Annotated in this window: 44 protein-coding genes, 2 tRNA genes and 1 pseudogene (1 of these 47 only partly in view); 23 read left to right on the forward strand and 24 right to left on the reverse strand. The window is 72.3% G+C overall.

Features of this window, described 5'->3' with window-relative positions; translation table 11 throughout:
- From AB4Z02_RS02095 to AB4Z02_RS02110, 4 genes are all read left to right on the forward strand, one after another.
- Positions 1 to 96, forward strand: the final stretch of a protein-coding gene (locus AB4Z02_RS02095) for a hypothetical protein (RefSeq protein ID WP_441968950.1). 210 nt of this gene lie to the left of the window's left edge; only the last 96 of its 306 coding nucleotides appear in the window; its start codon lies off the left edge, out of view; its stop codon occupies positions 94 to 96.
- Positions 97 to 177: 81 nt separating this feature from the next.
- Positions 178 to 621, forward strand: coding sequence for an SRPBCC family protein (locus AB4Z02_RS02100; RefSeq protein ID WP_441968952.1), 444 nt, complete (start codon positions 178 to 180; stop codon positions 619 to 621).
- Between the two features lie 96 nt (positions 622 to 717).
- Positions 718 to 900 carry a YegP family protein gene (locus AB4Z02_RS02105; RefSeq protein ID WP_056882805.1) on the forward strand — a complete coding sequence of 61 codons (183 nt, stop codon included), beginning with the start codon at positions 718 to 720 and terminating at the stop codon, positions 898 to 900.
- A gap of 50 nt (positions 901 to 950) precedes the next feature.
- Positions 951 to 1415, forward strand: coding sequence for a hypothetical protein (locus tag AB4Z02_RS02110; RefSeq protein ID WP_441968954.1), 465 nt, complete (start codon positions 951 to 953; stop codon positions 1413 to 1415).
- Positions 1416 to 1469: 54 nt separating this feature from the next.
- Here AB4Z02_RS02110 and AB4Z02_RS02115 read toward each other — a convergent pair.
- The 14 genes from AB4Z02_RS02115 to dnaA all read right to left on the reverse strand — a co-directional run bounded on the left by AB4Z02_RS02115 (position 1470) and on the right by dnaA (position 15966).
- Positions 1470 to 1545 (reverse strand) — tRNA-Ala (locus AB4Z02_RS02115).
- A gap of 30 nt (positions 1546 to 1575) precedes the next feature.
- A complete protein-coding gene (locus AB4Z02_RS02120; protein ID WP_235531349.1) occupies positions 1576 to 1695 on the reverse strand; it encodes a DLW-39 family protein in 120 nt (39 codons plus the stop codon).
- Positions 1696 to 1739: 44 nt separating this feature from the next.
- A tRNA-Ile gene (locus AB4Z02_RS02125) sits at positions 1740 to 1816 on the reverse strand.
- A 141-nt stretch (positions 1817 to 1957) separates the two neighbouring features.
- Positions 1958 to 2404, reverse strand: coding sequence for a DUF3566 domain-containing protein (locus AB4Z02_RS02130; protein ID WP_056882803.1), 447 nt, complete (start codon positions 2402 to 2404; stop codon positions 1958 to 1960).
- 56 nt (positions 2405 to 2460) lie between these two features.
- Positions 2461 to 5088 carry a DNA gyrase subunit A gene (gene gyrA / locus AB4Z02_RS02135; protein WP_056882802.1) on the reverse strand — a complete coding sequence of 876 codons (2628 nt, stop codon included), beginning with the start codon at positions 5086 to 5088 and terminating at the stop codon, positions 2461 to 2463.
- A 98-nt stretch (positions 5089 to 5186) separates the two neighbouring features.
- Positions 5187 to 7199, reverse strand: coding sequence for a DNA topoisomerase (ATP-hydrolyzing) subunit B (gyrB, locus tag AB4Z02_RS02140; protein WP_056883219.1), 2013 nt, complete (start codon positions 7197 to 7199; stop codon positions 5187 to 5189).
- Positions 7200 to 7546: 347 nt separating this feature from the next.
- Positions 7547 to 7855, reverse strand: coding sequence for a protealysin inhibitor emfourin (locus tag AB4Z02_RS02145; protein WP_441968957.1), 309 nt, complete (start codon positions 7853 to 7855; stop codon positions 7547 to 7549).
- On the reverse strand, positions 7852 to 8955 hold the full coding sequence (locus AB4Z02_RS02150; protein WP_441968959.1) for an alcohol dehydrogenase catalytic domain-containing protein: 1104 nt from the start codon (positions 8953 to 8955) through the stop codon (positions 7852 to 7854). The genes AB4Z02_RS02145 and AB4Z02_RS02150 overlap by 4 nt, the downstream gene beginning before the upstream one ends.
- Positions 8952 to 9401 (reverse strand): acyl-CoA thioesterase, encoded by a 450-nt coding sequence (locus AB4Z02_RS02155; RefSeq protein ID WP_441968961.1) that lies wholly within the window; start codon positions 9399 to 9401, stop codon positions 8952 to 8954. Before AB4Z02_RS02155 ends, AB4Z02_RS02150 begins: the two co-directional genes overlap by 4 nt.
- 58 nt (positions 9402 to 9459) lie before the next feature.
- The gene (locus AB4Z02_RS02160; RefSeq protein ID WP_441969015.1) at positions 9460 to 9954 is read right to left on the reverse strand and encodes a DUF721 domain-containing protein; all 495 of its coding nucleotides are present in this window, start codon (positions 9952 to 9954) and stop codon (positions 9460 to 9462) included.
- 121 nt (positions 9955 to 10075) lie between these two features.
- Positions 10076 to 11272: a DNA replication/repair protein RecF gene (gene recF / locus AB4Z02_RS02165; protein WP_441968963.1), complete on the reverse strand. Its 1197-nt coding sequence runs from the start codon at positions 11270 to 11272 to the stop codon at positions 10076 to 10078.
- 35 nt (positions 11273 to 11307) lie between these two features.
- Positions 11308 to 12402, reverse strand: coding sequence for a phosphogluconate dehydrogenase (NAD(+)-dependent, decarboxylating) (gnd, locus tag AB4Z02_RS02170; protein WP_441968965.1), 1095 nt, complete (start codon positions 12400 to 12402; stop codon positions 11308 to 11310).
- A gap of 125 nt (positions 12403 to 12527) precedes the next feature.
- Complete coding sequence (gene dnaN / locus AB4Z02_RS02175) at positions 12528 to 13661, reverse strand: DNA polymerase III subunit beta (protein ID WP_441968967.1); 1134 nt, start codon at positions 13659 to 13661, stop codon at positions 12528 to 12530.
- Positions 13662 to 14415: 754 nt separating this feature from the next.
- Complete coding sequence (gene dnaA, locus AB4Z02_RS02180) at positions 14416 to 15966, reverse strand: chromosomal replication initiator protein DnaA (protein WP_441968969.1); 1551 nt, start codon at positions 15964 to 15966, stop codon at positions 14416 to 14418.
- A gap of 450 nt (positions 15967 to 16416) precedes the next feature.
- On the opposite strand from dnaA, the gene rpmH reads away from it, so the two are divergent.
- The 8 genes from rpmH to AB4Z02_RS02220 all read left to right on the forward strand — a co-directional run bounded on the left by rpmH (position 16417) and on the right by AB4Z02_RS02220 (position 22611).
- Complete coding sequence (gene rpmH / locus AB4Z02_RS02185; protein WP_056882794.1) at positions 16417 to 16554, forward strand: 50S ribosomal protein L34; 138 nt, start codon at positions 16417 to 16419, stop codon at positions 16552 to 16554.
- Positions 16555 to 16564: 10 nt separating this feature from the next.
- Positions 16565 to 16969, forward strand: a complete 405-nt coding sequence (gene rnpA / locus AB4Z02_RS02190; protein WP_056882793.1) for a ribonuclease P protein component — start codon at positions 16565 to 16567, stop codon at positions 16967 to 16969.
- Positions 16966 to 17286: a membrane protein insertion efficiency factor YidD gene (gene yidD, locus AB4Z02_RS02195; protein ID WP_441968972.1), complete on the forward strand. Its 321-nt coding sequence runs from the start codon at positions 16966 to 16968 to the stop codon at positions 17284 to 17286. Before rnpA ends, yidD begins: the two co-directional genes overlap by 4 nt.
- A 94-nt stretch (positions 17287 to 17380) precedes the next feature.
- A complete protein-coding gene (gene yidC, locus AB4Z02_RS02200) occupies positions 17381 to 18421 on the forward strand; it encodes a membrane protein insertase YidC (protein WP_056882791.1) in 1041 nt (346 codons plus the stop codon).
- A gap of 22 nt (positions 18422 to 18443) precedes the next feature.
- The gene (locus tag AB4Z02_RS02205; RefSeq protein ID WP_441968974.1) at positions 18444 to 19181 is read left to right on the forward strand and encodes a Jag family protein; all 738 of its coding nucleotides are present in this window, start codon (positions 18444 to 18446) and stop codon (positions 19179 to 19181) included.
- Between the two features lie 191 nt (positions 19182 to 19372).
- Positions 19373 to 20110 (forward strand): 16S rRNA (guanine(527)-N(7))-methyltransferase RsmG, encoded by a 738-nt coding sequence (gene rsmG / locus AB4Z02_RS02210; protein ID WP_441968976.1) that lies wholly within the window; start codon positions 19373 to 19375, stop codon positions 20108 to 20110.
- A 106-nt stretch (positions 20111 to 20216) separates the two neighbouring features.
- Entirely contained in the window at positions 20217 to 21395 is a 1179-nt protein-coding gene (locus AB4Z02_RS02215) for a ParA family protein (RefSeq protein WP_441968978.1), read from the forward strand.
- Positions 21396 to 21447: 52 nt separating this feature from the next.
- Positions 21448 to 22611, forward strand: coding sequence for a ParB/RepB/Spo0J family partition protein (locus AB4Z02_RS02220; protein ID WP_441968980.1), 1164 nt, complete (start codon positions 21448 to 21450; stop codon positions 22609 to 22611).
- Positions 22612 to 22809: 198 nt separating this feature from the next.
- Here the strand turns inward: AB4Z02_RS02220 and AB4Z02_RS02225 are convergent, their stop codons facing one another.
- The 9 genes from AB4Z02_RS02225 to AB4Z02_RS02265 form a co-directional block, all read right to left on the reverse strand.
- Complete coding sequence (locus AB4Z02_RS02225; RefSeq protein WP_441968982.1) at positions 22810 to 24006, reverse strand: N-acetylmuramoyl-L-alanine amidase; 1197 nt, start codon at positions 24004 to 24006, stop codon at positions 22810 to 22812.
- 205 nt (positions 24007 to 24211) lie between these two features.
- Complete coding sequence (gene trxA / locus AB4Z02_RS02230; RefSeq protein ID WP_056882789.1) at positions 24212 to 24538, reverse strand: thioredoxin; 327 nt, start codon at positions 24536 to 24538, stop codon at positions 24212 to 24214.
- Positions 24539 to 24637: 99 nt separating this feature from the next.
- Entirely contained in the window at positions 24638 to 25642 is a 1005-nt protein-coding gene (trxB, locus tag AB4Z02_RS02235) for a thioredoxin-disulfide reductase (RefSeq protein WP_056882788.1), read from the reverse strand.
- A 116-nt stretch (positions 25643 to 25758) separates the two neighbouring features.
- Positions 25759 to 26553 (reverse strand): hypothetical protein, encoded by a 795-nt coding sequence (locus AB4Z02_RS02240; RefSeq protein ID WP_441968985.1) that lies wholly within the window; start codon positions 26551 to 26553, stop codon positions 25759 to 25761.
- Between the two features lie 79 nt (positions 26554 to 26632).
- Positions 26633 to 27181 carry an RNA polymerase sigma factor SigM gene (gene sigM / locus AB4Z02_RS02245; RefSeq protein WP_056882786.1) on the reverse strand — a complete coding sequence of 183 codons (549 nt, stop codon included), beginning with the start codon at positions 27179 to 27181 and terminating at the stop codon, positions 26633 to 26635.
- Positions 27182 to 27209: 28 nt separating this feature from the next.
- Positions 27210 to 29165 (reverse strand): protein kinase family protein, encoded by a 1956-nt coding sequence (locus AB4Z02_RS02250; RefSeq protein ID WP_441968987.1) that lies wholly within the window; start codon positions 29163 to 29165, stop codon positions 27210 to 27212.
- 53 nt (positions 29166 to 29218) lie between these two features.
- Positions 29219 to 30889: a murein biosynthesis integral membrane protein MurJ gene (murJ, locus tag AB4Z02_RS02255; RefSeq protein WP_441968989.1), complete on the reverse strand. Its 1671-nt coding sequence runs from the start codon at positions 30887 to 30889 to the stop codon at positions 29219 to 29221.
- Positions 30886 to 32994 (reverse strand): DUF6049 family protein, encoded by a 2109-nt coding sequence (locus tag AB4Z02_RS02260; RefSeq protein ID WP_441968991.1) that lies wholly within the window; start codon positions 32992 to 32994, stop codon positions 30886 to 30888. The genes murJ and AB4Z02_RS02260 overlap by 4 nt, the downstream gene beginning before the upstream one ends.
- A gap of 23 nt (positions 32995 to 33017) precedes the next feature.
- Positions 33018 to 33512: an NUDIX hydrolase gene (locus tag AB4Z02_RS02265; protein ID WP_056882782.1), complete on the reverse strand. Its 495-nt coding sequence runs from the start codon at positions 33510 to 33512 to the stop codon at positions 33018 to 33020.
- Between the two features lie 98 nt (positions 33513 to 33610).
- Between AB4Z02_RS02265 and AB4Z02_RS02270 the strand changes: the two genes are divergently transcribed.
- The 11 genes from AB4Z02_RS02270 to AB4Z02_RS02320 all read left to right on the forward strand — a co-directional run bounded on the left by AB4Z02_RS02270 (position 33611) and on the right by AB4Z02_RS02320 (position 52772).
- The gene (locus tag AB4Z02_RS02270; protein ID WP_441969017.1) at positions 33611 to 35059 is read left to right on the forward strand and encodes a CCA tRNA nucleotidyltransferase; all 1449 of its coding nucleotides are present in this window, start codon (positions 33611 to 33613) and stop codon (positions 35057 to 35059) included.
- Positions 35056 to 35820: a glycerophosphodiester phosphodiesterase gene (locus AB4Z02_RS02275; protein ID WP_441968993.1), complete on the forward strand. Its 765-nt coding sequence runs from the start codon at positions 35056 to 35058 to the stop codon at positions 35818 to 35820. The genes AB4Z02_RS02270 and AB4Z02_RS02275 overlap by 4 nt, the downstream gene beginning before the upstream one ends.
- A 187-nt stretch (positions 35821 to 36007) precedes the next feature.
- Positions 36008 to 36481, forward strand: coding sequence for a hypothetical protein (locus AB4Z02_RS02280; RefSeq protein ID WP_441968995.1), 474 nt, complete (start codon positions 36008 to 36010; stop codon positions 36479 to 36481).
- A complete protein-coding gene (locus AB4Z02_RS02285) occupies positions 36478 to 37293 on the forward strand; it encodes a PP2C family protein-serine/threonine phosphatase (RefSeq protein WP_056882780.1) in 816 nt (271 codons plus the stop codon). Before AB4Z02_RS02280 ends, AB4Z02_RS02285 begins: the two co-directional genes overlap by 4 nt.
- Positions 37290 to 39077, forward strand: coding sequence for an FHA domain-containing protein (locus tag AB4Z02_RS02290; RefSeq protein WP_441968998.1), 1788 nt, complete (start codon positions 37290 to 37292; stop codon positions 39075 to 39077). Before AB4Z02_RS02285 ends, AB4Z02_RS02290 begins: the two co-directional genes overlap by 4 nt.
- A complete protein-coding gene (locus AB4Z02_RS02295) occupies positions 39074 to 40663 on the forward strand; it encodes a serine/threonine-protein kinase (RefSeq protein WP_441969000.1) in 1590 nt (529 codons plus the stop codon). Before AB4Z02_RS02290 ends, AB4Z02_RS02295 begins: the two co-directional genes overlap by 4 nt.
- Entirely contained in the window at positions 40660 to 41409 is a 750-nt protein-coding gene (locus AB4Z02_RS02300; protein ID WP_441969002.1) for a hypothetical protein, read from the forward strand. The genes AB4Z02_RS02295 and AB4Z02_RS02300 overlap by 4 nt, the downstream gene beginning before the upstream one ends.
- Complete coding sequence (locus tag AB4Z02_RS02305; protein WP_441969004.1) at positions 41406 to 47834, forward strand: Ig-like domain-containing protein; 6429 nt, start codon at positions 41406 to 41408, stop codon at positions 47832 to 47834. Before AB4Z02_RS02300 ends, AB4Z02_RS02305 begins: the two co-directional genes overlap by 4 nt.
- Before the next feature lie 63 nt (positions 47835 to 47897).
- Positions 47898 to 48866, forward strand: a complete 969-nt coding sequence (locus AB4Z02_RS02310) for an AAA family ATPase (RefSeq protein ID WP_056882775.1) — start codon at positions 47898 to 47900, stop codon at positions 48864 to 48866.
- Between the two features lie 13 nt (positions 48867 to 48879).
- The gene (locus AB4Z02_RS02315; protein ID WP_441969006.1) at positions 48880 to 50352 is read left to right on the forward strand and encodes a DUF58 domain-containing protein; all 1473 of its coding nucleotides are present in this window, start codon (positions 48880 to 48882) and stop codon (positions 50350 to 50352) included.
- 149 nt (positions 50353 to 50501) lie between these two features.
- Positions 50502 to 52772 (forward strand): transglutaminase domain-containing protein, encoded by a 2271-nt coding sequence (locus tag AB4Z02_RS02320; RefSeq protein WP_441969008.1) that lies wholly within the window; start codon positions 50502 to 50504, stop codon positions 52770 to 52772.
- A 108-nt stretch (positions 52773 to 52880) separates the two neighbouring features.
- Here the strand turns inward: AB4Z02_RS02320 and AB4Z02_RS02325 are convergent.
- Positions 52881 to 53036, reverse strand: a pseudogene (locus AB4Z02_RS02325) (inositol-3-phosphate synthase); the annotation flags it as partial.

A 53036-nucleotide genomic window follows, 5' to 3' on the forward strand; every position in this document is an offset into this window, starting at 1 on the left:
GACGGCGGCCCGACCGGCGTCCGTGAACCACGTCGCCCGCTCCCGGCCCCACCCAGCCTGTCCGTCGCGCTCGAGGTGTCCCGGACCGGTCCCTGAGCCCCGTCGCGAAGCGGTCCCTCGACCTCGCGGCCGGGAGTACGGTGTGCCCACCCCCGCTCCCCGGCGTTCGGAGATGTCATGCCTCGCTTCGCCCACACCCTCTCCGTCAGCGCTCCACCCTCTGCGATCTTCGCCATCGTCGACGACGTGAGCCAGACGCCGACGTGGCTGTCCCGGTGCACCGGCATCGACAAGCTCGACCCGGGGACCAACGACGTCGGCACCCGGCTTCGCTACCACTACACCGACGGCCGGCGCACCGGTGTCATGGACGGACAGATCGTCGCCCGCGAGCCCGACCGTCACTTCGCCATGAAGTTCACCGACCGGATGATGGACGTCACCGTCGACTTCGTCGCGGCCTCCGACGGGGTGGGGACGACCCTGACCCACACCATCGACATCGCCACCAAGGGCTTCGGCCGTGCCTTCGGGCCGGTCATCAAGCGCCAGCTGCCGAAGCAGACGCTCGACGCCATGACCTCCCTGAAGCGCCTCGCCGAGCAGCGCACCACCGCGTAGGGCTGGCCAGCTTCTCCCACCAACGGCTCTGTACGAGGCGGATCACCGCCCCTAGGCTGCCAAGCGTTCTGGCGGGTCCACTCACGGAGGTGCGTCATGGCAGGGAAGTTCGAGCTCTACAAGGACAAGGCCGGGAAGTACCGCTTCCGCCTCAAGGCCAGCAACGGCCAGGTCATCGCGACGGGTGAGGCGTACGAGTCCAAGGCCGCGGCCGAGAACGGCATCAAGTCGGTCCAGACCAACGCCGCCGGCGCGCCGACCGTCGAGGTCGACGGGTAGCCCCACCCGTGGGCGGCTCCGGCGCGCGATGGCGGGTCTGGGCCGCCCGTGTGGCGGTCGTCGTCGCCGGCGGGGTGGTCGCGGTCGTGCTCCTGCAGCTCTGGTCGTTCGCCCACGTCGACAACCCTGCCGTCATCGAGCGGTCTGCGATCGTCCGGACGGCCACCTCGCACTGCGCCGCCATGCGTGACGCGACGGCAGCCGCAGCCGTGGGCACCTCGGCGTCGATCCAGCAGCGGGTCGGGGCGATCAACGCCCAGAACGACGCCGTCACCGAGATGGTCGTCGCCCTGCGCTCGTTGGGTCCGTCCGTCCTCGCGTCCGACCCGCCAAGCTCCCGCTGGGTCGAGGACTGGCAACGGCTCGTCACGGCGCGGGACGACTACGCCCGCTCGCTCGCCGCCGGTCACCCCAGGCCGATGCGGCTGCCCACCGTCGAGGGGACCCCGTTGTTGGACCGGCTCAACGACGTCGGCGTCAGCTGCCGCGTGCCCCTCGCCCTGCTCGCTCCCTGACCGTCTCGAGCAGCAAAAGGCCCTCGCCGCTGACGGGGAGGGCCTGTCGAGAACTGGTGGAGCCAAGGGGACTCGAACCCCTAACCCCCTGCTTGCAAAGCAGGTGCGCTACCAATTGCGCCATGGCCCCCGAGTGGGGAGTCGACCCCAGGTTCCTGTGTCAGGAAGGGGAGTCGGTCGCCTGGGCCCAGAGGTCCTTCTCGGCCTGCTGGGCCTTGAGCTTCTTCTGGATCGCGGCAGCGCCGACTGCGGTCACGACGAGGAACAGGAGCTTCTTCATCGGTGGTCCGCCTTCCCTCGCAGAGAACCCGCGGGGATCGGGATTGGTGGGCCTAACAGGACTTGAACCTGTGGCCTCTTCCTTATCAGGGAAGCGCTCTAACCGTCTGAGCTATAGGCCCGTGAGCCCAATCTCCGCTGCGCCACCGGTGGGTGGCGCGAGACCCGAGGTTACATGACGGTAGGGCTGCCCACCAAAACGGATACCGCCCGCCCTCCGGAGTCGGAGGACGGGCGGTCGAGGTACGGCGCGGGGCCGCTTCTCAGTCGTCGGTGAGTGTCAGCTGGAGGCCGCCCACGAGGGCCGAGCAGATGTTGTAGAGGAACGCGCCGAGGGTCGACAGGGCGGTCAGCAGGATGACGTCGATGACCCCGATGACGATGCTCAGGGACAGCACCCGACCGAAGCCGAGGAAGTCCATGATGTCGAACGGGTTCTCGCTGTCGTTGAAGATCGTGCCCACCAGGCGGTTGACCTCGGAGAAGACCCCCATGCCCGACAGGATCATCCAGAGCACGGCGACCATGACCACGCCGGCGATGCCGAGGGCCACGGAGATGAGGAACGACATCTTCATCGCCGACCAGGGGTCGACCCGCGAGACGGTGAGCTTGACCCGACGGGCGCGGCCGGCGGCGGCGGCGGCCCCGGCCGGGCGCGCGGGGGCTCCCGGGCGAACCGTGCCGACCTGCTCGGCGCCGCGGTTCATCCGCCCAGCCTCCGGTCCTCCCGGACGCGACGACGTGCTCGTGTGGCCTGCCGTGCTCACTCGTTACCTCCGGTGGAGTCGGTCTCGGTCGCCTCGGGGGCCGGGGGAGTCTGATCACCCTCAGCGCCGTCGACGACCTGCTCGTTCACAGACGACGGTACGGCATCGGTGACCGCTGAGTCGCCTGCGGCACTCCCGTCCGTGCTCAGGTCGCTCTCATCCTCGGAACGCTCGGGGTTCCTGGCCACCGCCACGACCGAGTCGCCCTTGCCCGCCTTGGCGAACTGCACACCCATGGTGTTGCGGCCCGTGAGGCGGACCCCGTCGACGCGCGACCGGACGATGTTGCCCTTCTCGAAGATGACCAACACCTCGTCGTCCTCGTCGACCGTCAGGGCACCGACGAGGTCGCCGTTGCGCTCGGTGATCTTCGCGACCGCGACCCCCAGGCCACCACGGCCCTTGGCGTTCCAGTCAGAGGACGGGCTGCGCTTGGCCATGCCGTTCTCGAAGACCACGAACACGTCGGGGTCCTCGCCCTCGTGGATGACGCTGAGCGACAGCAGCGAGTCGTCGCCGCGGAACCGCATACCGGTCACGCCACTGGTGGCGCGGCCCATCGGGCGCAGCTGCTCGTCGGTGGCGTGGAAGCGCACCGACTGGGCCTTGCGCGAGACGAGCAGCAGGTCGTCGGTCTGCGAGGCGAGGTCGGCGGCCACGAGCTCGTCGCCGTCGCGCAGGTTGACCGCGATCAGGCCACCGCTGCGGGGGGAGTCGTAGTCGGCGAGACGCGTCTTCTTGACCAGGCCGTTCTTGGTCGCCAGCACGAGGTAGGGCTGCTGCTCGTAGTCGCGGACGTCGAGGACCTGGGCGATCTTCTCGTCCGGCTGGAACGCGAGCAGGTTGGCGACGTGCTGGCCCTTGGCGTCACGACCGGAGTCGGGCAGCTCGTAGGCCTTGACCCGGTAGACCCGACCCAGGTTGGTGAAGAAGAGCAGCCAGTGGTGGGACGTCGTGGTGAAGAAGTGGTCGACCATGTCGTCACCGCGCAGGGATGCGCCGCGGACGCCCTTGCCGCCACGGCCCTGCGACCGGTACGCGTCGACGCGGGTGCGCTTGGCGTAGCCGCCGCGCGTGATGGTGACGACCACGTCCTCCTCGGGGATGAGGTCCTCCATCGACATGTCGCCGTCGATGAGCTCGATCCGGGTGCGGCGGTCGTCGCCGTACTTGTCGACGAGCTCACCGAGCTCCTCGGACACGATGTTCCGTTGGCGCTCGGGCTTGGCGAGGATGTCCTCGTAGTCCTTGATGAGCGCCTCGAGGCGGTCGTGCTCGTCGATGATCTTCTGGCGCTCGAGGGCGGCCAGTCGGCGCAGCTGCATCTCGAGGATGGCGCGGGCCTGGATCTCGTCGATCTCCAACAGCTCGATGAGGCCGTCACGCGCCGCCTCCACGGTCTGCGACCGGCGGATGAGGGCGATGACCTCGTCGAGGGCGTCGAGCGCCTTGAGCAGGCCACGCAGGATGTGGATCTCGTTCTCGGCCTTGCGCAGGCGGAACCGCGTCCGGCGCTGGATGACCTCGACCTGGTGCTCGACCCAGTGGCGGATGAACGCGTCGATCGGCAGCGTGCGCGGCACGCCGTCGACCAGGGCCAGCATGTTGGCGCCGAAGTTGGTCTGCAGCTGGGTGTGCTTGTAGAGGTTGTTGAGCACGACCTTGGCCACGGCGTCGCGCTTGAGCACGATGACCAGGCGCTGGCCGGTGCGGCCGGAGGTCTCGTCGCGGATGTCGGCGATGCCCGACAGGCGACCCTCCTTGGTCAGCTCGGCGATCTTCTGGGCCAGCGTGTCGGGGTTGACCTGGTAGGGCAGCTCGGTGACGACGAGGCACTGCCGGCCCTGGATCTCCTCGACCTCCACGACCGCGCGCATGATGACCGAGCCTCGCCCGGTGCGGTAGGCGTCCTCGATGCCCTTGCGGCCGAGGATGAGCGCGCCCGTGGGGAAGTCGGGGCCGGAGATGCGGGCCAGGACCGCGTCGAGGAACTGCTCACGGTCGGCCTCGGGGTTGGCGAGGTACCACTGGGCGGCGTCGGCGACCTCACGCAGGTTGTGCGGCGGGATGTTGGTCGCCATGCCGACGGCGATGCCGGAGCTGCCGTTGACGAGCAGGTTGGGGAAGCGGCTCGGCAGGACGGACGGCTCCTGTGTCTTGCCGTCGTAGTTGTCGCGGAAGTCGACGGTGTCCTCGTGGATGTCGCGGACCATCTCCATGGCCAGCTGCGCCATCCGGCACTCGGTGTACCGCGGCGCGGCGGCCGGGTCGTCGCCCGGGGAGCCGAAGTTGCCCTGCCCGTCGACGAGCGGGTAGCGCAGCGACCAGTCCTGCACGAGGCGGACGAGGGCGTCGTAGATCGAGGAGTCACCGTGCGGGTGGTACTGGCCCATCACCTCACCGACGACGCGGCTGCACTTGTTGTAGCCACGGTCGGGGCGGTACCCGCCGTCGTACATGGCGTAGACGACGCGGCGGTGCACCGGCTTGAGGCCGTCACGGACATCGGGCAGCGCGCGGCTGACGATGACCGTCATGGCGTAGTCGATGTAGCTGCGCTGCATCTCCGCGTTGAGGTCGATCGCCTCGGTCCGGTCGTACTCGACGGGCGGTATCTCAGTCATGAATTCCCTTGTCCCTCAATGCACTTCAGAAGATCAGCACTTCAACGATTCGGAGGTGTGGCGCGGGCCGGGTTCCACGTGAAACCCGCCGGCCCTGCCTAGATGTCCAGGAACCGGACGTCGCGCGCGTTGCGCTGGATGAAGCCGCGACGGCTCTCGACGTCCTCGCCCATCAGCACGGCGAAGATCTCGTCGGCCGCGGCGGCGTCGTCGAGGGTCACCTGCAGGAGCACCCGGTGGTCGGGGTCCATCGTGGTCTCCCACAGCTCCTGGTAGTCCATCTCGCCGAGACCCTTGTAGCGCTGGATGCCCGCGTCCTTCGGCAGGCGCCAGCCCTGGGACTGCCCGGCCTGGACCATGGCGTCGCGCTCACGGTCGGAGTAGGCGAACTCGTGGGCGTGGTTGCTCCACTTGAGGCGGTAGAGCGGCGGCTGCGCGAGGTAGACGTAGCCCTCCTCGATGAGGGGGCGCATGAACCGGAAGAGCAGCGTCAGCAGCAGCGTGCGGATGTGCAGGCCGTCGACGTCGGCGTCGGCCATGAGCACGATCTTGTGGTAGCGCGCCTTCGACTTGTCGAAGTCCTCGCCGATGCCCGTGCCGAACGCCGAGATCAGCGCCTGGACCTCGTTGTTGGCGAGCACCTTGTCGATGCGCGCCTTCTCGACGTTGAGGATCTTGCCGCGGATCGGGAGGATCGCCTGGTTGTGCGGGTTGCGACCACGCACGGCCGAGCCGCCGGCGGAGTCACCCTCGACGATGAACACCTCGGAGATCGAGGGGTCCTTGCTCTGGCAGTCACGCAGCTTGCCCGGCAGGCCACCGGACTCGAGCAGGCCCTTGCGACGGGTGGCCTCGCGGGCCTTGCGCGCCGCCATGCGGGCGGCGGCCGCCTGCACCGACTTGCGGACGATGTCGCGCCCCTCGCTGGGGTGCGCCTCCAGCCAGTGGCCGAACTCGTCGGTCATGGCGCGCTGGACGAACCCCTTGACCTCGGAGTTGCCGAGCTTGGTCTTGGTCTGGCCCTCGAACTGCGGCTCGCCGAGCTTGACCGACACGACGGCGGTCAGGCCCTCGCGGATGTCGTCGCCGGTGAGGTTGTCGTCCTTGTCCTTGAGGATGTTCTGCTTGCGCGCGAAGTCGTTGATGAGCTTGGTCATCGCCGCGCGGAAGCCCTCCTCGTGGGTGCCGCCCTCGTGGGTGTTGATGGTGTTGGCGTAGGTGTGGACCGACTCGGAGTAGGCGGTGGTCCACTGCATCGCGAGCTCGAGGCTGAGCTGGCGCTCGGTGTCCTCGGACTCGATCGAGATGATCTCCGCGTGGACCGGCTCGGCCTTCTTGGACCCGACCAGGTGGGTGACGTAGTCGACCAGGCCGTTGGCGTAGGTGTAGCTGACCTGCCGCGGCTTCTTCTCCGCGGCGTCGACCGTCTCGGCCTCCTCGGCCTCGGTCTCCTGGACGCGCTCGTCGACGAGGTTGATGGTCAGGCCCTTGTTGAGGAACGCCATCTGCTGGAACCGCGCGCGGATCGTCTCGAAGTCGTACTGGGTGGTCTCGAAGATGTCGCCGTCCGCCCAGAACGTGATCGTGGTGCCGGTGCGGTCCGAGGCCTCCATCTGCTCCAGCGGCGCCGTGGCGACACCGTGGTCGAAGGACATCCGGAAGGCGTGGCCCTTCTGGCAGACCTCGGCGTCGAGCCGGGTCGACAGGGCGTTGACGACCGAGGAGCCCACGCCGTGCAGGCCACCGGACACCTTGTAGCCGCCGCCACCGAACTTGCCGCCGGCGTGCAGCTGGGTGAGCACGAGCTCGACGGTGGACACGCCGTACGCGTCGTTCATGCCCGTGGGGATGCCGCGGCCGTTGTCGGTCACGCGCACGCCGCCGTCGGCGAGGAGGGTGACGTCGATGGTGTCGGCGTAGCCGGCGAGCGCCTCGTCGACGGAGTTGTCGACGATCTCCCAGACCAGGTGGTGCAGGCCCCGCTCACCGGTCGACCCGATGTACATGCCCGGGCGCTTGCGCACGGCCTCGAGCCCCTCGAGCACGGTGATCGCGCTCGCGTCGTAGTCGACACCCTCGGGGACCCCGGCGAGCTCGGCCTCGGCACGCAGGCGGGCAGCCTCGGCCTGCTCGGCGGTGAGGTTCTCGGAGGTCTCGGGGATGGGCGTGCTCTCGTGCGGTGTCTGGTCAGACTCGGACACGGTGCTCCTTCTCCGGTGGGGCACGCCGCTCGGGGGTGGCCCCGGCACGTCGCTGCACCCTGCTCATGACACGCGACCAGTCTGGAGACCAGCTGGTCGCGATTTCACCTCACAGTCTACCGGTCAGCGGTGTCAGGCAGCCCTCTGGAGGCCCGTGAGCCGGGATCCGAGCCAAAAAAGTCCCCCTGTCCGACTCCCCATACGTCACCCCGCCCCTCAGCGCGGGATTCTCGCGTTTGGCGACCGGGTCTGGGGGCTCACTCCGAGAGGGTCCGCTCGAACAGGTCACGCACCGGCCCGGGCAGGTCATGCTCGGCGAGAATGACCTCCTCGCCCTTGGGTGGGGAAGCCAGGTGGTAGGTGTACGCGTCCGGGACGGTGCGCCCCGGGACCACCGGCTGCAGCCCGCGCGGACCGTCGCCGGCCAGGATCGCGCACCACTGCTCGGCGTCACTGTCGGGCAGCTCGGCCACGTCGACGGTCCTGGTCAGGGGTGCGCCAGCCAGGCCACCGGTGCGCCGCAGGCGGAGGCGCAGGCCGGCAGAGCCACCCACCTCCCGCGTCACAGCTCGACGACCTGGCGTACGGCGCGGCCGGCAGCCAGCTCGTCCATCGCGTGGTTGAGGTCGTCGAGGGCGATGCGCGAGGAGACCAGCGCCTCGACCGGGAGCCGCCCCTCGCGCCACCACTGCGCCAGGACGGGGATGTCGCGCGCCGGCACGGCCGACCCGAGGTAGCTGCCGATGACCGTCCGGGCCTCGGCGACGAGCTGCAGCGGCGAGACGCTGGCGCGGGCGTCGGGGTGCGGCAGCCCCACCGTCACCGTGCGACCACCCGGGGCCGTCGCCGCGAGGGCCGCCTCGAAGGCAGGCGCGCTGCCGGCCGCCTCGACGACGACCTCGGCCCGCAGGCCGGTGGCGGCGAGCTGTGCGGGGTCGAGCGCCTGCGCGGCCCCGAGCTCCAGGGCGAGCTCACGCTTGGCGGCGACACCGTCGACGGCGGTCACCGGACCCGTGCCCAGTGCAACGGCGGTGAGCAGCGCCGCCATACCCACGCCGCCGAGCCCCACGACCAGCACGGACTCCCCGGGTGCCGGGGGAGCGGCGTTGAGCAGGGCGCCACCGCCGGTGAGCACGGCGCAGCCGAGCACGGCCGCGACGTCCGGGGGGACGTCGTCGGGCACGGCCACGACCGAACGCGTGTCGACCACCGCGTGGGTGGCGAACCCGGACACGCCGAGGTGGTGGTGCACGGGGGAGCCGTCCCGGGAGAGGCGTCGGCCGCCGCCGAGCAGCTCGCCCGCGGAGTTGCTCGCCGAGCCGGCGGCGCAGGGCACCCGGCCGCCCGTGGCGCAGTTCGCGCACTCGCCGCACCGGGGCAGGAAGGTCATGACCACGCGACTGCCCAGGGCCAGGTCGGTGACCCCTGGGCCGAGCTCGAGCACCCGGCCGGCCGCCTCGTGGCCGAGCAGCATCGGGACGGGGCGCGGCCGGTTGCCGTCGACCACCGAGAGGTCGGAGTGGCACACCCCGGCCGCCTCGACGGCCACGAGGACCTCACCCGGACCGGGCTGCGCCAGGTCGAGCCCACCCACCGTCAGCGGGCGGGTGGTCGCCCAGGGCCCGGGCCGGCCGACCTCCTCGAGGACGGCACCGGTGATCCTCACCCGCGGCCCTGCAGGGCGTTCTCGAGCAGCTCACGCACCGCGGTCGGGATCGGGACCGTCCCCCGGGTCGTGCGGTCGATGTAGACGTGGACCCAGTGCCCGAGGGCCGCCACCTGCTCGGTGTCGGCGGCGAACAGGCCCAGTGCGTAGGTGATGCTGCTGCGGCCCAGCCGTTCGACGCGCACCCCGACGTCCAGCGCGTGCGGGTACTCCAGCTCGCGGAAGAAGCGGCAGCCCGACTCGGCGACAACCCCCAGCTCCGGCAGCGCCAGGACGTCGACCTGGGCCCCGGTGATGAGCCAGCCGTTGATGGCCGAGTCGAACAGCTCGTAGTAGACGGCGTTGTTGAGGTGGCCGTACATGTCGTTGTCCGACCACCGCGTGGTCACGCGGACCACGTGGTCGAAGTGGTCGCGGGTCAGCGAGCGGTCGTCGTCGGCCGTCATCCCTCGATCCTAGGGACAGCGGCCGGTCGGCACCGGCCGACTGCTCACCGGCAGCCGGTCAGCCGTAGGTGTCGCGCGGGCCGGGGCCCTGGCTGCGCCGCGGGCCCTTGGACCACGAGGGCGCGCTCGGTCCGACGATCTTGAGCGAAGCGACGGTGCCCTTGCCCACCTCGTTCTCCAGGCGGCCCATGATCGAGGCCTCCAGCAGGCGCAGCTGCGTGGTCCAGGCGGTGGAGTCCGCCCGCACGGTCAGCACGCCCAGCTCGAACGTCACCGGCGTGCAGTGCTGGGCCACCTCGTCACCGACGATCTGCGCCCACCGGCCCATGACCGAGCCGACCGCGACGTCGACCTTCCAGCCGCGGTCGCTGAGCAGCCGGTCGAGCTGGTCGCCGAGCAGCAGCGGGTCACGGCCGTCGCGGCGGACCTTCGCCGGCTCACCCGGCCGTCGCCGGCGCATCGGCTTCAGGCCCGGGCGCAGCCCCTTCTCGCGCGCAGCGGCCCGCGCCCTCTGCAGCGCGGCAGCCGCCGCGTCCTCCGCCGCAGCCACCAGCTCGTCGACCGAGACGTCCGGCGATCCCCCCGGCGAGAGCGCGGACGAGTCCTCGGACGTGTCGTCGGTGGCGCCCTCCTCGTCGCTGGGGAGCCCGGCCTCGGGACCCTCGTCGCGCTCGTCAGCCACGCAGCGCCACCTCACCCAGGCTCACGGCATACGTGCGCCCGGTCAGCGTGGTCGGCACGTCGGCGTCGACCGCCGCGGTGATGAGGACCTGCTCGCAGTCGGCCACCATCGCGGCGAGCCGCTCGCGGCGGCCCGAGTCGAGCTCGGCGAAGACGTCGTCGAGGATGAGCACGGGGTCGTCGCCGAGGTCGTGCCGCAGCAGCTGGTACGCCGCGAGCTTGAGTCCCAGCGCGAACGACCAGCTCTCGCCGTGGCTGGCATAGCCCTTGGCCGGCAGGTCGCTGAGGGACAGCACGAGGTCGTCGCGGTGGGGACCGGCCAGCGACATGCCGCGCTCGATCTCGCGGTCACGCAGCTCGGCGAGGGTGGCCAGGATCTCGGTCCGGAGCTGGTCGATGTCCGGCACCTCACCCGCGGCGATGGACGCGGACGCCGCCTCGCGCAGCGAGCTCTTGTAGGACACCCGCGCGTCGGACTGCCCGGCGCTGACCTCGTCATACGCCTTGGCGAGGTAGGGCCCGAGGTCACGCAGCAGCCGCAGCCGCGCGTAGAGCAGCTGCGACCCGACGGAGGCGAGGTGCTCGTTCCAGATGTCGAGGGTGTGCAGCGCCGAGGCGCGAGCGTCCTCGACCGGCTCGTCCGACGGTCGTGCCGGACGGCGCTGGCCGCGCCGGAGCACGGGCGCGGCCGACTTGAGCAGGGCGTTGCGCTGCTTGAGGACCTTGTCGTAGTCGCCGCGCACGCTGGCCCAGCGGGGCTGCCTCGACACGAGCAGGTCGTCGAGGAACTTGCGTCGCTCGGAGGGGTCGCCCTTGACCAGGGCGAGGTCCTCGGGAGCGAAGAGGACGGTCCGCAGGGTGCCGAGCACGTCGCGGGGCCGCCCGGCGGGGGCCCGGCCCAGCCTCGCCCGGTTGGCCCGGCCGGGGTTGATCTCGAGCTCGACGAGGGTCTCGCGGCCGTCGCGCACCACCGCGCCCCGGATCACCGCCTGCTCGGCTCCGAACCGCACCAGCGGCTGGTCGGTGGCGACCCGGTGGCTCGAGAGCGTGGCGAGGTAGCCGATCGCCTCGACGAGGTTGGTCTTGCCCTGGCCGTTGAGCCCGACCAGCGTCGTCACCCCGGGCTCGAGCGGCAGCTCGGCCGCCGGGTAGCTGCGGAAGTCGGAGACGGTCAGGTGACGGACGTGCACTGACCCTGCCGTTCAGCCGGCGCCGGGGCCGGCGGTCACTTCGCGCGCTTGCGGGTCGACCCCGACCCCGAGGTCGCGCCCGAGCCACCGGTGGAGCCGGTGCCGGAGGACGGACCGGCCGAGGCGGCCTTGCGACCCTTGGCGGTAGCCTTCGCCGCGCTCTTGGTGGGCTTCTCCTTGGGCGTGACCTTGGCGGCCACGGCCTTCTCGTGCTTGGGGGCACCCTCGGCGCGCAGCTTCTCGCCCTCGGCGACCGACATCACCTGGTGGCCGCCGAAGCCGCCACGCAGCGCGGCGACGGCCTGCATCGTGGGGGACTCCTGCTGGCGCGAGGCGAACCGGGAGAACAGCGACGCCGAGATGACGGGCATCGGCACCGAGTTGGCGATGGCCTCCTCGACGGTCCAGCGGCCCTCACCGGAGTCGACGGTGTAGCCGGAGACGTCCTCGAGGTGCGGGTTCTTCTCCAGCGCGTCGACCAGCAGGTCGAGCAGCCAGGAGCGCACGACGGTGCCGCGGGTCCAGGCCTTGAACGCACCCGGCACGTCGGTGACGATGTCCTTGGCCTCGAGCAACTCGTACCCCTCGGCGTAGGCCGCCATGAGGCCGTACTCGATGCCGTTGTGGACCATCTTCGTGTAGTGGCCGGCGCCGACCTTGCCCGCGTGGACGAAGCCCTCCTCGCGCGGACCCTCGGGGCGCAGCGCGTCGAAGATCGGCATGGCCTTCTTCACGTTGGCCGCGGACCCGCCGACCATGAGGCCGTAGCCGTTCTCCAGGCCCCAGATGCCGCCGCTGACACCGCAGTCGAGGTAGCCGATGCCCTTGGTCCTGAGCAGCGCCTCGTTCTCGAAGTCGTCGGTGAAGCGGCTGTTGCCGCCGTCGATCACCATGTCGCCCTTGTCGAGGAGCTCGGCCAGCTTGGCCACCGTGGCGCGCGTCGGCTGGCCCGACGGGACCATGACCCAGACGGTCCGGGGGGCGTCGAGCTTCTTGACCAGCGCGGCGAGGGTCTTGACGTCGGAGACGGCGGGGTTGTTGTCGAAGCCCACCACCTCGTGGCCCGCGCGGCGGATGCGCTCGCGCATGTTGCCGCCCATCTTGCCGAGGCCGATCAGACCGAGCTGCATGTGACGACGCCTTTCGTGGGGGGATCCCGCAGGGGGTGGGCCGGGGCCGTCCGGCATCACCGCGACGACAACCGTGCGCGCGGCAGACCTCGCCGGGCGCAGGCTCAGGCTACGCCCGCCTGTGGTCAGCTCGCGAAGCGAACCGGCATGAGCACGTAGCGGTAGGAGGTGTCGGCCTCGCCGTCCTGCTCGGCCTGGCCCGAGAGCACGGCCGGCCGGGAGGGCTGGGTGAACGACAGCCGCGAGTACTCGGTGCCGACTGCGCCGAGGCCGTCGAGGAGGAACTGGGGGTTGAACGCGATCTCGATCTCGGGCCCGGTGAGGGTCGACTCGACGGCCTCGGACGCTTGGGCGTCGTCGCCGGTGCCGGCCTCGATCGCGACCTGGCCGTCGGTGAACCGCAGGCGCACCGGGGTGTTGCGCTCGGCCACCAGGGCCACGCGCTTGACCGCCTCGACCAGCTCGGAGGTCTTGATGACCGCCTCGGTGTCGACGCTGGTGGGGAAGATCGAGGTGACCTTGGGGTACTCGCCGTCGAGCAGCCGGGTCGTGGTGCGACGCTGGCCGGCCTCGAAGCCGACGAGCCCGTCACCACCGGCGGACGAGCCGAGGGCGACCTCGATCGAGCCGGAGGCGCCGAGCGCCTTGGCGGTCTCGGACAGCGTGCGGGCCGGGACCAGCGCCAGGTGGGTGGCGTCGGTGGCGTTGGGGTTCCAGTTGAGCTCGCGCATCGCAAGGCGGTAGCGGTCGGTCGCGAGCAGGGTCATCGTGTCACCGTTGATCTCGACCCGGACGCCGGTGAGGATCGGCAGGGTGTCGCCGCGGTCGGCGGCGATGGAGACCTGGGCGACGGCCTGGGTGAACAGGGCACCGTCGACGTGGCCGGTCGCGGTGGGCGAGGTGGGCAGCGTGGGGTAGTCGTCGGCCGGCATCTGCATGAGGCTGAAGCGCGAGGACCCGCAGGTGACCGCGACCTTGTTGCCGTCGGTGGCGACGTCGACGGGCTTGTTGGGCAGGTTGCGGGAGATGTCGGCGAGCAGGCGACCCAGCACCAGGACGGTGCCGCCCTCGGCGACGTCGGCCGCGACGGTGATCTTGGCCGAGACCTCGTAGTCGAACGCAGACAGGGTCAGCGTGCCCTCCTCGTCGGCGACGATGAGCACTCCGGCCAGCACGGGAACCGGGGGACGTGCCGGCAGCCCACGGGCCACCCAGGTCACGGCGTCGGCGAGGACCTCACGTTCGACCCGGAACTTCACCGTCGTACCTGCCCTTCGCGTGCGGCCGTGCCGCGTCCTCGAACCCCACAAATGTGATTGCGGACTGACCCTAGTGCCCGGTGTGGGTGCGGCCAACCCGGATCGTCGGATTGGCCGGCCTGTCATTTCGTGTCATTCAGGCAGGGCGGTCGGCAGGGTTGGTCCTCGGGGCTGGATCCATGAGTTGAGAGGGGTAGTCATCGTTGTAGGGGGTGTGGATCCTGTGGACCACGCGCATCGGTGCAGGTCAGCGGACTCGGAGGGCTGTGCACGACGCGGGGAAGAGCCGTGGGAAGCGTCCCGTCGCGCTGTGGACGGCGCCTGGGCGCCCACAGGCGCTCCACACGACACGCCGAGCTCGTCCCCATCCTGACGGGGTGTCGTGCACGGGTTGTCCACAGGTTGTCCACGGGTGTGCAGAAAGATCATCCGTTCGAGGGATGGCGGTGGACGCAGCGCACATACCCACAGAGTTGTCCACAGGTGTGGACCACGGGCGTTGTGCGTCGATTGTCCGTATTCGTCGTAGGCCCGTGCGCTGCCGCGGACCCCGTCGTGCTGCGTACCGTCCGAATCGGCACCGGGCCGACACCGCGGCCGTCGAGTAACAGAGTGGTGAACGCGAACGCACAGCTGTGGATGGTCCTGTGGACAACGGCGTAGGGGGTCTGCGTCACGAGGACGCAAGGAGCCGGCGCCGACCAGCCGTCACCGGTCGTACCCCGTCGCGACTGATCACAGCCCGCGCCGGCGGTCAGCGGGACTGCTGCTTGATCCGGTTGGTGAGCTCGGTGACCTGGTTGTAGATCGCACGCCGCTCGGCCATGAGCTGGCGGATCTTCTTGTCGGCGTGCATCACCGTGGTGTGGTCACGGCCGCCGAACTGCTGGCCGATCTTCGGCAGCGACAGGTCGGTCAGCTCACGGCACAGGTACATCGCGATCTGGCGGGCCGTCACCAGCACCCGGGAGCGGGAGGTGCCGCACAGGTCCTCGATGGTGAGGCCGAAGTACGCCGCCGTCTGCGCCATGATCGTCGCGCTGGTGATCTGGCTGCCCTGCTCGTTGGGGATGAGGTCCTTGAGCACGATCTCGGCCAGGCCCATGTCGACGCTCTGGCGGTTGAGGCTCGCGAACGCCGTGACGCGGATGAGCGCACCCTCGAGCTCGCGGATGTTGGTCGAGATGCGGCTCGCGATGAACTCCAGCACCTCGTCCGGGGCACTCATCCGCTCCTGGATCGCCTTCTTGCGCAGGATGGCGATGCGGGTCTCGAGGTCGGGCGGCTGCACGTCGGTGAGCAGACCCCACTCGAACCGGCTGCGCATCCGCTCCTCGAAGCCGGACAGCAGCTTGGGCGGCAGGTCACTGGTGATGACGACCTGCTTGTTGGCGTTGTGCAGGGTGTTGAACGTGTGGAAGAACTCCTCCTGCGTCTGCACCTTGCCCTGCAGGAACTGGATGTCGTCGATGAGCAGCACGTCGACGTCGCGGTAGCGGCGCTGGAAGTTGGACGCCTTGTCGTCGCGGATGCTGTTGATGAAGTCGTTGGTGAACTCCTCGGAGTTCACGTAGCGCACCTTGACGTGCGGGTACAGGTTGCGCGCGTAGTGCCCGATCGCGTGCAGCAGGTGGGTCTTGCCCAGTCCGGACTCGCCGTAGACGAACAGCGGGTTGTACGCCTTGGCCGGCGCCTCGGCGACCGCGACCGCAGCCGCGTGGGCGAACCGGTTGCTGGCCCCGATGACGAAGGTGTCGAAGGTGTACTTCGGGTTCAGCCTGGTGGCCGACTCGTCGGTGATGCTCGGGACCTCGTCGCGGGGACGTCGCTGCGGGGGCGCGGTCGGCGGCTGCGCCAGGTGGGGGGCGGGGACCGTGCCCGAGTGGTTCGACGAGTGGCCGCCCGGGTGGCCGGACGAGTGGTCCAGGGGCGCCGGCCCGTCGCGGTCGACCGAGAAGGCGGTGTCGTCGAAGGCGTGGCCGCCGGTGCCGCGGGGCTCCTCGACGAGGCCGACCGTGTCCTCGGCGTAGTGGTCCTCGTCGAGCGACGGGTCGACCGACACGGCGAGGTGGACGGGCTCGCCGAGCTGGCTGGACAGCGCCCGGGTCACGGCGTCGCGCACCCGCTGCTCGACGACGTCCTTGGTGTAGTCGTTGGGCACCTTGACCAGGGCGGTGCCGTCAAGGAGGCCGGAGAGGCGGGCCAGGGCGAGGAAGGCGCGTTCACGCGCGGGGAGCCCGTCGGCGTCGAGGGTGGAGATGGTGTTCTGCCAGATCTGAGCAAAGTCCAGATCGGCATCACTCACTGGTCCCACATCCCTTTCGACGGTGTCCGCGGTCGCTGCCCTGTCGCAGGGTCATGGTGCCTTGTCCACACACTTATCCACAACCTGTGGGTATGGGAATGGGACGAGGGTGGACGCTAACAAGGCGAGGTGCCGTGGAGCAAGCCAAACCCCGAAAATCGGGTCCCGAACTGCCAAATGTTTCGCATCGGGCGGCGTGTCCGGCGTGCGGGCGCCGCGAGGCGGTGCTAGTGGAGGGTATCGCGCCTGCCTGCGCCACGGGCCCCCCGCTGGTTTGACCCTGTGGATGGCGCTCGCGTACCGTGGAGCAGGCCTGTCGGCCGTTTTCGCATGCCCGTGAATCCCCCGGATGCCACCTCGGTGGCCCCGGTCGCGGGTTTCCGATTGCGGCTGGGGGGCCGCAGACCAGCACTCAGCAGGCGCCCGCCTGACCAGTAACGGAGATCCCTCGTGAGCAAGCGTACTTTCCAGCCGAACAACCGCCGCCGGGCCAAGACCCACGGCTTCCGCCTGCGGATGCGTACCCGTGCGGGTCGCGCCATCCTCTCGGCTCGTCGCGCCAAGGGCCGCTCCGAGCTCTCCGCCTGAGGCGAACCCAGTGCTGCCCGCGGGGCACCGGCTCCGTGCGAGCTCGGACTTCGCGGCGGCCCTGAGGGGACCCAGGGGAGCCCGAGCAGGCTCCACGCTGATCGTGGTCCACGCCGGCCAGACCGACGCGCGTGCGGGACTCCCGCCGCGGGTCGGTTTTGTCGTCTCCAAGCGGGTGGGCAACGCCGTGGTGCGCAACCGCACGAAGCGCCGCCTGCGGGCCCTGGTCGCGGCGAGGATCGCCCAGGTGCCGGACGGGGTCGACGTCGTCGTGCGGACCAACCCCACCGCGGCGTCGGCCACCTCGGCCGAGCTGGCCATCGAGCTGGACCGCCTCCTGCCGCGGGTGACCGCCAAGGTGAGCGCCCTTGCGGCTGCAGCTCAGCCCTCCACCGTCCCGGTGAGGCAGCCGTGAGCGCGGTGGGGCGGGTGGTCACCGCCCCGGTCATCGGCGCGATCGTGCTCTACCAGCGCTTCGTGTCCCCGATGCGGCCCCCGACCTGCCGTTACTACCCGTCCTGCTCGGCGTATGCCGTGACCGCCCTGCGCCGCTTCGGTCCCGTCAAGGGAACCTGGCTGGCACTGAAGCGGTTGGGCAGGTGTCATCCCTGGACCCCGGGCGGCGTGGACCACGTCCCGGAGCGCACTCCGCACAGCACCTCCGACAGCACGACCATGGCGACCCCACAGACCCACCCCGCACCGCCCGCCCCGGCCGCCCACCAGCGGTAGGGCCACCTCCCTCCCGGCCGCTCGGCGTACGCCGTGCAACCGGAACCACCGGTGAGGCGTCGCCCCGACGTCGCGCCACCAGATTGAGGACAGCATGAGCTTCAGTGACCTGATCTACCCGTTCGAATGGATCGTCTCGTGGATCCTGTGGGGATGGCACTCCCTGTTCACCGCGATCGGGATCCCCGGAGCGTCCGGTGTCGCGTGGGTGCTGTCCATCATCGGCCTCGTCGTCGTCATGCGGGCAGCGATGATCCCGCTGTTCGTCAAGCAGATCCACGCCTCGAGGCGGATGCAGCTCATCCAGCCCGAGATGCAGAAGATCCAGGCCAAGTACAAGGGCAAGACCGACCCCGACTCCCGTCAGGCCATGACGCAGGAGACGATGGACCTGTACAAGCGGACCGGGACCAACCCGTTCAGCTCGTGCCTGCCGATCCTGCTGCAGTCCCCGTTCTTCTTCGGCCTCTTCCGCGTGCTCAACGGCCTGCAGAAGATCGCCTCCGGGGAGACGCCGCCGATCGGCCCGATCACACGGACGCTCGCCGGCCAGGCCGAGCAGTCCACGCTCTTCGGGGCGCAGCTGTCCGACAAGTTCATGGGCGCGGACACCCTGACCACCAAGATCGTCACGGTCCTGCTCATCGTCCTGATGTCCGCCAGCACGTTCACCACCCAGCGCCAGCTGATGATGAAGAACATGCCGGCGTCGGCGCTCGACAACCCGTTCGCCAAGCAGCAGAAGATGCTGCTCTACCTGATGCCCCTGTTCTTCGCGATCTCCGGCGTCAACTTCCCCATCGGTGTCCTGCTCTACTGGCTCACCACCAACGTGTGGTCCATGTGCCAGCAGTTCTACGTGATCCGCCGCATGCCGGCGCCCGGCTCGCCGGCGGAGAAGGCCATGCAGCAGCGCCGGGCCAAGCGCGGGAAGCCGGTCCAGGAGTTCACGGTCAAGGGACTGGACAAGAGCGACAAGTCGGACACTGAGGAAGCACCCAAGCCCACAGGCCAGCGGCAGCAGCCCACCCGCAACAAGAAGAAGAAGGGCGGCCAGGCCAAGCCGCGGACGAGCACCTCCGGCTCGACCACCTCGCGCCCGGCCACCGAGACCACGTCGACCACCGACAACTGACCGACAACTGAGAGCCATCACCATGACTGAGCAGCACCACACCGCCGTGGACGGCGACCAGATCGCCGACGCCGCCCCGACCAGCAGCGAGCCGACGCCCGCCGCCACCGACGACACCCTCGTCTCCGAGACGGTGGACAACACCGAGGAGGACGCCGCAGCCACGGAGCCGATGGGCGCCGAGACCCTCGACGCCGACGCCGAGGACCTCGACACGGACCTCGCCACGGACGGCGACGAGGCAGGGTCCGACGCTCCCCGCGAGGGAGCCGCCCGCCGGCGACCGGCCAAGACCGCCGACCTCGAGCGCGAGGGAGAGGTGGCGGCCGACTTCCTGGAGACGCTGCTGGACATCGCCGACCTCGACGGCGACATCGACGTGGACGTGGACGGCGATCGTGCTGCCGTGTCCATCGTCGACTCCGAGGAGGGCCGGGTGCCCCGTCGCCTCGTGGGCCAGGACGGCAAGGTGCTCGACGCGCTGCAGGAGCTCACCCGGCTCGCTGTGCAGTCGGCGACCGGTGAGCGCTCCCGCCTGATGCTGGATGTCGCGGGTCACCGCGCCGAGCGTCGCGCGTCCCTGGTCACCATCGCGCAGAAGGCCATTGCCGATGTGCGCGCCACGGGTGAGAAGGCCTCGTTGGAGCCGATGACCGCTTTCGAACGCAAGGTCGTGCACGACGAGGTGCTGGCCGCCGGCCTCTCCTCCGAGTCCGACGGCGTGGAGCCGCGTCGCTTCGTCGTGGTGCTGCCCGCCTGACCTGTTTCACGTGAAACGGCACCTGCTGGTGTCAGCCCGAAGGGCGCAGGACCACTGGTCCTGCGCCCTTCGTCATATCGCTCGTCAGGGCGGTCGTCGTCGGGTACAGCGCCGTGCCTACGAGGCCCTAGGCTGATCTCCCGCAGACGCCGGCGCAGAGCGCGTGACGGTGACCGACCCCCGAGGTGGCCATGACCCTCCCCGCCGACGGCCCCGACGCCGGCAGCCCTGACGCCGGCAGCCCCATCACCCAGACTCCCGTACCGGCACCCGTGGCCCCGTCGGCCGCAGCCGCGGTCTTCGGTGCGCGACTGGGACTGGGCGAGCGGTTCTCCGAGATCCTGGCCGACACGGGGGTCTCGCACGGGCTGATCGGTCCGCGCGAGGTACCCATCCTGTGGGAGCGCCACATCCTGAACTGTGCCGTGGCACAGGACTCCTTCCCCCATGGCGCCGCGGTCGTCGACGTCGGCTCGGGAGCCGGGCTTCCGGGTCTCGCCCTCGCCATTGCCCGACCAGACCTCGAGCTCCACCTCGTCGAACCCATGCTGCGCCGCACCACGTGGCTCAGCGACACCATCGCGGAGCTGGGACTGGACAACTGCACGGTGCACCGGGGCCGGGCCGAGGAGTTCGACGGGGTGCTGCGGCTGCCCTGGGCGACTGCCCGCGCGGTGGCTCGCATCGACAAGCTGGCCCGCTGGACGTTCCCCCTCCTGACTGAGGGCGGCACCTTGGTGGCCCTCAAGGGCAGCAGCGCGCAGGCGGAGCTCGCTGCGGCGACGCCGGTGCTGCGGCGACTGGGGATGACCGGCGCGACCGTCCGCCAGCACGGAGCCGACCTCCTCGAGGTGGCCACGCTGACCCTGGAGATCGCCGTTGGCGCAGGAGTGGGCCGTCAGCAGAAGGACCGGCGGAAGCGACGCTGACCACCGCCCAGCAGCAGTCGGGTTCGCCCGCTCCGGCGTGCTCACCGGTTTGTGACGGATGGTCCGCGTAGGGTTGGATGATGCCCATGGCCAACGAGGTGACCGCGTGACTTCCGCCCCGCTGGAGATCCATCCGGGGCTGGGGTGGCCCCGTCGCCCCGGCACCACCCAGGCACCGGTGGGATGGCCCGGCCCCGAACCGGTGGCGGAGACCGTTTCACGTGAAACTGCGCCTGACGTCGCCATCGACGACAACCACGACGGCGACGACGACCGCGATGCTCACGATGGTCACAGCATCGACGTCGACGCCGCGGATGATGCGCTCGCTGCGGTCGTTTCACGTGAAACGGAGGAGCGCGAAGAGCTCGCCTCGTCCCTGCCGACTGCAGACCATGACACTCCCTTGGCTCGCGCCGTGGCGGAGGACGCGCGGAAACGCATCGCCCTGACCGGTCGGGTCTTCCCCAAGCCGGCGGCGACGCGGGTGCTCACCGTGGCCAACCAGAAGGGTGGCGTGGGCAAGACGACCACCACCGTGAACGTGGCAGCGGCGCTGGCCCAAGCCGGTCTCACCGTGCTGGTCATCGACATCGACCCGCAGGGAAACGCCAGCACCGCCCTGGGGATCGACCACCACGCGGAGGTGCCGAGCATCTACGACGTGCTCGTGGACGGCACCCCCATGGCGGACGTGGTGCAGGAGTGTCCGGACATCCCCGGGCTGTGGTGCGCCCCGGCGACGATCGACCTGGCCGGCGCGGAGATCGAGCTGGTGTCGTTGGTGGCTCGTGAGACGCGGCTGCAGCGCGCGATCACGGCCTACCTGCAGCACACGGCGACGTCCGACGTGCCGGCCCCCGACTACGTGCTGGTCGACTGCCCCCCGAGCCTGGGCCTGCTCACCGTCAACGCCTTCGTCGCGGCGCAGGAGGTGTTCATCCCGATCCAGTGCGAGTACTACGCGCTGGAGGGCCTGTCCCAGCTCCTGAAGAATATCGAGCTGATCCGCAACCACCTCAACCCGACGTTGCACGTGTCCACCATCCTGCTCACGATGTACGACGGTCGCACCCGCCTGTCGGCGCAGGTCGCCGAGGAGGTGCGCAACCACTTCCCCGAGCAGGTGCTGCGCAACACCGTCCCTCGCTCGGTGCGCATCTCCGAGGCGCCGAGCCACGGCCAGACCGTGATGACCTACGACCCGAACTCCAGCGGCGCCCTGTCCTACCTCGGTGCCGCCGCAGAGCTCGCCGACCGTGGCGTCGCGCCTGCAGGCGCCTGAACAGCCCAGCCTTCCCCACCACCGACCGCGCAGAGACGAGAAGGACGACCACATGAGCGAGAAGCGCCGCGCCCTCGGCCGGGGCCTGGGTGCCCTCATCCCCAACGCCCCCACCTCTGCGTCGGGTCGTCCGGTGGACGTGTTCTTCCCAGACCAGCGCATCCACCCCGCTACGCCAGAGCCGCCAGCTGACGCCGACGGCACCGCCGACAGCACCGCCGACATCCCCGCTGACGGCACCGGCGAAACCCAGGTGGTTCCCGCAGCAGACGCTGTCACCGCGGACGGCGCGGACGGCGCGAATGCCGCTGTCGACGCCGGCGGGTCCGACGATGACGAAGCCGCCTCGGATCGCGAGGAGCTCGCCCCGGTCCCCGGTGCGTCGTACGGCGACCTGCCGATCTTGTCGATCCGGCCCAACCCGAAGCAGCCCCGGGCCGTGTTCGACGAGGACGATATGGCCGAGCTGGTGCACTCGATCCGCGAGATCGGGGTGCTTCAGCCGATCGTGGTGCGCCCCATTCCCGCAGGTCAGGGGCCTGATGACCTCGACAGTGCGCCCGAAGGCGTGCGGTACGAGCTCATCATGGGTGAGCGTCGGTGGCGCGCCTCGCAGGAGGCGGGCAAGTCGACGATCCCCGCGATCGTCAAGGAGACCGACGACGATGACCTCCTCCGTGACGCCCTCCTGGAGAACCTCCACCGCAGCCAGCTCAACGCGCTCGAGGAGGCCGCGGCCTACCAGCAGCTGCTCGAGGACTTCGGCTGCACGCACGACGAGCTCGCCGGCCGCATCGGCCGGTCGCGTCCGCAGATCTCCAACACCCTGCGACTGCTCAAGCTCCCGCCGCTGGTGGCCCGTCGCGTCGCAGCCGGCGTCCTGTCAGCCGGTCACGCGCGGGCCCTGCTGTCCCTCGAGGACGGGGCGGCCATGGAGCGCCTGGCCCAGCGGATCGTGGCCGAGGGGCTCTCGGTGCGCAGCGTCGAGGAGATCGTCGCGCTCGGCGGGGACCAGGAGCGCCCGGCACCGCGGCGGCCCCGGGCCGGCAACCGTCACCCGCAGCTGGACGACCTGGCCGCTCGGCTCTCGGACCGCTTCGACACCCGCGTCAACATCGCCCTGGGCCAGCGCAAGGGCAAGCTCACGGTGGAGTTCGCCTCGGTCGAGGACCTCAACCGCATCGTCGACCTGCTGGGCGTCGACCGCAGCGCCTGACCCGACGTTTCCCGTGAAACATCGGGCTCCGTGACGCTGCGGCGTCAGTCAGCGCGGTCGGGACCACCAGCCACGAGGGCTCAGCTCACATGCTGGAAAGCGTTGCGCCGCATGGTGATTCGACGCCGTGAGTGACGGCACGCCTGCCTCCGGAAGGGAGGGAAGCCCCATGCGACAGCGGCTCAGGAGTGGGCAGCCTCAGGAGTGCGCAGCGAGGTAGGCCCGCAGGTCACCGAGCTGCAGGACGCCGGTCGTGGCCGTGTCGTCGTCGCCGAGGTAGAGGCGCTGCAGGCTGACCAGGACGGCCTCGGCGATGGTGTCGCGGAAGGCGGGCTCGGCCAGGCGCGCGGCGTCCTCGGGGTGGGAGAGGTACCCGGCCTCGATGCGCACGGCGGGCATCGTGGTCTGCTGGAGCAGAGCCCAGGACCGTCCGTGCGAGCGACAGTTGGCCAGTCCGGTGCGGGCGACGATCTCGCGCAGCACGAGGTCGGCCAGGTGCTCGCCGATCGCCGACCACGAGGTCCGGCGGTCGCGGCCGAAGAAGAAGGTGGCGACACCGCTGGCGTCGGCGGCGTCGTGGGAGTCGCAGTGCAGCGAGAGCAGCAGGTCGGCGCCGGCGCCGTTGGCGGTGGCCGCCCGCTCCTCCTCGCTGGGGCTCCCGTGCGGGGTGCGGGTGTAGACCACCGCGACACCGATGGCGGTGAGCCGCCCCTCGATCCTCCGGGCGAGGTCCATGACCAGGTCGGACTCGACCAGGCCGTGGGCTGCGGCACCGCTGTCGCTGCCGCCGTGACCGGGGTCGAGCACGACGGTGCGGCCGCTGAGGTTGTGGCCGGCGCGGCGTACGCGCTCACGCTCGCGCAGCACCGTCGACGAGCCGCCCGACACCGAACGGCGCAGGTCTTCGAACGCGCGCAGCGTCTCGGGGCCCACCGACCCGTCTCCGGGCAGGCCGTAGGCGCGCTGGAAGCCGCGCACCGCCCGCTCGGTCTCCGGGCCGAAGCGCCCGTCGGCGCGGCCGGCGGCGAAGCCGAGGGTGTTGAGCCGCTCCTGGAGGCTGGCGACGTCCTCGCCGCGCTGCAGGTGGCCCGGGGTGTGCACGAGGATGCGGTCACCGAGGGTCCAGCGGGCCCCGTCGATGGCACCGAAGGTCTCGACGCCGACGACCCCGTCGACGATGAGGCCCTTGTGCTGCTGGAAGGCGCGCACCGCACGCTCGAGCGCCACGTCGTACACCTCGTGCGGGTTGTCCACAGCGTCGTCCACAGGGGCGTCGAGCAGTCCGCGCAGCTCTGGCAGGTCGTCCGAGGCGAGGGCAGCCAAGCGCGTGCGCACGTCGAGGACGGCGGCGCCGCGGCTGCCGAGGCCGAGCAGACCGTTCTTGCTGTCGGACACGCAGCCTCCAAGGGGGACAGGGACGTTCGTGCAGGTCAGGGGGTTGTCACGCGGCGGCCCTGCGCGCGTGCAGAGGACGAGCCTAGGTCAGGCTCCCCGGTTCATCCAACCGCAGCACGTCAGGTGGATGGGGGTGGCCCAGCGCTCATACGTGCGTGCCGGCCGCCCCGAGGGACGACCGGCACGCACGGCATGGACCAGTCGGTCAGCCGAGGTAGTCGGCCAGCTCGCGGACGAGCTTGGGCTTGGGCATCGCGCCGACGAGGGTCTTGACGACCTCACCGTTGACGTAGACGTTGAGCGTCGGGATGCCGGTGATGCCGTAGCGCGAGCTCACCTGGACGTTCTCGTCGGTGTTGAGCTTGACGATGTCGATCTTGTCCGCGTGCGCGGCGGCGAGCTCCTCCAGGACGGGGGCGACCGCACGGCACGGGCCGCACCAGGGCGCCCAGAAGTCGACGAGGACGGGCTTGTCGTTCTTGAGGACGTCCGCCTCGAAGGTGGCGTCCGTGGTGTCCTTGATGGCTCCCACTCGGGGGCTCCTTTCGGTGGTGCTGCTGGTTGAGGTGGTGCTGGGGAAGTGGTGCGGTGAAGTGGGTGCTGCCAGCGTGGCAGCGGGGGCTGACAGGGCTCAGTAGATGCCGGCAGGCTCCTGCAGCGGTGCCGCGTCCTCGAACGGCGCCCCGGCCGCCTCGAGGTCGGCGAGGAACCGCTCGGCGTCCAGCGCCGCGGCACAGCCGGAGCCGGCCGCGGTGATGGCCTGGCGGTAGGTGTGGTCGACCAGGTCGCCGGCGGCGAAGACACCGGCCAGGTTGGTGAGGGTGCTGCGGCCCTGGACGAGCACGTAGCCCTCGTCGTCGAGGTCGACAACACCCTTGACCAGCTCGTTGCGCGGGTCGTGGCCGATGGCGACGAACAGTCCCGTGACGGGCAGCTCGCGGGTCTCGCCGGTGACCGTGTCGCGCAGCGTGACTCCGGTGAGCTTGTCCTCGCCGTGGATGGCGTCGACGGCGGAGTTCCAGGCGAAGCGGATCTTGTCGTTGGACAGGGCGCGCTCGGCCATGATCTTGGAGGCGCGCAGCTCGTCGCGGCGGTGGACGATGGTCACGGTCCGGGCGAACTTGGTGAGGAACGTGGCCTCCTCGACGGCGGAGTCGCCGCCCCCGACGACCACGATGTCCTGGTCGCGGAAGAAGAAGCCGTCACAGGTCGCACACCAGCTCACGCCGTGCCCGGAGAGGCGCTTCTCGTCGGGGAGCCCGAGCTCGCGGTAGGCCGAGCCCATCGCGAGGATGACCGCGCGGGCGCGGTAGGTGTTGCCCTCGGCGTCGACCACGGTCTTGACGTCGCCCGCGAGGTCGACCGACTCGACGTCGTCGGTGATGATCTCGGCGCCGAACCGCTCGGCCTGCGCGCGCATGTTGTCCATGAGGTCGGGCCCCATGATGCCGTCGCGGAAGCCGGGGAAGTTCTCGACCTCGGTGGTGTTCATCAGCGCGCCACCAGCGGTGACGGCGCCCTCGAAGAGCAGCGGCTGGAGGTTGGCCCGGGCGGCGTACACGGCAGCGGTGTACCCGGCCGGCCCGGAGCCGATGATGATCAGACTGCGGATGTCGGCAGGTGCGGTGGTGCTCACGCGGCTACAGCCCCTTGTGGTCGGAAAGGCGGTGCACCGCTACATACGGTGCTGATGTCTGCAACCGATCGTAGGGCCTGGATGTTCCGGACCGGCGTGCGGCAGGCCGGTGCGGGTCAGCGGATCGGCACGGGGCCGGCGAGGGCCCGGGCGTGCGTGGCGTCGCACCAGGTGGGTACGGCGTAGACGTCCTGCCCGGTGTCGCTGCTGACCACGACGACGACGGCCCTGCCGCCGTCGTACGTCGCCACGTCGCCGACGGCCGGCATCCACGCGGGGACCCCCATCGCGGTGAGGCACTCGCGCAGGTCCTCCGCGTCCTGGGCACCGGACGCGGGGCCGGTCATCGAGCTCGACGACGACCCGTCGAACGGCCCGAGCATCGTGGTGCGGGCCTGCTCCGCGAGGTGCGAGGCCGTGTACCGGGTGCCGGTGGCCAGCATGGTGACCTGCCCGACGGGGCTGCTCGCCCGACCACCCGAGCCGGCGGTGCCGGAGGATCCGGGCACGGGCGGGGTGAAGGAGGCGATGGGCGGCTGGAGCTCCTGTGCCGAGCTCGCCGCCCCCGCGGAGTCGTTGGAGGAGCGGCTGAGGGAGGCCATGACGTCCTGCGGCCCCGCGCCGAGCAGGGCGGGGACGCCGACGGCGAGACCCGCGACCGCTGCGGCGACCAGGCCGTAGCGCTGCCACCCGGGCAGGCGCCGGTGCAGGGGGAGCACGGTCGCGTCACCGCGCTCGCGGGCCGCCTGCTCCGCGGCGATCGAGGCGTTGATGCGGTCGACGAGGTCGGCGGGCATCGGACCGGGGTCCCCCAGGCCGGCCAGCAGGGCGCGGACGCCCGTGGGGTCGTCCAGGTCGGGGTCGCGCCCGGGGTCGTCGGGTCCTCGAGGCGGCACGGGCGGGGTGCTCACCACGACAACCTCCTCGGCGGGACGGGGGATGAGGACGGGGCCGGCCGGTGGGCTCGGCGGTGGCTCCATGGGTAGGACGTCACGGCTGCCCCGATCGTTCCCGCAGCATCGCCGCGAGAGCCTCTCGGCCGCGGCTGCACCGCGACTTCACGGTGCCCTCCGCCACGTCGAGCACCGCCGCCGCCTCGGCGACCGACAGGCCGTGCATGTCGACCAGGACGAGGGCGAGGCGCTGGCCCTCCGGCAGCCGGTCGAGCGCCTCCCGCACGTCGAGACGGGTGTCCACCGAGGAGTGCGCGTCCCGGCCGTCGGACAGCTCGCGCTCGGGCAGCTGGGAGGTCGGCTTGTCACGGCGCAGGCGGTCGAGGCAGGCGTTGACGACGATGCGGTGCAGCCAGGTCGTCACCGCCGCCTCGCCGCGGTAGGAGCCGGCGCGGCGGAACGCCGAGATGAAGGCGTCCTGGACGCAGTCGGAGGCGAGCTCGCGGTTGCCGGTGGTGCGCAGGGCCACCGCCCACATGCGGTCGCGGTGGCGCCGGAAGAGCTCGCCGAACGCATCGGGGTCGCCCTCGACGTGCAGCCTGACGAGCTCGCGGTCGTCACGCTCCTGCAGTGGCCGGGGGTTCATGGGTGTGCCGCCTGCTCGCCGCGGACGGCTATCGGACGGTGACCTCGGCCAGCGTGGCGCGGAACCGGCCGTCGGACACCTTCGACACCGAGGTGAACCAGACGAACACGTACTGGCCGTCGACCGGCTTGTCGGCCTTGAGCGAGATCTCCCCCTTCTTGCCCTGCGAGGTGCCGACGACGGTGGTGTTGTCGCGGGTGCGGTCCTGGCCGACGAACACGGTGACGTCCGAGACATCGGGCAGGACCAGGTCGACCTGCGAGATCTTGTGGACCTGGCCGAGGTCGACGCGGACACCGACCCCCTTCTTCAGGCCGCCGAGGTTGGCGCTGGCGTAGCCCTCGGAGCTCCAGAACGTGTCGGGCTTGCCGTCGAAGACCCGCGGCGCCTCGCTGTTGCGCTCCGCGTTGTCACCCTCGGGGTCGAAGCCGGTGGCGCTGAGGATCGCGAAGGGCTCCCCGGCGCTGCCGCTCGAGCTCGGCGAGCTGGTGCCGGAGCTCGGGGCCACGGTGGCCGTGGGCGCCGTGACGGTCACCGTGTTGCGGGGGGTGTTGGTGCCGAGGCCGAAGTTGGACTTCGAGCCGATCCGGGAGGCCCCCCAGAAACCGAACACGGTGACGATCACGAGGAACGCCGCCATGATCGCCAGCACGATCTTGGACTGGTCGCGGGTCGGGGCCTCGGCCGTCTCCGGCGGCAGCATCGGCAGCGGCGGGTCGAGCGGGTCGGCGCCGTCGACGAACGCCTCGTCGAGGCTGATCCGGTGCTGCTCGGCGCGGCGCTCGGCGGCCTCGCGGGCGGCGCGGCGCTCGGCGGCCTTGTCGGCGGCCGCCTTGGCGAACGACCCGACGCGGTGGGCGGCCGCCCCCGCGGCGTGGCCGGCGGCGTGCCCTGCGGCACCGATGGCCGTCCCGACGGCGGCTGCCGTGGCGGCGGCACCAGCGCCCGCACCGCCCTCGGTGTGCTCCTCGCCCGGCTGTGCCGTGCCCGGGGTGGGGTGACCGGGACCCGGGGCCCCGCCTGGGGCGGGGACCACCTGGGTTGCCTGGTCGTACGGTGCGCCCGCACGCGCCGCTGCACCTGCTGCTGCCGTGGAGGGGGATGCCTGGCTGTCACCTCGGTCGGGTCGCAGCCCGCTGCGCTCGAGGTCGGCGACGGGAAGCGCCACCGTGCGGGCGAGGCCGTCGTCGGCCTCCCGCGGTGCGCTGCCCCCGAGCCCGACGACCTGGGTCGGGGCCCAGGGCGCGATCTGTGCGGCGAAGTCGCCCGGGGTGAGCGGGCCCTGGTCGTCGTTGAGCGTGAGGCGGCACAGCGCGTCGAGGTCACCCGGGACGCCGGCCGCGATCTCCGACGGGGCGGGGACCCCACCGACCACGTGCGGGGCCTGCTCCAGGCCGGGTACGGCGCCGGGCAGGGGCCAGCGGCTGGTCAGGGCGGCATACGTGATGGCGACGACGCCCACGGCGTCGAGCCGGGCGGCCTCGGCGGAGGGGACGTCCTCCTCGGAGGCCATCGCGGCGGCGGTCGCGACGCCGCGCACCTTGATGGTGCCGTCGGACGCGCGCAGGACCGAGTGGGGGGTCAGGCGCAGGTGGTGCAGCCCGCGCGCCCGGGCGGCCTCGAGGCCGGTGGCGGACTCTCCGGCGATGCGGCGCGCCTCCTCGGCGGGCAGCCCGCCCTGCTCGAGGACCTGGGCGAGGGTGTGGGCCTCGGGGATGGCCTCCTCGACGAAGAACGAGATGCCCTCGGAGCGGCCGACGTCCAATACCCGCACGAGGCGGTGGTTGTCGAGGCCGGCTGCACGGCGTGCGGCGTCGAGCGTCGCGGCGGCGTGGCCCTCGTCCTCACCGAAGCAGACCACGACGACGTCGCGCTCGAGGGTGAGGTCGTGCGCGGACCACCGCTCGGCCCTCGGCAGCTGCTCGAGCCGGCGCTGCACGGCATACCGGCCGCCCAGCACCGTCGAAGGCCCAACCCCGTGCACACTGCCTCCTGGTGAGTCGCCGCTGCGCTGCGCTGTCATCCTAGGGTCTGGCCTCAGGCCGGGCGACGACGCAGCCGTCGCGTCACGGGGTCCAGCAGCTGCCCGACCTCCTCGACGCGCAGGGCGTGGGCCACCCCGAGGGCGACGGCCACGAAGACCGCGCCGCCGAGGGCGAGCTCGACCGCGGCGCCCGACCAGCGCTCGGCCTCGACGCCCAGGCGGCCGAGCAGCCAGAGCAGGACGAGGGTCGGCACGGCCGCGACGAGGGAGGCCACGGCGAGCCGCACGTAGACGCGCACGGCCGGGGACAGGTGCAGGGAGCCCAGCCGGCGGCGCAGCAGGGCGAACCCCACCAGCGCGGCGACGAGGTTGCTCACGGTCTGCCCCAGGCCGACGATGACGCCGGCGCGCCCCGGGGCCGCGAGCAGGGCCGTGAGGTTGACGGCCGAGGCGACGACGGTCACGAGCACCTGGAGGCGGAACGGCGTCTTCGCGTCCTCGTAGGCGTAGAAGACGCGCTGCACGAGGTAGAGCCAGCCGAAGGGCACGAGCCCGGTCATCATCGCGACCATGACACCGGCGATGGCCAGGGTCTGCTCGTGGGAGTTGCCGGGGAAGGCCACCCGCGCGACCTGGGGGCCGAGCACGGTCACGGCCACGGTGGCGGGCAGGAGCAGGACGGCCGGCATCCGCAGGCCGCGCCCGAGGTCGGAGACGACCTCCGCGTCGTCGCCGCGGTGCGCCGACTGCGACAGCCGCGTGAACAGGGCGGTGACGAGGCTGACGGTGAACAGCGAGTGGGGGAGCATGAAGAGCAGGAAGGCGAAGCCGTAGGCCGCGATGCCGGCCCCGACCTCGTGGCGCTCGTCGAGCAGGTCTCCCGCGCGGGTCATCACCTTGGACGTCACGATGAACCCGAGCTGGCTCACGGCGACGGCGGCGAACGTCCACACCGCGACGCGCGAGGCGGAACCGAGGCCGACGCCACGGAAGCCCCACACGGGCCGGTACCGGAACCCGATCCTGCGCAGCGGCAGCCACAGCGCCACGGCCTGGGCCACCACGCCGAGGGTGGCCGTGCCGGCGAGCAGCCAGACCATGGACGGGGTCCAGTCCGCGACCGGGATGTTCTTGGCGTGGGCCAGGCGGAAGAAGACGAGCCCGACGATGGCGACGAGGTTGGCCAGCACCGGAGCCCACATGTAGGCCGCGAACTTGCCGCGCGCGTTGAGGACCTGGCCGAGCAGCGTGTAGAGCCCGTAGAAGAAGACCTGGGGCAGGCAGATGAGCGCGAAGGCGGTGGCGAGCCCGAGGGCGGTCGAGCTCCAGTTCTGGGAGAACAGCCGCACCAGCAGCGGGGCGGCGGCGGTGACGACCAGGGTCGCGCCGAGCAGCAGGGCCAGCGACAGGGTGATGAGGCGGTTGACGAACCGGTCGCCGCCGTCGGCGTGGGTCGAGGCCTTGGTGATCTGCGGGACCAGGACGGCGTTGAGCACCCCGCCCGCGAGCAGCAGGTAGAACTGGTTGGGCAGGGTGTTGGCCACCTGGAACGTGTCGGCGGCGAGGCCGATGCCGACCGCCGAGGCGAGCAGCGCGGCCCGGGCGAACCCGAGCAGGCGCGACACGATCGTGCCGGCCGCCATCACTGCGCTGGACCGGGCGAGGCTGCCCTCGGGGGCCTCGGCTTCGTCCTCGGCCCTCCCCTCCGGCGAGGTGTCGCTCATCCGGAAGCCTCCACGGGGTGGGTGTCGGGGGTGGGGTGGTCGTCGCGGCCCGGCCGGCGCCGGACGGTGCGCACGATACCGAGGGCAAGGACGAGCGCCGCGAGGCCACCCAGCGCGGCGTACACCCAGTTGCCGGTGGGGGTCACGCGCACCATCACGTCGGCGCCCTGCCCGACCACGGTGCCGTCGGGGGTGGTCAGGGTGGTGCGCAGCGGCACGAGGCCGGCGGCCAGGGCGGTGACGCTGACACTGACGGTGGCCCGGCTGTGCGGGCCGATGCGCAGCACCGAGGGCTGGCTGTCGATGCGCAGCCGCGGGTTGGACGCCTCCACGGTGAGCTTGACGTTCTCCACCGGCAGGTCGAGGTCGTTGGTGACGGTGATCTGGAGGCGGCCGGAGTCGGCGAGGAAGTTGATGGTGCCGGCACTGACCTTCACGGCGGTCGTCGTCTGGCGCGCGGCGGTGGTCACGCGGCCGCTGAGGGTGTTCCAGGCGGTGGGGGCCGAGCGCCACCGGGTCGAGGCGAGCTGCTCGGCGGCACGGGTCCACGTGCGGGCGAAGAGGTCGCCGTCGTCGCGGATCTGGGCGACGCCGCGCACGGTGCGCAACGTGCGCTCGAGGTCGCTGATGCGCGTGGCGGTGAGCACCGGCCGCGTGGCACCCTCCGCGGGCGTGGTGGGCCGGGTGACGGGGGCGGCCTGTGTGGGGGCGGTACGGCGCGCCGCCTCCAGCTCCGCCTCGGTGGCGGTGGGGGACAGCCACGGGATCGCGGACACGGTCGCGAGGAACCGCTTGGCCGTGGCGGGATCGGGGTTGAACGACCGCGGTGCGGTGACGAAAACGGCCCGGCCCGAGGTGCCGGGGAGCTCGTTGAGCAGGGCCGCCGACTCCGCGACGAACTGCTGGGTGCTCAGCAGGCCCTCCTGCGCGGAGCGCGTGTGCCCGAGCAGCGTGCTCAGGGAGTCGTCGTAGGCGAGCAGCGGAAGGCCGGTGGTGCTGCGCTGGGCCGCCCCCGGCGTCTGGCCGGCGAGCCCCTGCGGCAGGGCGCTGGTGGAGGCCACCTGGGCGGCCAGCGCAGGCACCCGGAACAGCCGGCGCAGCCCGGTCTCCGCCCGCACGGTGTAGGTGCCGTCGGCGGGCCAGGCGATGTCGGCGCGGCCGTGCAGCTGCTCGGCCACGTCGGCGGAGCGCTCGATGAGCGACTCGAAGAGGCCCTCGGCACTGCCCTGGCCGGCAACGGCACCGAGGTCTGCGTCGGTGTCGGGCAGCACCCACGGCGTGTGCTGCGCCGACGCCGAGGTGATCCGCAGCTCGGTGGCGGTGCGCAGGGCGTTCTCCCGGGTGCCGGTGGCCCCCACGTCGGACGGGGCGGGCAGCAGGCTCGGGGTGAGCGACGGGTCCACGGCCCAGGTCACCGCGGCGTCCTGGGTGGCGTCCAGCACCCGGCTCAGCCGGGACGAGGGCTCGAGGGCAGAGCCCCAGGCCGTCTCACGCGCGGCGCCGGTGGCACCGAAGAGGTCGGGGTCGGGGTCGAGGGTCAACGGGACCGCGAACGCCACCGACATCGGCTGGTACTGCTTGATCCGCTGGTAGCCGGCGAACGTGCGCACCGCGGCGGTCCCCGACTCCACGCTCAGGGGCAGCGCGCCGTACGTCGCCTCGGTGCGCAGCGCGGCGAGACCGGTGACCTTGACCCGGAACGCCGCCGACGTGCCCGGCGCGACGGTGCCGGCCAGCCGCGCCTGGCCGACGACCGAGCCCTGCGCCGGGCCGGTGGAGGCCGCCCAGTCACGGACGGCCTGGCGGGCGTTGGGGGCGGCGGGGTAGGAGCCGGCGACGATGCGCACGAGGGGTCGGCTCAGCGCCCTGGTCCCGTCGTTGCGGATGGTCCCGCTCACGGTCAGCGTGTCGCCCGGGGTGACGACGGCAGGGCTCAGGCCGGTGAGCTGCAGGGTGGTGCCGGCGGCGTCGGCGGCGGGACGGATCTCCGGCAGCGCGGCCGCGGCACCGCCGGTGGGCGCCGGGTCGGCCGACGCCCCCGGGACCGAGCCGGTCGCGGAGCCGGCCGCGAGCGCGGGCAGCACGAGCACTGCCGCGGCGATCACGCGGCATACGGGGGACCGGGCCATCACCCGTCTCCGGCCAGACGGTGCCAGGCCTGTCGGGCGATGCGGCGCTCGTTGGGGAAGGTGAGGTGCTCGTGGGCCTCGCGCAGGGGCAGCCAGGCGACGTCGATGGCCTCGTGGTCGGGGTCGTTGTCGATGGTGAGCCGGCCCCCGGTGGCCTCGAGGAGGTAGTGGTGGACGAACTTGTGCACGCGGTGGTCGTGGGTGGCGAACCAGTAGTCGATGGTGCCGAGCTCGGTGAGCACGCGGCCCTCGATACCGGTCTCCTCGGCGACCTCCCGCGCGGCGGTCTCGGGCAGGGTCTCCGAACCCTCCCGGTGGCCCTTGGGCAGGCACCACTCGACGCGGCCGGCCCGGTTGCGGCGGGCGATGACGGCGATCCGCGCGACCCCGTCGTGGATGTCGACGACGATGCCCCCGGCGGAGCGCTCCTCCACCGCGGGCAGCCTCGGGCGGCTGGGAACCAGCCGCTCGGGGTCACGCGCAGGGGAGCTCACCCGGCCACTCTAACGAGCGCCTAGGCTTGTCCTTCGTGTCCACCGCTGATCCCCGCGAGCCGCAGGCCGACCCCGCACCGGCCCTGCTGCCCGAGCTCATGCGACAGGCCACCGCCCACCTCGCGCCGGTCGTCCCCCTGCTCACCGAGCTCGGCGGCCTCTTCGCCGCGGCCGGCCACGAGCTCGCCCTGGTCGGCGGCCCGGTGCGCGACGCGTTCCTCGGCCGCACCTCCCCGGACCTCGACTTCACGACCAGCGCGACCCCCGACGAGACGCTGGCCATCCTGCGGCCCTGGGCGGACGCGCACTGGGACATCGGCCGCGAGTTCGGCACGATCGGCGCCCGGCGCGGCGAGCACACCGTCGAGGTCACGACCTACCGGGCCGACGCCTACGACGGCGAGACGCGCAAGCCCGTGGTCGCCTTCGGCGACAACCTCGAGGACGACCTCGTCCGCCGCGACTTCACCGTCAACGCGATGGCGCTGCGGCTGCCGTCGATGGAGTTCGTCGACCCGTATGCCGGGCTGGCCGACCTCGCCGCCCGACGGCTGCGGACCCCGGGGGCCCCGGAGCTGTCGTTCGGTGACGACCCGCTGCGGATGATGCGCGCCTGCCGGTTCACCGCGCAGCTCGGCGTCGAGGTGGCGCCGGAGGTGCGCGCCGCGATGGTGCAGATGGCCGGCTCGATCGGGATCGTCTCGGCCGAGCGGGTGCGTGACGAGCTGACCAAGCTGCTGCTCGCCCCCGCGCCACGCCCCGGCCTGCGGCTGCTCGTGGACACCGGGCTGGCCGACCACGTGCTGCCCGAGCTGCCCGCCCTGCGGCTCGAGATCGACGAGCACCACCGGCACAAGGACGTCTACGAGCACTCGCTCACCGTGCTCGACCAGGCCATCGCCCTCGAGGGCCCGGCCGGCGGCCCGCCGGAGTCGGTGCCGGGGCCGGACCTGTGGCTGCGCCTGGCCGCCCTGCTGCACGACATCGGCAAGCCCGCGACGCGGCGGTTCGAGGACGGCGGAGGCGTCTCCTTCCACCACCACGAGGTCGTCGGCGCCAAGCTGGCGTCCAAGCGCCTCAAGGCCCTGCGCTTCGACAAGGAGACGGTCAAGGCCGTCGCCCGGCTCACCGAGCTGCACCTGCGGTTCCACGGGTACGGCGACGGGCAGTGGACCGACTCGGCCGTACGTCGCTACATCACCGACGCCGGACCCCTGCTTCCCCGGCTGCACCGCCTGACCCGGTCGGACTCCACGACCCGCAACGCGAGGAAGGCGGCGCGGCTCTCGGCCACGTACGACGCCCTCGAGGTGCGCATCGGGGCGCTGCAGGAGGCCGAGGAGCTGGCCAGGGTGCGCCCCGAGCTCAACGGCAACGAGATCGCCGAGGTCCTCGGCATCCGCCCCGGACCCGTCCTGGGGCGCGCCTACTCCTTCCTCCTGGAGGTGCGGATGGAGCAGGGCCCCATCGGCCGGGACGCCGCGGAGGCCGCGCTGCGGCAGTGGTGGGCGCAGCAGCCCGAGTCGGCCGGGGCCGGCGACGCGTGAGGGTCTTCGGGGGGAGGCCCACGGTCCTGGGCCACCGGGGGCTCGGCCGCGACACCGTCGACGGGCACGCGGAGAACTCGCTCGGGTCGATCGTCGCCGCCGCCGGCAGCGGGCTGCGCTGGGTGGAGCTGGACGTGCGGCGGACCGGTGACGACGAGCTGGTCGTCGGGCACTACCCGACGGTCGGTGACGCCGAGTTCGTCGCCGACCTCACCCTCGACCGGGCGCGTGAGCTCGGTGCGGTGACGCTGGCCGAGGTCCTCGACGCGCTCCCCGAGGGCACCGGGGTCAACCTCGACCTCAAGACCTCCCTGGAGGACGCGGTCCGCCCGCCGTCCTCGACCACCGCGGCCCTGCTCGCGCCGGTGGTCGCCGCCGAGGTGGCGCGCCGGCCGCTGCTCGTGTCGTCCTTCGACCCCGCGGCCCTGCTCGTCCTGCACGAGGTGGCCCCCGACGTGCCGCGGGCGCTGCTGACCTGGATCGGGTTCCCGTTGCGCAAGGCCATCCCTGCGGCGGCCCACCTCGGCGTCGACGGTGTCGCCGCCCACTGGTCCTCCTTCGGGCCCAACCCCATGGACCACTCGCCGACGTTCCGCTCCGCGGAGTACGCGGTGCAGGTGGCCCATGACGCGGGTCTCGAGGTGGTCGCGTGGTGCCCGGACGCGCAGGTGGCCACCGAGCTGGTGGGGGCCGGCGTCGACGCGGTGGTCGTGGACGACGTGCCGGCCACGCTGGCGGCGCTGCAGGGTGTCGCCGACTGAGGTTCCCGGTCTGACCGGTCTGTCGAGGTTTCCCGGTTTGCCCACGTGTGGGAGCCTTGGCCCGGCCGTGTCGGCAGGGTGGGTGATGGGGAGTGCTCCCCATGGGAACCGGCCTGCGCCGCGCCTAGCCTTGCCGGAGCGGTCGCCGGCGAGGTCGATGGCCACCGAGCACCCCCGAAAGGTCCCGATGCCCACCCTGAAGTACCCGAGCGAGCAGTTCCCCGGCCCGCCCTCGGTCACCGTCGACATCCCCGACGGGTGGTCGCCGGTGCGGGTCCCCGGCACGCTGCTCGCGGCCCGGCGCGCGGAGCAGGTCGGCGCGTTCGCCCCCAACCTCGTCGTCCGCGGGTTCACCCGCTCGGCGGAGTTCACCATCGGCCGGGCGCTCGCCGAGCTCAAGGCGTTCGTGGGCGAGCGGCCCGACGGCGAGATGGACGAGCCCTTCGAGGTCGAGATCGACACCGTGCCCTTCGTCGGCGTCAACGTGTCGTGGACCGACGACCAGGTCGGTGACGTCGTCCAGGCGCACCTGTTCGCCGGCGCGCGCCGCGGCCAGGTGGTCGACCTGATCCAGGTGACCGGCTCGGTGGGTGGCCCCGAGGTCGCCGACGAGTACGCCGCCATCCAGGAGCTCATGCAGACCGTCCGGGTGACCCGGTGACCACCCGGCAGGTGCAGCTGTCCGGGCTGACGCTGCGCGTCGGCTCGGCGACCGACGTGGGCCGGGTCCGCGACCACAACGAGGACGACCTGACGACCGAGGGTGCGGTCTTCGCCGTCGCCGACGGCATGGGTGGCCACGCGGCGGGCGAGGTGGCGAGCGCGATCGTCGTCGAGTGCCTGCGCGGGCTGTCCGAGCGCACCGTCCTCGTGCGCGACGACGTCGTCGCCGCGCTCACCGAGGCCAATGCCCGCATCCTGCGGTCCGTGGCACGTCACCCCGAGCAGACCGGTATGGGGACCACGGCGGCCGGCATCGCCGTCGTCAGTGCGGGGGGCTCGACCCACTGGGCCGTCTTCAACGTGGGCGACTCGCGCGTCTACCGGTTCGTCGACGGGCGCCTGCAGCCGGTGACCGTCGACCACTCCGAGGTGCGCGAGCTCGTCGACGCCGGGCTCATCACCGAGGCCGAGGCCGCCCGCCACCCGCTGCGCAACGTCGTCACGCGCTCGCTGGGTGCAGACACCATGCCCGCCGTCGACCTGTGGGTGTTCCCGCCGCAGGTGGGGGAGCGGTTCCTCGTCTGCTCCGACGGCCTCAACGGCGAGCTCGGTGACGACGAGATCGGTGCCGTCGTCGCCGCCCACGACGACCCCGAGCAGGCAGCGGTCGCGCTGGTCGACGCCGCCGTCGACGCCGGTGGTCGCGACAACGTCACCGTCGTGGTCGTCGCCCTCGACCGCCGCGAGGACGACGACGACCTCGACGTCGACACCGCCCCGCGCCGCGAGGTCAGGGGGCCCGCGACGTGACGGACGTCCGTTTCCACGCCCCCGACCAGCCGGGATGGTCCGCCATCTCGGCTGGTGGCGTCTTCGCCCTCGTGCGGGGTGCCGGGTCCGACGACGTCGTCGTGCGCGCCCGTGGGGCGGCCGGGTCGGGTGAGCTCGACGAGCTGCTCGACGCGCTGACCCGCGACGGCGTCCGCACCACCCCCGACTTCGTGGCCGTCCAGGACGGCGACCCCGTGCGCGTCGTCGCCCGCGGCACCGCGTACGCCGTGGTGCCGGGTCCGGACGGCGACGTGGAGATCCACGCGGCGCGCCGCGGCCCCTGGGCCGACGAGGACGCACCGGACGGGACCACCGAGCTCGTGCTGCACTCCGGCGAGCCGCTGCCAGCGCCGGCCGCGGAGGTCCTGCCCGATGGCGAGCTCGGCTCGCCCGGTGCGGTCAAGGGCTGGCAGCTGCCCGCACGCCTGCGCCGAGGCGGCCCCCCGCCTGCCGACGCCGCTGCCGCTGCGGAGGACGCCGACGGGCTGGCCGTCCAGGACGTGCCCGGCTACGACTACCTGTTCGGGGCGCCGGGCTCGACCGGGGCGCCGCCGTTCCTGCCCAACCACGACACCGGCACCCTCCGGGAGCCGCCCATCGGGCGCGTCCCCATGGAGGAGGCCGCAGGCGTCGAGCACGCGGCCGATCCGGCTGCCGCGAAGGCCGACGAGACGGCCGCCGACCTCCCGGGCGGGCGACCCTCGGACCACACGCTCCCCCCACCGCAGCACACCCAGCAGGGACGACCGACCGGTACTGCGCCAGCCACGCCTCCGGGTCCCGCCTCGCCCGCCGGTCCCGCGGGTGCGCCGGCCGCGCCCGCCCCAGCATCGCCGGGTGCGGGCAGCGGGCTCATCGAGTCGGTCCCCTGGCGCCGCGGGGGCAGCAACGTCGCCCCGGCCGAGGACGTGGGCCGTCCCGCGACCCCGACCACCCAGCTCCCGGTCACGCCGCCCGCGCCGGCACCGGCGCCGGTCGAGCCGCCGCCCGCCGCTGCACCGGTCAGCCCGCCCGCGGCCGTCCAGGGCTGGGGCGCTCCTGCCGCCTCGCCCGCCACCGAGATGCCCGGGCGCCGCGCCACCCCGAGCGGTGGGCCGGCCGCGCCGAGCGTGCCCGCGCCCACCACGCCCTCACCGGTACCGACGCCTGCTCCCCCCGCGCCCCAGCCTCTGTCCGTGCCCCGGTCAGAGCCTCAGCCCGCCACCCCGGAGCCCGGGCCGGCCCCCGCGCCCGAAGTGGAGTCGGCGACCGTCGACCGGGCGAGCCTGCCGGTGACGGCCACCGGCTCCATACCCCGCGGACCCATCGTCCTCGCGGTGCTGTGCCCCGCCGGCCACCCCAGCCCGCCGCACGCGGGCACCTGCCGGGTCTGCGACCGCGACATCCCGCCGCAGCAGCCGTTCCAGACGCCCAGGCCGCCGCTCGGCACGATCCGCCTCTCGACCGGCGACGTCGTGACCCTCGACCGCGGCGTGCTGCTCGGCCGTGCGCCCAAGGTCAACGCCGACCTGCCGCCTGCCCAGCGACCGCACCTCGTCCGGGTCGTGAGCCGGGAGAACGACATCTCGCGCAACCACGTCGAGATCGTCCTCGAGGGCTGGCACGTGCTGGTCCGCGACCTCGGCTCGACCAACGGCACCACGGTCACGCTGCCCGGGCAGCAGGCCGTCCGCCTGCGGCCCAGCGACAGCCAGGTCATCGAGCCCGGGACCGTGGTGGGCCTGGCCGACGAGGCCACCTTCACCTACGAGGTGCCCACGTGACGGTGACGACCCCGCCGGAGCTGGACGGGCTGGTCTTCCGCGAGCTCGTGGGGTCGGGCGGCTACGCCGACGTCTACCTCTACGAGCAGCAGATGCCGCGGATGCGCGTCGCCGTCAAGGTGCTCAAGGGCGAGGGGCTCACGGACTCGATCCGCCGGCAGTTCCGCGACGAGGCCGACACCATGGCCCAGCTCGCCGACCACCCCTACATCGTCCAGGTGTTCCGCTCGGGCACGTCCGTGGACGGCCGTCCCTACCTGGTCATGAAGTACTACCCGCCGCCGAACCTCGCGGTGCGCTCGCGCACCGAGCGCCTCGGCGTCGAGGACGTGCTGCGGACGGGTATCCAGCTCGCGAGCGCGGTCGAGACCGCCCACCGTGCGGGCATCACCCACCGCGACATCAAGCCGGCCAACGTGCTGGTCAGCCAGTACGGCGCCCCCGGCCTCACCGACTTCGGCATCGCCGGGCAGCTCGGCCACGGCGCGGCCGACGACGACGATGACGACGTGGGCGTCAGCGTGCCGTGGGCGCCGCCGGAGGTGCTCTTCGGCCAGTCCAACGGCGACGCCCGGGCCGACGTCTACTCCCTGGCCGCGACGCTGTGGCAGCTGCTCGTGGGGCGCTCGCCGTTCGAGGTCCCCGGTGGCGACAACTCCGCCTACGGCCTCATGCCGCGGATCCGCACCGCCCCCGTGCCGCCGACCGGCCGGGCCGACGTGCCCGTCTCGCTCGAGCGGCTCCTGGCGCAGGCGATGGCCAAGGACCCTGCCGCCCGGCCGCAGACGGCGCTGCAGTTCGCCCGGGCCCTGCAGGAGATCGAGCAGGAACAGCGGTTCTCCCGCACCGCCATCGTCGTCCTCGACGAGCAGGGGCAGACCACGCTCGCCGACCAGAGCGCCCCGGCGCCCGGGGCCGAGGACGACCGCACCCGCGTGCGGGCTCCCCAGGCCGTCCAGGGCCAGGCCCCGCCCGTCCCACCGCGCCCGCCCCGATCGGTCGGCGGCACGACGGCCGTGACCGGCGCCCAGGGTGCGGTCGCGGCAGGCACGCACACCGCGTACGAGCGCCCCGGGGCCGACCTGCCCGACGCGGGGGGCACCGTGAGCCGCGACCGGCTCGCGGCCCGCCAGGTCGGGGCGGACGCACCTGCGCCCGCGCCGGCACGGAACCCCGCGGTGACCTTCGCCGCGATCGCCGTCGCCGTGGTGGCTGTGGTGGTGGGTGTCTCCACCCTCCTCGGCCGCGGGGGCGAGGACCCCCAGGACGTCCCGACCACGGTCGCGAGCCAGAGCGGCGACCTCGCGCTCTCCGTCCCCAGCACCCCGACGATCGAGGCGGTCGGCGTCGCAGGCGGCGTGAAGTTCACCTGGCAGTACCTCTCGCCCGAGAAGGTCGACCGGTTCTTCCTGCGCACCGGGTCCGGGACCTCGGTGCTCGCCACCGCCATCGACGGGGCTCCCCTCGACGTCTCCACCTTCACCGTCAGGGCCCGCAAGGGCACCCAGGTCTGCGGCCAGGTCAAGGTGAGCCGCGAGGGGCCGACCTCCGACTACTCGACACCCCAGTGCGGGAGGGCCAAGTGAGCACGGCGACCAGGACCGGCAGCGTCACCGTGGAGTTCTGCGGGGAGGAGTTCGTCGCGCAGCCCGGGACGCCGCTGACCATCGGGCGCACCGGCGACGTGGAGATCGACGACAACCCCTTCCTGCACCGCAGCTTCCTGCAGGTGGTCGAGGACGGCGGCCTGTGGTGGCTGACCAACGTCGGCACCACGCTGACCGCCACCGTCGCGGACAAGAAGGGGCTGTTCCAGGCCTGGCTCAACCCCGGCGCCCGGATCCCGCTGGCGCTCGAGCGGTTCACGGTGTGGTTCACCGCCGGCCCGACGACCTACGACTTCGACGTCATCGTCGACACCCCCGCCTTCACCGCCACGGGCACCGAGGACGTCGCCGAGGACGAGAGCACCGGGGAGACCACGGTCGGGCGGGTCACGTTCACCCCCGACCAGAAGCTGCTCATGGTCGCCCTGTGCGAAGGGCTGCTCCGGCGCTCGTACTCCGCTCCCGGCCAGATCCCGTCGTCCGCCGACGCGGCGGCGCGGCTGGGCTGGAAGGTCACGAAGTTCAACCGAAAACTGGACAATGTCTGTCAAAAGCTCGCGGATGCTGGTACTCGTGGACTGCACGGTGGGCCGGGGAAGCTCGCCAGCAACCGCAAGGCACGCCTCGTCGAGCACGCGCTGTCGACCCGTCTGGTGACGGAGGCCGACCTCGCGCTGCTCGATGCGCTCGACCACGAGGACCCGGAGTCGGCACCAGCCGGGTGAGCACCACGACCCACGACCAGCGCGGTGGCCAGCACGACCGGCACCACCACGGGCACGACCACCACGAGCACCACCAGCAGCACGGGGGCACCAAGCACATGAGATCGGTCTCGCGCCGGCGCACAGGAGTGGCGTCGGGGGTCGTCGTCGCCGTGGCGGCGTCCAGCCTCGCCTTCTTCGCGGTCCAGTCCAAGGGCGAGACCGTCCACGAGGCCGACCTCAACGACGGCGGCGTCTGGGTCTCGGCGACCAACTACAGCCAGTTCGCGCGGATGAACAAGGCGGCGCGGCAGTTCGACGCCGGCATCCAGGCCAACGTCACGCCGGGCGCGGGGCTCGACGTGCTCCAGGACGGGGCGGCGGTCGGGGGCATCCTCACCTCGGGCAACCAGCTCGTCCCCATCGACCCGCTGACCGGTCGCATCGACTCCACCTCCCCCGTCCAGCTGCCGCAGAAGGCCAAGCCGGTCGGCGCCGAGTTCGTGCCTGGCACCGGCGACCTGCGCGGCGGCACCCTCGCCATGGTCGACCCCAGGACCGGCAAGGTCTGGGCCCAGCGGGTCGACCCCGCCGCGCCCTTGTCCGGGCTCTCGCTGTCGACCTCGGCCAAGCCCCTGGCCACCGCGGGCGCCGTCGCCGCGATGGCCGTCGACACCTCCGGTGGCGTGCACGTCGTGTCGGCGGCCACCGGCAAGGTCGTCTCCGTCCCGGTCGTGGGCGGCTCCTTCGGCACGCCGGTGACCGACAAGATCAAGCTGGAGTCGAGCGCCGTCGACATCACCGCGGTCGGCAAGCGCTGGGTCGTCTACAACCCGGTGGCGGACCAGGTCTTCGCCCAGGGCCTCGACAAGCCCGTCGCCGGTGGCGCCGACCGGCTGGGGGGCATGGCGTACGCCGCGCTGCAGCAGCCCGGCCCGGACGCCGGGTCGGTGGCCCTGGAGACCACGACCGAGCTCAAGGTCGTCGGCCTCGGTGGGGAGCCCGGCCAGGCCGGGGTCCGGCTCCCGAGCCAGGTGGGCCCGGGGGCGGAGAGGCCCAAGGTGTCGCGACCGGTCCGGCTCGGCGACTGCCTCCACGCGGCCTGGGCCCAGACGGCCAAGGCCTACTACGGCGCCAACTGCGGGCAGGGCGTGACGGTCACGGCCGGCACCCTCGACAAGCCGGGCGACGTGCCGCTGCGTGACGGCATGGCCCTGCGCACCAACCGCAACCTCATCGTCCTCAACGACCTCGACACCGGCGACGCCTGGGACCTGGACTCCAAGCCGCTGAAGATCGACAACTGGGACTCGGTCATCCCCCCGAGCAAGACCGACGACAACAACGACAACAAGGACAAGAACGTCGTCGACGACACGACGACGCCGCAGCCGCCGAAAGCCGAGCCCGACAACCTCAAGGTGCGCCCGGGTCGCACGTCGAAGCTGCACGTCCTCGACAACGACACCGACACGGCCGGGTCGATCCTGGCCATCGCCCCCAGCGAGGTCACCCAGCCCACGGCTACCGGGGTCACCGCGACCGTCGCGGGCGACGGCCAGTCCATCGACGTCAGCGTGCCGAGCCACCCCGACGTGCAGTCGTTCTCCTTCTCCTACAAGGTCAACAACGGCACCGCCGCCGCGCACCCGCAGGCGACGGTCACCGTCTCGATCGTCGACGAGCAGGTCAACAGCGCCCCCTTCCTGCGGGAAGGGGCGGCGACCCTGGCGAAGACGGCGTACCCGGTCGTAGCCAGCGGGCGCCTGCCCGTCTCCGTGGTCGGTGACTGGCGCGACCCCGAGAGCGACCAGGTCATCGTGCAGCCCGCCGACTCCGACAGCCTCGTCGACGGCCTCGGCCGCCTCGTCGTGCAGGCCCGCGAGAAGGCCGGTTCGCAGGCGGTGCCCTACACCGTCGACGACGGCCGCGGCGGCGTCACCCAGGGGCGGGTCACCCTGGCCGTCCTCGACAAGGACGGCCGCTACCGAGCCCCCCTCACCCAGCCCGACGTCGTACGCGGTGTCGTCGGCAAGCCGCTGCAGATCGAGCCGCTCGGCAACGACATCGCCGGCGCCGACCCCGAGGAGCCGGACGCGAAGATGCGGCTGGCCACCGAGGTCCGCCCCACCGGTGCGCTCGACGTCGAGAGCGACCTCGACACGGGAGTCGTGACCGTCACCGGCGCAGCCAAGGGCACCTACGAGCTGACGTACGCGGCGCAGGTCGGACAGGGCGTCGCCCCAGGGCGGGTGCGCATCGACCTCATCGACGACCCCGACCCGGACGCCCCGCCGGTCGCCGTGCCCGAGGCCGCCACGGTCCGCGACCAGACCCCGGTCATGGCCGACGTGCTGGCCAACGACTACTCCCCGCGGGCCGACGTCCTGGTCACCCGCAGCGTGTCGGTCGACAAGGACAGCTCCTGGCTGCGCCCGTCGATCTACCAGGGGCGGTGGGTGCGCATCGAGGCGCTCGACCCGTTCACCGGTGGCTCCAAGCCGCGCACCGGCACCGTCCGCTACACCGTGAGCGACGGCAGGAAGTCGGCCACCGGCGAGGTGACGGTCACCCAGCGACCGACCGACCCCAAGGCCCTGCCGATCATCCAGGACGACACCGCCGTGGTCCGGGCCCAGGACAGCGTCAGCATCCCGGTGCTCGACAACGACTCCATGGCCGAGGGCATCCCCCTGGTCCTGGACCCCGAGACGGTCAAGGTGCTCGGGGCCGGTGAGCCGCAGAACGCCTTCGCCTCCGGCAACGTCATCCGCTACGTCCCCGATGCCGCCACGCCCGTCACCGTGGAGAAGGTCGTCACCATCGAGTACTCCGCGTACCCGATCGGGGAGAAGGCCAAGGCCCGCTCCGGCCGGGTCTCGGTCACGGTCAAGCCCCTGCCCGGGGCGAGCAACCCCAACCAGGCACCCGTCGCGCGCAGCTTCTCGGCCAGCGTCGTCTCGGGTGAGCCCCTGACCGTCACGGTGCCCGTGTCCGGGGTGGACCCCGACGGGGACAGCGTGACCGTCCAGGGCATCGAGGGCGAGGACGGCGGCGCCGTCGACCTGTCGCTCGGCCGGGTCACCGGCATCGGCACGTCCACCATCAAGTACGAGGCCTACCCCCGCGCGACCGGCACGGAGGTGCTCCACTACACCGTCGCCGACCGGTACGGCGCCAAGAGCACCGGGTTCGTGCGCATCGGTGTCGTCGCCCCCGGGGACCCGCAGCCGCCGGTGGCCGTGCAGGACGAGGTCCGCGCCGCCCCCGGCAAGACCGTCACGCTCGACCCGACGGAGAACGACCTCATCGCCCGTGGCGACGCGATCGACGTCCAGTACAAGGACCTCAACGACGAGCAGACCCTCGCGAAGTGGAAGGTCGACGCCGAGGCCAGCAGCTTCCGCACCGTGGTCCCCAAGGTGCAGGCCGGACCGCAGGTGCTGACCTACGGCATCGACAACGGCGTCTTCGACCCGTCGCGGGCCGCGATCACCGTGCTGCCGGTGCCGGGGTGGAAGAACCGTCCCGTCGCGGTCGACGACGTGGCCAAGCCCGTGGCCGGCGAGGACACCGTGCTCGTCGACGTGCTGGCCAACGACCGTGACGTTGACGGTGACCAGAGCTCGCTGGTGGTCGACCGGCTGCTGTCACCCGAGGGGACGATCGAGGGCAACCAGGTCAGGGTCAAGGTGCTCGACCACCCCCACACCGTGCCCTACGTCATCCGGGACGCCGACGGCGAGACCGCCATGGCGCTGATCTTCGTCCCGACCGGCAACAACGGGCTGCCGTTCGTGGTGAGCGGGTCGCTCATCGAGATGGGCAAGGACTCCACCGAGACGGTCGCGCTGGGCGACTACGTGAAGTCGCCCCGGTCCCGGGTCATCGCCCTGACGACGCCCGACACGCTCAGCGCCTCGCCCGCTGAGGACCTCAGCGTCACCAACGAGGACAAGGGCACCCTGACGCTGAAGTCGTCGCACGGGTACGTCGGCCCGGCTGCGGTGATGCTCGAGGTCACCGACCGGGAGAGCGTGGACCAGAAGGACTTCCGCACCGCCTACGTCTCGATCCCGGTCCAGGTCGGGCCCAAGGTGCCGCTGCTCAGCTGCCCCGACTTCTCGGTCAGCCTCGTGGCGGCAGGCCGGCCCCGCAGCCTCGACATCCCGACGCTGTGCCACGCCTGGCTGCCCCCGGGCATGACCTTCGACGACGTGCGCTTCGACGTCCGCTGGGAGCCCGAGCCGCGCGGGGTCGCCCTGAGGCAGGACGGCGACGGGGGGCGCGGGGTCACGCTCAAGGCCGACGCCGGCGCCCCGACCAGCAGCAACGGCCGGCTCCGCATCCAGGCGCGCGGCGCCGACGAGGTCTCCTACATCAGGGTCGGCGTGCTCGGCCTCAGCGGCCAGTCCACCGCCCCCGTGCTCGACGAGCAGGGCAACGCCGTGGCGACGACCGCCCCACCGCCGCGGGTGCGCCCGTTCACGGTCGCCGGGCTCGAGGCCGGGTCCTCCCGCACGGTCGACCTGCGGTCCTACCTCGACTCGCCGCTGGACAAGCCGCAGTGCTCCATCGGCGCGGCCCGCATCGAGAGCGGCAAGGGGCTGACGTCCAGCTTCAGCGGCTGCGTCCTCACGGTGTCGGCTGACGACAACTCGTCCGGATCGGGGTCGGTGACGGTCTCGGTCTCCGACGCCCCCGGCCGCAACGCCGTGGGTCGGGGCACGATCAGCGTGCTCGGGCGCCCCCTCGCCCCCACCGGCGTCCGCGCCGTCCCCGACCGCGTGAACGGCGGCACGGCCCGGGTCTCCTGGGTGCCGCCGAGCTTCGACGGCGGCAGCCCTGTGACCGGGTACACCGTCACGGGTCGCGGACCGGGCGCCAAGACGACGTCCTGCTCGGCCTCGCCGTGCACGATCGCCGGGCTCCAGGACGGTGAGCAGTACTGGTTCTCCGTCGTCGCCGTCAACGGCATCGGCGACAGCGACCCCAGCGCCGAGGCCGGCCCGGTCGTGCCCGACACCGCGCCCAACCCGGTCACCGGGGTCAGCATGGTCACCCGTGGTGACGGCACGCTGACCGTGAGGTGGGACCCGCCGCCGAAGAAGGGCAGCGACGTCGTGTCCTACACGGCGAAGTTCACCGACACCACGACCGGTGTGGTCAAGACGGTCAAGGCCGTGGCCGGCGACGAGCAGGCCACCGTGAGCGGCCTGACCAACAACGACGTCCAGCAGGTCTCGGTCCGGGCCACCAACGGCCTGGGGTCGGGCCCCTACGGACCGGCCGTCGAGCTGCAGTCGGCCGGCACGCCGCCCGCCGTGGAGCGTCCCGACGTCCAGCCGCGGCAGCCGGCCGCCGGGTACGACAGCACCAACGTCCAGGTGTCGTGGAACCCGGTCTCCCCGAACGGTCCCGCCCTCGTGCACTACACGGTCTACCGGCAGGTGGACGGCAGCGGCTGGACCCAGATCGGCCAGGTCTCCCCGGGCTCGCAGCAGTACACCGACTCCGGCGTGGTCTACGACGGGCGCACCTACACCTACGTCGTCACCGCCACCAACGGTGCCAACAACGAGTCGCCGAAGAGCAACACCTCCTCGTTCAGCTCCATCGGCATCCCCGAGGCGCCCGCCCAGCCGAGGGCGAGCACCCCCTCGGCCAACAACGGGGCCACCATCACGGTCGGCCTGGGCAGCTCGCGGGCCTCCGGGTTCACCCGCCTGGAGTGGCGCAGCAGCGGCAGCTCCGGCTTCGTCGACTGCCCCTGCGCCAACGGCTCCAGCAAGCAGTTCACCATCTCCGGCACCGGCAACACGGCGCAGTCCATCTCGGTCCGCGCCTTCAACGGCACCTCGTGGTCCGCCTTCTCGCAGGGCAGTGACCAGTTCACGCCCTACGGCGCCACCAAGCCCCCGACCAACCTGCGGGGCAGCCGCAACGGCAAGACCATCACCTGGACCTGGGACACGCCCGACAACGGCCGCCCCACCGACCAGGTGCAGGTCCGCGGGGCGGTCGACCAGACGTGGAGCTCCGACCGGCAGCAGGTCTCCTTCACCGGGGACGCCGGCGGCACCTACGGCCTCGAGGTCCGGGCGCACACCATCGCCGGCTGGTCCGGCTGGGTGGGACCCGACCGGGTCAGCATCCCGGCCGACCCCACGGTCACGGTGGTCAAGGGGTCGACGTGCGGCGAACGCTCGTGCAACACCGGCAACGGCTCCTGCTCCAGCCCCTCGTGCCGCTGGATCGCCGTACGCACCGCCAACTTCAACGGTGGCGTGACCTGCACCTTCCGCGCCGACGGCAACACCGTCAGCGGCTGGCGCGACCTGTCCATGGGCGGCAACGCCTACCAGGAGAGCGACAACTTCTACGGCATACCGGGCAGCACCGTGACAGCCATCTGCGACGGGGTGAAGGACTCCATCACCTGGTAGGGGGCCCCGGCCCCCCGCCCCGCCCCGTCAGTCCCCAGCAGCAACGAAAGGCAACACACACCCATGACCGTCACCCCAGAGCAGGCCCAGTGGTTCGAGCAGGCGTTCACCCAGATGGTGGAGAACGTCGAGAAGGCCGTGCTCGGCAAGGACCACGTGATCCGCCTCGCCCTGACCTGCATGCTCTCCGAGGGCCACCTCCTGCTCGAGGACTACCCCGGCACCGGCAAGACCCAGCTCGCCCGCGCACTCGCCGGCACGGTGAAGGGCACCAACACCCGCATCCAGTTCACCCCAGACCTGCTGCCGAGCGACGTGACCGGCGTGACGATCTACGACCCGAGCACCCAGAAGTTCGACTTCCACCCCGGCCCGATCTTCGCGAACATCGTCCTCGCCGACGAGATCAACCGAGCCTCGCCCAAGACGCAGTCCGCGCTGCTCGAGGTCATGGAGGAGGCGCACATCACCGTGGACGGGGTGCGCCACGAGGCGGGGCGCCCCTTCATGGTCATCGCCACCCAGAACCCCATCGAGCAGGCCGGCACCTACCGCCTGCCGGAGGCCCAGCTCGACCGGTTCCTCATGAAGACCTCGCTGGGCTACCCCGACCTCGAGGCCACCGTTGCGGTGCTGGCCAACGCCAAGGTCCGCGACCGGGCCGGCGGGCTCGGTGCCGTCGTGACCAGCAGCGTCATCACCGACATGGCGGCCCTGGCCGACGAGGTGCACGTCGACAAGGCGATCCTCGCCTACGTCTCCCAGATCGCCGAGGCCTCCCGGCGGCACGTGTCGGTCAAGCTCGGGATGTCGGTCCGCGGCTGCCTCGCGTTCGTCCGCTGCGCCAAGACCTGGGCGGCGAGCCAGGGCCGCACCCACGTCATCCCCGACGACATCAAGATGCTCTCCAACCCGGTGCTGTGCCACCGCCTGCTGCTCACCGCGGAGGCGCAGTTCGCCGACACCACCGTCGACCAGGTCATCAACCAGATCCTCGGCGAGGTCGCGCCGCCCGCCGAGCGGGCAGCCTGAGGCCCTACGCGACATGAGCACCCCCACCGGGTCCCCGCGGGACGGGTCCACTCCGGAGTCCCCGCGGGACGGGACCGTCCCCGACCAGGAGCGGACCGTCCGCCGAGCCGACCTGCGCTCGGGCCGACAGGCTGCGCCGGAGGCCGGCCGCCGTGCCCAGCGCGGCCGGCGCCGCACGCGGCCCCTGCCGCGGGTGTCGGCGGGGCTGCCGGCCCTGCGCCTCCCCAGCCTCACGGGTTTCGAGCGGTTCACCGCCCCCGCCGTGCCCGAGGGCCTCCGGACGCGGGTGCACGACCTGCGCGACCGGACCCGTCCGGTGTGGGCGCCGGTGGCGGGCTTGCTGGGCTGGGTCTCCCCGCTGGGCTGGGCGGTCCTCACGCTCGGGATCGTCGGCTGGGTGGTCGGCCGCTGGACCGGGTGGACCGAGTGGCTGATGATCGGCGCCGCGGCCCTGGTGCTGGTGCTGTGCTGTGTCCTGCTGGCGATCGGGCGCACCCGCGTCACGGTCACCACCGACCTCGAGCCGGTGCGCGTCAGCGTCGGCGAGCCGGCGACCGGCCGGATCACGGTCACCAACGAGTCCGGCCGCGGCATGCTGCCGCTGCTCGTCGAGCTGCCCGTGGGCGTCTCCGCCGCCCGCTTCACGCTTCCCCCGCTGGGGTCGGGCAGGGCCCACGAGGAGCTCTTCGTGGTCCCGACCCACCGCCGCGGCGTCATCCCCGTGGGGCCGGCCCGCACCGTGCAGGGCGACCCGCTCGGCCTGGTCCGGCGCACCGAGCGCTGGACCGAGGTCACCGACCTCTACGTGCACCCGCGCACCGTCTCCCTCGAGAGCCTCGGCGCCGGCCTGCTGCGCGACCTCGAGGGCGAGACGACCCAGGACCTGTCGATGTCGGACCTGGCGTTCCACGCGCTGCGCGAGTACCAGCCCGGCGACGACCGCCGCTACATCCACTGGCGCTCCTCGGCCAAGGCCGGACGCCTGCTCGTGCGCCAGTTCCTGGACACCCGGCGCTCGCACCTGTGCCTCGTGGTGGACGCCGACCCAGAGCAGTACGACGGCGGCGAGGACGAGGCCGAGACCGGGATCAGCGCTGCCGCGTCGGTCGCCGTGCGCGCCATCCGCGACGAGCAGGACACCACCGTCGTGTGCCGCGACCAGACCGCCTCCCGCACCACGGCATCGCTCACCCTCGACGCGCTGGCCAGGGTGGAGCTCGGGTCGTCCGACGTCTTCGGCCGGTGCACGGAGGCCCTGGCCCTGGCGCCCGACACCTCCATCGTCGTGCTGGTCACCGGACCCCGGCGGCCCCTCATCGAGGCGCAGCGGGCGCTCGCGCAGTTCGAGCTCGAGGTCACCAAGGTCGTCCTGACCATCGACGCCGCCCAGCAGACCGGCGTCCAGCACCTCGGAGGGCTCGTCCGCCTCAACATCCGGCGCATCGAGGACCTGCGCGCCGTCCTCGCCAGCGGAGCCCTCGTATGAGCGCGCCCCGCCCCGGCTCTTCCGGCCGCCCGTCAGGGGACGGGCACCCGACCGGTCCCGCCCGCGACTCGACGGCACCCGGGCGCACCCGCAGCCGCCCCTCTTGGACGAGTACCCGCGCCCGACTCGCCGCCACCTCGGCAGCCGGGGTGTGGCGACCCGGCCAGGGAGCCCTCGTCGACGCGGGCTTCACGGTCCTGCTCGTCGGCCTCGCACTGCTGGGCTTCCGCACCGACTTCGCGGGCACCTCCTGGGTCCTCCCGGCGGCGGCAGGGCTCCTCCTGGGCCTGGTGACCACGCACGTCACCACGGCCCGCCGGCTCCCGCTGGTCGCGCCGCTCGCCGTGGTGACGGTCCTCTACTTCCTCCTCGGCGGCCCGCTCGCGGTGCGTCGCGACCTCGTGGGCGGGGTGCTGCCGAGCGGGCAGACCCTGCTCGACCTCGCCGACACCTCGGTGCACGGGTGGAAGCGGCTGGTGACGCTGCTGCCCCCCGTCGACACCGGCAGCGGCCTGCTCGCCCTGCCCCTGCTCGTGGGCTTGCTCGGCGGCTGCGTCACCTACGCGGTCGCCCGCCGGTGGTCCGGCCCGTACGCGGTGCTGCCGGCGCCGCTGGCGCTGCTCGCCCTCGGGATCGGGCTCGGCACCCTCGAGCCGGCCTCCCTGCCCGCGCAGGGTGCGGTCTTCGCGGTGCTGGCCATCGGCTGGATGGTCGCGCGGGCCGCGCGCTCGCGCGCGCCGCTGCAGAACGGCGCCGGCCAGCGGACGCGGTACGGCATCGGGGCCGGCCTCGTCGGCATCGCCCTGGTGGCCGGGTACCTCGCGGGCCCGCTGCTGGGCGGGTCGGCGCCGACCACCCGGCTCGTGGCCCGCTCGCACGTCGTGCCGCCCATCGACGTCGCGGCGTTCCCCAGCCCGCTCGCCGGGTTCCGCAGGTACACCGAGCCCAACCCGGCCGAGCTGTGGGACACCCCGCTGCTCGAGGTCGAGGGACTGCCCGCCGGCACCCCGCTGCGGTTCGCGACCCTCGACTCCTACGACGGGGCCGTCTGGGGTGCCTCGGAGCGCGCCAACACGGGCACGGTCGTCCCCGGGGCGGCGTTCCAGCAGGTCGGGGAGAGCATCTCGACCAGGGGCCCGGGCCGCCGGCTCGAGGTGAAGGTGAGCGTCCCGCAGGGCGGCTACGGCGACGTGTGGCTGCCGACGGCCGGCACCGTCGCCGGCGTGGAGTTCGGGGGCTCCCGTGCCGCCACGCTCTCCAGCCGCCTGTGGCTCAACATCGACACCAACACCGCACTGGTCCCGGACCGCCTGGAGCCGGGCGACTCCTACACCTTCACCGCCTACGTCCCGCCGACGCAGGCGAAGATGCCGCGGTCGCTGGCCATCCGCTCGAGCTCGCTCACCAACGAGGTCGACACCAGCTTCCTCGATGCCAAGCTCGACGCCTTCAGCGGCGATGCCGCCGACCCGTGGGCCCAGTTCGCGGCGATCGCCAAGGTCATGTCGGGGGAGGGCGCCTACACCGACGGCGGGACGAAGAACTCCGTGGAGCGCTACTACCTGCCGGGCCACAGCATCGGGCGGCTGTCCCGGTTCGTGGGCCTGGCCCAGCTCGCCGGCAACGACGAGCAGTACGCCGCGACGCTGGCGCTGATGGGCAACCGCATCGGTGTGCCGACGCGCGTCGTCATGGGGGCGATCACCCCGGGCAGCGGGCCGGTCCGCGGCCGTGACGTGCACGCCTGGGTCGAGGTCCGCGACGGCCAGGGCACCTGGCTGCCGGTCCTCACCGACAACTTCCTGCCCGACCGCAACAAGAAGCCCAAGGAGCTGCAGACCAAGGTCGAGGACCGCAAGGTCGGCGCCCTGGTGCCGCCGCCCGCCGGCGTCAACCCGCCGAGCGTCCTGCAGGGACCGGACCAGGCGCAGAACGCCACCAACCTGAAGAAGCCGCCGAAGAAGCTGTTCGACCCCGCCAGCTGGCCGTGGTGGCTGCGGTGGCTCGTGTTCTACGTGCTGCTGCCACTGCTGGTGCTCACCGCGCTCTACTGGCTGGTGCGTGGGCTCAAGGCCTGGCGCCGCCGCCGGCACGCCAGCCGGGGTCCGACCGCGTCCCGCGTGGCGTGGGCCTGGGCCGACCTGATGGCCAGCGCCCGCTCCTACGGCCACCGCCCACCCACCCGGGCCACCCGCCTGGAGCAGGCGCGCTCGCTGCACGGACCGGTCGACACGCTGCCCCTGGCCCGCCGCGCCGACGCGCACGTGTTCGGCCCGGGGGAGCCCACCGACGAGGACGCCGCGGGCTACTTCCGCGCGACCGACGAGGTGCGTGGCGACCTGCGGTCACAGGCCGACCTCTGGCGGCGGCTGCGCTCGGACGTCGACGTCCGCCCGCTGTTCGCCAGGACGACGCGCTGACCCCTCACCGGCCACCTCCACCGGCCGGGACGCGCGAAGAGGCCCCACCCGCGGACGGGTGGGGCCTCTTCGGCTGTACGGGGTGGCACTGGGGTCAGCGCCCCCGCGTCAGCGCTCTTCGGTGCCGGCGATGAAGGCCTCGAGCTTGGCGCGGCCCTCGGTGTCCTCGCGCTGCACGGGCGGGGACTTCATCAGGTAGGACGACGCGGACAGCAGCGCGCCGCCGATGCCGCGGTCCTTGGCGATCTTCGCGGCGCGGATGGC

Source organism: Pedococcus sp. 2YAF34 (assembly GCF_052114585.1).
In the GTDB taxonomy this organism is placed as follows: Bacteria; Actinomycetota; Actinomycetes; order Actinomycetales; family Dermatophilaceae; genus Pedococcus.

Excerpts from the sequence above, each read along its gene's own strand:
- murJ (WP_441968989.1), bottom strand. The coding sequence starts at position 30,889 with ATGAGCGACACCTCGCCGGAGGGGAGGGCCGAGGACGAAGCCGAGGCC.
- AB4Z02_RS02105 (WP_056882805.1), top strand. The coding sequence starts at position 718 with ATGGCAGGGAAGTTCGAGCTCTACAAGGACAAGGCCGGGAAGTACCGC.
- AB4Z02_RS02100 (WP_441968952.1), top strand. The coding sequence starts at position 178 with ATGCCTCGCTTCGCCCACACCCTCTCCGTCAGCGCTCCACCCTCTGCG.
- AB4Z02_RS02130 (WP_056882803.1), bottom strand. The coding sequence starts at position 2,404 with ATGAACCGCGGCGCCGAGCAGGTCGGCACGGTTCGCCCGGGAGCCCCC.
- AB4Z02_RS02205 (WP_441968974.1), top strand. The coding sequence starts at position 18,444 with ATGACTGAGCAGCACCACACCGCCGTGGACGGCGACCAGATCGCCGAC.
- gyrA (WP_056882802.1), bottom strand. The coding sequence starts at position 5,088 with ATGACTGAGATACCGCCCGTCGAGTACGACCGGACCGAGGCGATCGAC.
- yidC (WP_056882791.1), top strand. The coding sequence starts at position 17,381 with ATGAGCTTCAGTGACCTGATCTACCCGTTCGAATGGATCGTCTCGTGG.
- AB4Z02_RS02120 (WP_235531349.1), bottom strand. The coding sequence starts at position 1,695 with ATGAAGAAGCTCCTGTTCCTCGTCGTGACCGCAGTCGGCGCTGCCGCG.
- AB4Z02_RS02315 (WP_441969006.1), top strand. The coding sequence starts at position 48,880 with ATGAGCACCCCCACCGGGTCCCCGCGGGACGGGTCCACTCCGGAGTCC.
- AB4Z02_RS02310 (WP_056882775.1), top strand. The coding sequence starts at position 47,898 with ATGACCGTCACCCCAGAGCAGGCCCAGTGGTTCGAGCAGGCGTTCACC.
- AB4Z02_RS02280 (WP_441968995.1), top strand. The coding sequence starts at position 36,008 with ATGCCCACCCTGAAGTACCCGAGCGAGCAGTTCCCCGGCCCGCCCTCG.
- rsmG (WP_441968976.1), top strand. The coding sequence starts at position 19,373 with ATGACCCTCCCCGCCGACGGCCCCGACGCCGGCAGCCCTGACGCCGGC.
- gnd (WP_441968965.1), bottom strand. The coding sequence starts at position 12,402 with ATGCAGCTCGGTCTGATCGGCCTCGGCAAGATGGGCGGCAACATGCGC.
- sigM (WP_056882786.1), bottom strand. The coding sequence starts at position 27,181 with ATGAACCCCCGGCCACTGCAGGAGCGTGACGACCGCGAGCTCGTCAGG.
- AB4Z02_RS02270 (WP_441969017.1), top strand. The coding sequence starts at position 33,611 with ATGCGACAGGCCACCGCCCACCTCGCGCCGGTCGTCCCCCTGCTCACC.
- AB4Z02_RS02220 (WP_441968980.1), top strand. The coding sequence starts at position 21,448 with ATGAGCGAGAAGCGCCGCGCCCTCGGCCGGGGCCTGGGTGCCCTCATC.
- AB4Z02_RS02155 (WP_441968961.1), bottom strand. The coding sequence starts at position 9,401 with ATGACGGCCGACGACGACCGCTCGCTGACCCGCGACCACTTCGACCAC.